The sequence below is a fragment of the Aeromonas sp. R2-1 genome (assembly GCF_040908425.1).
Lineage (GTDB): Bacteria > Pseudomonadota > Gammaproteobacteria > Enterobacterales > Aeromonadaceae > Aeromonas > Aeromonas caviae.
Genome location: NZ_JBFODR010000031.1, coordinates 115,344 through 171,802 on the forward strand (window position 1 = coordinate 115,344; position 56,459 = coordinate 171,802).

Sequence of the window (56,459 nt, forward strand, 5' to 3'; positions counted from 1 at the left end):
GATATCGACAATCCAGTGTAGGGCCGATTAGCCGCGCAGCGGCGTCATCGGACGTGATGACAGCCATTGCGCTGGTCGATGGAAATAACAAGGGAGGCCTGAGCCTCCCTTGTTGTGTCTTACGGCTGCTAGCGGTTACTCGCTGGCATAGCCTGCCAGGCCAAGCTGCTTGCCATCGAGGAAGGCAGACCCTTCTCGCATCTGCAAGCGCCCTTCACAGAACCACTGCACCACCAGGGGGTAGATGCTGTGCTCCTGCACCTGGACCCGGGCCGCCACCTCGTCTGCACTGTCTCCTTCGAAGATGGGGACCCGTGCCTGGAGGATCACCGGGCCGCCGTCGAGCTCTTCGGTGACGAAGTGGACGCTGGCGCCGTGCTCGTCATCCCCGGCCTCGATGGCGCGCTGGTGGGTGTGCAGACCCTGGTATTTCGGCAGCAACGAGGGGTGGATGTTGATCATCCTCCCCGCGAAGTGACGCACGAGGTCGGCGCTCAGGATCCGCATAAAGCCGGCCAGCACCACCAGATCCGGCTGATAATCCGCCATCAGGGCCAGCAGGGCGGCATCATACTCCTCCCGGCTGGCGAACTGCTGCTGAGCCAGGATGGCGGTTGCCACCCCGGCTTCCCTGGCACGCACCAGGCCATAGGCATCAGCCTTGTTGCTGATGACGCCGACCACCTGACCGGCAATCTTGCCGCCGGCACAGCCGTCGAGGATGGCCTGCAGGTTGCTGCCGCTGCCTGAGATGAGGACGAGGATGCGTTTCATAGGGGAGGTCATCTGGCCGTTGATCCGATCATTCATTGAATGATGACCTGCTCCTCACCATCGGCCGCCTTGGCGATGTGGCCGATGTGCCAGGCGTTCTCGCCTTCGGCCTTGAGCAGGGCCAGTGCCTTGTCCAGCTGATCCGCCGGCAGGGCGATGATCATGCCGACGCCGCAGTTGAAGGTGCGATACATCTCGTGGCGGGTGACGTTGCCTGCCTGTTGCAGCCAGCTGAACACCGCCGGCCACTGCCAGCTCTGCTCGTCGATGACCGCCTGGGTGTTGGCGGGCAGCACGCGCGGGATGTTCTCCCAGAAGCCGCCGCCGGTGATGTGGGACAGGGCGTGGATCTCGCACTCCTTGATGAGCTTGAGCACGGGCTTCACGTAGATGCGGGTCGGCTCCAGCAGGGCGTTGGCCAGGGTGGTATCACCCAACGGCTGCTGCACGTCGGCCTTGGAGACTTCCAGGATCTTGCGAATGAGGGAGAAGCCGTTGGAGTGGGGACCGCTGGCGGCCAGGGCGATCAGGGCATCCCCTTCGCCAACTTTGCTGCCGTCGATGATCTCGCTCTTTTCCACCACGCCGACGCAGAAACCGGCGATGTCGTAATCTTCCCCTTCATACATGCCAGGCATTTCGGCAGTTTCACCGCCGACCAGAGCACAGCCGGACTGTTCGCAGCCGGCGCCGATGCCGGTGACCACGGCAGCGGCAGTGTCCACGTCCAGTTTGCCGGTGGCATAGTAGTCGAGGAAGAAGAGGGGCTCGGCGCCCTGCACGATGAGGTCATTGACGCACATGGCGACCAAGTCGATCCCCACGGTGTCGTGCTTCTTCAGGTCGATGGCCAGACGCAGCTTGGTGCCCACCCCGTCGGTACCGGAGACCAGTACCGGTTCCTTGTAGCCAGCAGGGATTTGACACAGGGCCCCAAAGCCGCCAAGACCACCAAGGACTTCAGGACGACGAGTGCGTTTTGACACGCCCTTGATACGTTCAACCAGTGCATTGCCGGCATCGATATCTACGCCAGCATCCTTGTAGCTCAGTGAGGTTTTGTCAGTCACGCGTATTCCCCGTCATATAAAGAAGTGGAGGGTAAAATTCGGGGCGTATTCTACCAGCGGGCACGAAAAACCAGAAAGAAAATCGTTTGCGCGTTTTTGAATCGAAAAGCTCTACAAGCCGTGGCTTTTGTTGTATGATTCCGCGATTTTTTTGGCGCCGGTTAGAGGAGATAATAATGAAAGTCGTTGAAGTCAAACACCCCCTGGTCAAGCACAAGATCGGCCTGATGCGCGAAGGCGACATCAGCACCAAGCGTTTCCGTGAACTGGCCAAGGAAGTGGGCAGTTTGTTGACCTACGAAGCGACCTCTGACTTCGAAACCGAAAAAGTGACCATCGATGGCTGGAACGGCCCTGTGGAAGTCGACCAGATCAAGGGCAAGAAGGTCACCGTGGTGCCCATCCTGCGCGCCGGTCTTGGCATGATGGACGGCGTGCTGGAGCACATGCCGAGCGCCCGCGTCAGCGTGGTCGGTATCTATCGCGATGAAGAGACCCTGCAGCCTGTCCCCTACTTCGAGAAGATCGTCAGCAACATCGAAGAGCGTCTGGCCCTGGTCATCGACCCCATGCTGGCCACCGGCGGCTCCATGATCGCCACCATCGACCTGCTCAAGAAGAAAGGTTGCCAGTCCATCAAGGTGCTGGTGCTGGTTGCCGCGCCGGAAGGCATCAAGGCCCTGGAAGCCGCTCACCCGGACGTGGAGCTGTTCTGTGCCTCCATCGACCAGGGGCTGAACGAGAAGGGCTATATCGTCCCGGGTCTGGGGGATGCTGGCGACAAGATCTTCGGCACCAAGTAAGCATCACCCCATCGCCGCGCCCAAGGCGCGCAAACGGAGCCGGCACCCTGCCGGCTCCGCTGTTTCTCCCCCCTTTGCTTGCTGCCATGCGCGCCTTGCCGCTACCATAAGCACCATCCCCCATTTCGAGAATCTTCTTTATGCTGAAACGCTTAGCGACTCTCCTCTGCTGCTGTCTGCCTCTCGTGGTGTCGGCCGCCCAGGTAACCGACCTCTATCAGGGCAAGGCTCCCACCAGTGGCGACATGACGGCCGCCCAGTCCCAGGCGCTGGGGGATGTGCTCGTCAAGGTGACGGGCAAGCGCGATATCCTCACCCAGCCGGATGTGGTGAAGGCCCTGGCGGCGCCGGCGGATTACGTGCAGCAATACAGCTATCAGGACATCGGCTCGGTCAAGTTTCTCAAGGCGGATTTCAATGTGGTCAAGGTGAACGCCCTGGTCGGCCAGAGCAAGTTTGCCCTGCTTGGCCCGGTGCGGCCGCAGGTCGCCATCTGGCTGGTGGTCGACGAAGGGGAGCGGCGCATTCTGCCGGATCAGTCCGGCGATGGCTGGTCCGAGGCGCTGCGTGCCCAGACCCAGGCCATGGGGCTGCCGGTCAGTCTCCCGCTGATGGACTTGGATGACAACATGGCGGTCAATGCCACCGATGTCTGGGGCCGCTTTGCCGATCCCGTGCTCAAGGCGAGCCAGCGTTACGGCGCCGAAATGGTGGTGCTCGGCAAACTCACCCCGGAGGGGGAGGCCTGGAGCATCGATTGGGGTCTTTATGGGGCCAAGCCGGGGGCGCAGGCAGGAGAGCTGACCGAGCTGACCAAGGGCTCGGGTTCAGGTACCCAGGCCGAGGTGGCAAAGGGCTTTGCCGATGCCCTTGCCGGTTGGCTGGTGCAGCAGTACGGTACCCGTCTCTCCGGTGTCGCCTCCAGCCAGACCCTGGTGGTGGAGGGGCTGTCCGACATCGATGGCATGATCCAGATCCAGAAGCTGCTGCAGGGGATGGCCAGTGTCACCAAGGTGGCTATCGGCAAGCTGGAAGGGGACAAGGTGACCTTCAACCTCTCGCTGCAGGGGGACAAGGCCGAGCTGGTGAGGGGGTTGCAACTTGAGAGCCGCCTGCATCAGGTGGAAGACAACGAGAGCGGCCTGCGCTATCAATGGTCGCAGCCCTGATCCCGGGGAAGGATCCTGACCGCCCGGCATGGTCCGGGCGGTTCTCTATCTGCCCCGCTGGTGATACACTTGCCCGCAAATATCACAGTCAAAGCCCAACGAGTGAAGCAACCGGCCCAACTGTCTTTAGCCGTACAACTACCGGATGATGAAACCTTCGTCAGTTTTTATCCCGGCAACAACGCCCATCTGATCACCGCCCTCAAGAATGCGGCCATCGGTCAGGGCTCGCCCTTCCTCTATTTCTGGGGAGCCAAGGGGTCGGGCCGCTCCCATCTGCTCCATGCTACCTGTGCCGAGGTCAACGCCCGCGACGCGGCGGCGGCCTATCTCTCCCTCGATCAGTTCGAACAGCTTGACCCCAGCATGCTCGATGCCCTGGAGAGCCTGCCCCTGGTCTGTCTCGACAGCCTGGAGGCTATCGCCGGCAACGCCCTGTGGGAGCGGGCCCTGTTCGACTTCTACAATCGCTGGAAGGAGAAGGGGGAGGGGACGCTCATCGTTACCGGCTGCAGCGCGCCACGCAAGCTGGGGCTGCAACTGCCGGATCTCGCGTCCCGTCTCGACTGGGGAGTGAGCTTCCACCTCGACGAGCTGGACGACGAGGGCAAACTCAGCGCCCTGCAACTGCGCGCCGAGCTGCGGGGTTTCAAGCTGCCCATCGACGTGGGTCGTTTCCTGCTCAACCGCCTCTCCCGCGACATGCGCACCCTGCTTGCCACCCTCAATCGTCTCGACAACGCCTCCTTCCGTGCCAAGCGCAAGCTGACCATCCCTTTCGTCAAAGAGATACTCGAGCTCTGAAAACCTATCCCATTAGGCTATCTTATTCGCCATTTTGAACCTGGGCAGTGCTCGAAATCCTCACGTACTACAGTACGCTCCGGTTTCTGCGCGCTGTCCGTGTTCAAACTGCCTTCAACGATTACGCCTACTGGGAGAGGTTCTAAGCCCCATAACGACAAACCCCGGGACTTGGCCGGGGTTTGTTTGCGAGCATTACACAGCTATCAGTGGAACTGATCTTCTTCGGTCGAGCCGGTCAGCGCGGTCACCGACGACTGGCCGCCCTGAATGACGGTGGTCACCTTGTCGAAGTAACCGGTACCCACTTCCTGCTGGTGTGCCACGAAGGTGTAGCCCCGCTCGGCAGCGGCAAATTCCGGCTGCTGCACCATCTCGACATAGTGCTTCATTCCCTCGCCACGGGCGTACTGGTAGGCCAGCTCGTACATGTGGAACCACATGTTGTGGATACCCGCCAGGGTGATGAACTGGTACTTGTAGCCCATGTCGGAGAGCTCCTGCTGGAAGCGGGCGATGGTGGCATCGTCCAGGTTCTTCTTCCAGTTGAAGCTCGGGGAGCAGTTGTAGGCCAGGATCTTGTCCGGGTACTGGGCCTTGATGGCCTCGGCAAATTTGCGCGCCTCGTCCAGATCGGGCTTGGCAGTCTCGCACCACACCATGTCGGCGTAAGGGGCGTAGGCCAGGCCGCGGGAGATGGCCTGCTCGATGCCGGCCTGCACCTTGTAGAAGCCCTCGCTGGTACGCTCACCGGTCAGGAAGCCGGCATCGTAGGGGTCGGCATCCGTGGTCAGCAGATCCGCTGCGTTGGCGTCGGTGCGGGCGATGACCAAGGTGGTGGTACCGCAGACATCTGCCGCGAGGCGAGCCGCGACAAGCTTTTGCACCGCTTCCTGGGTCGGGACCAGTACCTTGCCGCCCATGTGGCCGCACTTTTTCACGGACGCGAGCTGATCTTCGAAGTGCACGCCGGCGGCGCCCGCTTCGATCATCCCCTTCATCAGCTCGAAGGCGTTCAGCACGCCGCCGAAACCGGCTTCCGCATCCGCTACTATGGGCAGGAAGTAGTCGATGAAGCCCTTGTCCTCTGGTCCAACCTTGTTGGCCCACTGGATCTGGTCGGCCCGGGCGAAGGAGTTGTTGATGCGCTCCACCACGGAGGGGACGGAGTTGGCCGGGTAGAGGGACTGATCCGGGTACATGGTGGAGGAGAGGTTGTTGTCCGCCGCCACCTGCCAGCCGGAGAGATAGATGGCTTCGATGCCGGCCTTGGCCTGTTGCACCGCCTGGCCGCCGGTCAGGGCGCCGAGGCAGTTTACATAGCCTTTCTTGGCGCCGCCGTGGATCAGCTCCCACAGTTTGTCGGCGCCGCGTTGGGCCAGAGTGTGTGCCGGCTGCAGGCTGCCACGCAGGTTCACCACGTCCTCGGCGCTGTAGCCGCGCTTGATCCCTTTCCAGCGGGGGTTTTCTGCCCAGTCTTTCTCGATAGCCTGGATCTGTTGCTCACGGGTCAGTGCCATATCAGTTCCCTCTTTCATTGATTTCACGTTTCCATTGACTTGTTATGGGGGCCGTTACCGGCCCGGGTCTCACAGCCGCTCGTAGCCGGGCAGCGTCAGAAAATCGATGAGTGTGTCGGCGCAGGTGATCTCGTCCATCAGGGCGCTCGCCTCGGCGAAACGGCCCGATTGCCAGCGGGCCTCGCCCACTTCGCCTCTGACCACCTCCTGCTCCTCGGCCAGCATCTGGCGGAACAGCGCCTTGGTCACCGCCTGACCATTGGAGAGGGTCTTGCCGTGGCGGATCCACTGCCAGATGGAGGTGCGGGAGATCTCGGCGGTGGCGGCATCTTCCATCAGTCCGTAGATGGGCACGCAGCCATTGCCGTTGATCCAGGCTTCCAGGTATTGCAGGGCGACGCGGATATTGGTGCGCATACCCGCCTCGGTGCGATCACCCTCACAGGGGGCCAGCAGGTCGGCGGCCGTGATGGGGGCATCCTGCTCGCGCAGCACGCCGATCTGGTTCTGGGCACCCGCCGGAATGGTGGCGTTGAACACCGCCATGGCGGTATCGGCCAGACCGGGGTGGGCGACCCAGGTGCCATCGTGGCCGTTGTCGGCCTCGCGCTGCTTGTCCGCGTGCACCTTGGCAAACACCTGTTCGTTGACGGCCGCGTCCTTGGCCGGAATAAAGGCAGCCATGCCCCCCATCGCCAGCGCGCCGCGCTTGTGGCAGGTCTTGATGAGGAGTCGCGAGTAGGCAGAGAGGAACGGCTTGTCCATGGTCACCACCTGACGATCCGGCAGGACGCGATCCGGGTGGTTCTTCAAGGTCTTGATATAGCTGAAGATGTAGTCCCAGCGACCGCAGTTGAGGGCGACGATGTGATCCTTCATCTGATAGAGCAGCTCGTCCATCTCGAATACCGCCGGCAGGGTTTCGATGAGCACGGTGGCCTTGATGGTACCGCGGGGCAGACCGAATTTGTCCTCGGTCCAGGCGAACACCTCGCTCCACCAGCGCCCTTCCAGATGGCTCTGCAGCTTGGGTACGTAGAAGTAGGGACCGGAGCCCTTGGCCAGCAACGCCTTGTGGTTGTGCAGGAAATAGAGGGCGAAGTCGAAGAGGCCGCCGGGAATGGGGGCACCATCAAAGGTGACGTGTTTCTCCGGCAGATGCAGACCGCGCACCCGGCAGATGAGCACGGCCGGATTGGGATTCAGGGTATAGGCCTTCCCCTCCGGGCTCTGGTAGGCAATGGTGCCGTTGACCGCATCGCGCAGGTTGATCTGGCCCTCGATCACCTTGTTCCAGGCCGGGGCCAGGGAGTCCTCGAAGTCGGCCATGAAGACCTTGACGTTGGCGTTGAGGGCATTGATCACCATTTTGCGCTCGACCGGGCCGGTGATCTCCACACGGCGGTCCTGCAGATCGGCGGGAATGCCGCGCACCGTCCAGTCACCATCGCGAATGTGGGCGGTCTCTGGCAGGAAGTCCGGTAACTCGCCGCCATCGATACGGGCCTGGCGTGCGACTCGCTGCTTCAGCAGCTCATTGCGTTGGGGAGCGAAACGTTCCACCAGTTCGGACACCAGGGCCACCGCATCCGGCGTCAGGATCTGCGCGTAATCGGGAAGCATCTCGCCTTGAATGCGCAGGCGGGTGCTGCTGATGGTCTGGGCCGGTGCCGACATAGTGGGTACTCCTCCAAAAGTTACATTTTGAATTTATTAACTACGACTAACGTCTATATCCCTTTCTTTCAAACTCCCCGTAACAGCGGGGTAACACGATTCATAAGGTGCAAAAGAATGGCGGATTCGTCAACTTGATTTTTAAAACAGGTGTTTTTTGATGATAGTTAAGATGCTGTTTTAAATGGATTTATGTGATTAGTGTAAAAGCTCTTTGTAGATGGTTATGCTCTTGGGTTGCCGGGGCGGTAGGGGGGAGGATTTCGGTAGAGGGGATGGGTTAAAAATGTAACTAATTACGTAATAAAATTACAAATGCAAAAACAAATCCCGACATTACTCCAAGCTTTGCAAAAACAGCTGTATGAAATGCCTTCGTTCAATCCAGTCTGCATGAGGGCTATGAAGTGACCGGGTAGTGAACTGGTGTTTAAAACTAAAATGTCAAATTGGGTCAAAATGGCGAAGGCGAACAGGAGAGAGGGAAATGACGAGCAATAACGTAGGTTTGTATCACGGCGTGTCCATGAAGGAGAGGGAGGTTGGGGCGCAGGAGATGGTCAATTAAACTGATTTTTGAAGAAAAACCAGCATTTTGTCGTTATTTGCGGTGGCGGTCTGTTGGCCGGGGTCAAGGGCGATGCCGGACAGCAAAACCGGCGTCTTGAACCGCACTATGGTACGGGCTCGTCTCAGTAATCTTCATCCGGGGCGGCGAGATCGATCACATCGAGGTGCACTGAACTGCCAAACCCGTGCTCTGCGGAATCGAGCTCGGAGGGCGTGGGGGAGATCAGGGGCTGGACGGGCTGGGAGTCAACAGCTTGGGTCATGGATGCTTGCCTCATTGATTGCAAGCCGGTCGGTGATTCCATCACCCTAGTGTCCACCTCCCTGTTTTTATGGCCGGCGGAAAAGTTGCGTATCCTAGCGGCACTTTATGAAAGCTTCAAGTGGTTCTGTATAAAATTCATGCCAATAAAAAGCGGCGACCCGATGCACGGGGGAGGCGAGAGGAAAAGAGGCAAGCGTCGGGCGTGCAGGCAAAAAAATAGCCCAGTCGTTTGACTGGGCTATTCTCGGGGAATTTGGTCGGTGTGAGAGGATTCGAACCTCCGACCCTCTACACCCCATGCAGATGCGCTACCTGGCTGCGCTACACACCGACGGAGTCAGCTCGGCTGACGGGGAGGAAGTCTAATCGGATGATTTGGCGGGCGCAACTCCTTTTTTATCAGGGAGATGCCGACTGCTTCTTTATTGTTCAGCCAAGATGCAACTTGGGCCCTGGCCGGAGTTTTGGCATAATCGCCGCCCCCTTAGGCGGGCACAGGGTGGCGAACACCCAACTCGGGACGTTCCGATGTCGCTGGGGCCTTTGGCCTCTCTTTCATTGACAGCATCTTCTGCCGTGGGCTACCGGCTAGCGCGAGGGGGAAGGGGCCCGGTGTGCCCAGGGCCGGGACGCAGCAATCCAGGAGTGCGCGGCCGATGCCGTGCAGGGGCCAGGCAAGCCGACATCATATCGACGAGAGGATCAGGGCGTGAAACCATCTGAAGTTGCAGCACAGATCAGCCAGCGCGAGGAGGACGAACGCTGGATGCGCCATGCCATGGCCCTGGCAGCCAGGGCAGAGGGGATAGGCGAGATCCCGGTGGGCGCCGTGCTGGTGCTGGGGGACAAGATAGTGGCAGAGGGGTGGAATCGCTCCATCAGCGAGCACGACGCCTGCGCCCATGCCGAGGTGATGGCGCTTCGGGAAGCGGGCAAGCAGCTTGAAAACTATCGCCTGCTCGACACCACCCTTTATGTGACGCTGGAGCCCTGCTGCATGTGTGCCGGCGCCCTCATCCACAGCCGGGTCAAGCGGGTGGTCTATGGTGCCCGGGATTTGAAGACGGGGGCGGCAGGCTCTGTGTTCGACATCCTGCTGGATCCCCGCCACAACCACCAGGTGGTACTGACGGGGGAGGTGCTCGCCGACGCCTGCTCGGCCCAGCTGTCGGATTTCTTCAAGCGGCGCCGCGCCGAGAAGAAGGCGGCCAGACTCGCCGCGAAAGAGGCGCTTCCTCAAGATGACAGCGGGGCCTGATGGCCCCGTTTGCTTTTATTTCACTGCCAGACCGGCTGCCTGCTTCCCCCCGAATACCAACTGCCACCCCCCGATGGAGCCTGCGCTCTTTGCCGCTGTTGATGTAACAAAACTGTCATGCATCCGCCATATAATGCCGCCAAGCCTAGCTCACATTGAGGTCTTGCATGTCATCGGAATCGTTAAATCTGGTCATGGCGGGCAGTCGAAAACGCCGGATCAAGGATAAATTGGCCAAATATGGCGTCACCACAGGGGGAGCCCTGGTGCTGGTGGCGCTGTTGCTTATCTTCTTCTACCTGCTTTATGTGGTGAAGCCCATCTTCAATGGCGCCAGCATGGAGAGCACCGCTTCCTTCACCCTGCCCATCAAGGGCAAGACCGCCTGGCTCGGGGTCGAGGAGCAAAACGAGATAGGTTACCGCTTCAGCGACCAGGGGAAGGTCAAATTCTTTGCCGTGCAACCGGATGGCAAGATCAAGACCGGACAGGTGATTGGCGAGGCACAGGTGAACGGCGAGATCACGGCGGTCGCGCCGCCTGCGCCGGGCCAGAAACTCATCGCCTATGGGTTTGCCGACGGCAAGGCTCAGGTGGTGCAACCCTATTTCAAGATCTCCTATCCCAATGACGTGCGCGTCATTGAGCCCAGCCTGCAATATCCCTTCGGCGAGACCCCCGTGGTGATCGATCCCCAAGGCAAGGCGCTGACGCGCATGGTCTTCGAGGCGACCAAGGACAAGATGGCGACCGCGGCCGTGACCGAAGATGGTCGTGGTGTGCTGATGGTGATGAGCGGCGAGGAGAATTTCCTCTCCGGCGAAATCGAGTGGAGCAACCAGACCTACACCATTCCGTCCCTGCCACGCCATGTTGACCAGATGCTGCTGACCCCGAACCTGCGCCTGTTGTTCGTGCGCGAGGGCAACCGCCTGTCGGTCTATGACATCCACAACCTGAGCGACATTTCCCTGCGCAATGTCATGGAGATCAACGCCCCCAATGCCAGCGTGACCCAGGTGGCCCTGCTCTCCGGTGCGTCCTCCCTGCTGGTGGGCAACGATAACGGCGTCATCTCCCAGTGGTTCGAGGTGGCAAAGGATGGCAAGCGCCAGTTCACCCAGATCCGTGACTTCAAGGGTGACGCGCCGGTCGCCCTGCTGACCCCCGAGCACTTTCGCAAGGGCTTCATCAGCGCAGGCAGCGACGGCACCATCAACTTCTTCCATGCCACCGGCGAAGCCAAGCTGCTTGGCGAGAAGATTGACGGGGGCAACCTGGCTGCCGTTGCCATCTCTCCTCGCCACAACCTGCTGTTGACCCAGCAGGGGGATGACTTCAAGGTCTTTGACGTCGAGAACGATCACCCCGAGGTAACCTGGTCTGCCCTCTGGCAACAGGTGTGGTATGAAGGCTATCCCGAGCCCCAGTACGTGTGGCAGTCCACCTCCGCCAGCAACGACTTCGAAGCCAAGCTGAGCCTGGTGCCCCTGGTGTTCGGTACCCTGAAAGCCTCCTTCTATGCCATGGTGTTCGCGGTGCCGCTCGGCGTCGCCGGCGCCATCTATACCGCCTACTTCATGTCGGCGGGGCTGCGCAAATACGTCAAGCCGACGGTGGAGATCATGGCGGCGCTGCCGACCGTCATCCTCGGCTTCCTGGCAGGTCTGTGGCTCGCGCCCATCATCGAAGGGGCCCTGCCCGGGGTGATCCTGCTGCTGATCCTGCTGCCCATGGGCATGCTGCTCACCGCCCTGGTGTGGAACTATCTGCCGGAGCGCGGCCGCACCTGGCTGCCGGAAGGCTGGCACGCCATCCTGCTTATCCCTGTGCTGCTGTTCATCGGTTGGGGCGCCTTTGCCTTGAGCCCCATCATCGAGAACGCCTTCATGCACGGTGATTCGCGCATCTGGCTGACCCACGACATGGGCATCAAGTTTGACCAGCGCAACTCCCTGGTGGTCGGTATCGCCATGGGCTTTGCGGTCATCCCCACCATCTTCTCCATCGCCGAAGACGCGGTCTTCTCGGTGCCCAAGCACCTGACCCAGGGCTCGCTTGCGCTGGGGGCGACCCCGTGGCAGACCCTGAGCCGGGTGGTGATCCTCACCGCGAGCCCGGGCATCTTCTCGGCGGTGATGATGGGCCTTGGCCGCGCCGTGGGCGAGACCATGATCGTGCTGATGGCCACCGGCAACACCCCCATCATGGACTTCTCCATGTTCCAGGGGCTGCGGACCCTGGCGGCGAACATCGCGGTGGAGATGCCGGAATCGGAAGTGGGCAGCTCCCACTACCGGGTGCTCTTCCTCGCCGCCTTCGTGCTGTTTGTGTTCACCTTCTTGTTCAATACCCTGGCCGAATTCGTCCGCCAGCGGTTGCGTGAAAAGTACAGCTCTCTGTAAGGACTAAGGAATCGACAATGGGTAAGTGGTTTAAATCGGGGGCCCCCTGGATCTGGATGACGGGGGGCGCCGTCAGCCTGAGTCTGGTGGCCGTACTGGGTCTGTTGTTGCTGATTGGCTGGCGTGGTCTGGTCTATTTCTGGCCCCATCCCATCTATGAGTGGCAGCTTGAAGATGCAAGCGGCAACAAGAGCGTCCTGATTGGCGAGATCAACGACCGGGAGCTGGTGCCGGTGGAGCGCCTGCGCGCCGCAGGCCAGGCGCTGGAAGGGGAGGATCGCGAAGAGATCACCCGTTATCTGGTCAAGACCGGCAACCGGGAGTTCGTGGACCTCGATTTTCGCTGGGTGCTGGAGACCGATATCAAATCGCGCACCCAGCCGGCGGAGCTCGCCATGGTGGAACGCGCCACCAACGGCAACTTCTATGGTTACATCACCTCGGTGAAGGAAGATGGCCAGGAGCTGACCACGGATCTGCATCCCGCCTTGCAGCGGGTGCTGGCCCGTGCCAACGGCCTCTCAAGCCAAGCCAACGACCTGCAAAAAGGGGCCATCGGCAGCATCAACTACCAGCTGGAGCGCCTGCGCCTGAAAGAGCGCAAGGCCGAGCTGGATGACAAGCTGACCGATCAGCTTAAAGCCGAGCTGGCGAGCGAGCGTCAGGCCCTGAACGATCGTTATCAGGTGCTGGAAAAAGAGCTCTTCTCCCTGCGTACCCAGGCGGACAGAGACAGCATCACCGTCAAGGACATGCGCGGCGAGCTGGTGACCATGCCCATGTCCCGGGTGCTGGATGTGGTCTGGCCCAACGACATGAGCCTGATGGCCAAGGTGGGTCACTGGTTCCACCAGATTGGCAAGTTCGTCTCCGATGACCCCCGGGAGGCGAACACCGAGGGCGGCGTCTTCCCTGCCATCTTCGGCACCGTCTTCATGGTGATCCTGATGGCCATCATCGTGACCCCGCTCGGGGTGGTGGCGGCGGTCTACCTGCACGAGTACGCAGGCAAGAACAGCCTGACCAAGATCATCCGCATCGCGGTGATCAACCTGGCGGGGGTGCCCTCCATCGTCTACGGCGTGTTTGGCCTGGGCTTCTTCGTCTACACCCTGGGGGGCAGCATCGACCGCCTCTTCTACCCGGAAGCGCTGCCGAGCCCGACCTTTGGCTCCCCCGGTGTCATCTGGTCAGCCCTGACCCTGGCCATCCTGACCCTGCCGGTGGTGATCGTCTCAACCGAAGAGGGGCTGGCCCGGATCCCGAGCACCATTCGCCAGGGTTCGCTGGCGCTGGGTGCCACCCAGGCCGAGACCCTGTGGCGCATCGTGCTGCCCATGGCCAGCCCGGCCATCATGACCGGCCTTATCCTGGCCATCGCCCGTGCGGCGGGCGAGGTGGCGCCGCTGATGCTGGTGGGGGTGGTGAAGCTTGCTCCCACGTTGCCGATGGACGGCAACTTCCCGTACCTGCACGTGGAGCGCAAGTTCATGCACCTGGGCTTCCACATCTATGACGTGGGCTTCCAGAGCCCGAACGTCGAGGCGGCGCGTCCTCTGGTCTACGCCACCTCCTTCCTGCTGGTGACGGTGATCGTCGGCCTCAACCTGACGGCGATCGGTATTCGTAACCACCTGCGCGAGAAATTCCGGTCGCTGGAACATTAATCCAGCCATTACAGAGACGGGCAGGGACCTTCCCTGCCAACCAGATATTCCGGCAGCGGGCAAGACGTTTGCCCGCTGCCACCAAGAGAATTTGAGGTAAACAGATGATCAACGTAACACCGAGTTCGGCCCCGCACACCGCCACCGACCTGCTCAACCTGACCCCGGAGCAGACTGCGCTGGAGGTGAAGGATCTCAACCTGTACTACGGCAACAAGCAGGCGCTGTTCAACGTCAACATGAAGATCCCCAAGGGTCAGGTCACCGCCTTCATCGGCCCGTCCGGTTGCGGCAAGTCCACTTTGCTGCGCTGCATCAACCGGATGAACGATCTGGTGGAGATCTGCCGCATCGAGGGGGAGATCCAGCTGCACGGCCACAACATCTACGACAAGAGCGTCGATGTCTCCGCCCTTCGCCGTCAGGTGGGCATGGTGTTCCAGCGCCCCAACCCCTTCCCCAAGTCCATCTACGAGAACGTGGTCTACGGCCTGCGCCTGCAGGGCATCAATGACCGCCGTACCCTGGACGAGGCCGCCGAGCGTTCCCTGCGCGGTGCTGCCCTGTGGGAGGAGGTGAAGGATCGTCTGCATGACAACGCCTTCGGCCTCTCCGGTGGTCAGCAGCAGCGTCTGGTGATTGCCCGTGCCATCGCCATCGAGCCGGAAGTGCTGCTGCTCGATGAACCGACCTCGGCGCTGGACCCCATCTCCACCCTCACCATCGAGGAGCTGATCAACGAGCTCAAGAGCCAGTTCACCGTGGTGATCGTGACCCACAACATGCAGCAGGCGGCTCGGGTCTCGGATCAGACCGCGTTCATGTACATGGGGGAACTCATCGAGTACTCGAATACCAACACCATCTTCACCACCCCGGCCAAGAAGAAGACCGAAGACTACATTACCGGTCGTTACGGCTAAGGGATGCCGCTGATTGAGATGAGCAAGATGAGCATCAACAAACAGATTGGCAGTCAGTTCAACGGCTAAGGCATAATCGGAGCAACAAGGATTACTGGTATGGACAATATGAACCTCAACAAACACATCTCCGGTCAGTTCAATGCCGAGCTTGAGAGCGTGCGCAATCAGGTACTGGTGATGGGGGGGCTGGTGGAGAAGCAACTCACCGACGCCATCGCTGCCATCCATGGCCAGGATCTGGATGCGGCGCGCAAGATCGTGGCCAACGACCACAAGGTCAACGCCATGGAAGTGGCGATCGACGAGGAGTGCACCCGCATCATCGCCAAGCGTCAGCCCACCGCGTCCGACCTGCGGCTGGTGATGGCCATCATCAAGACCATCACGGATCTGGAGCGGATTGGCGACGTGGCGGACAAGATTGCCCGCATGCTGACCGACAACGCCAACAAGCCCCAGCCACCGCTGGTGTCGCTGGAAAACATGGGGCGTCGCACCATCAAGATGCTCCACGACGTGCTCGACGCCTTCGCCCGCATGGATCTGGATGCCGCCCTGGCGGTCTACAAGGAAGATGACAAGGTGGATCGGGAGTACGAGTCCATCATCCGCGAGCTGATGACCTACATGATGGAAGATCCCCGCACCATCCCCCAGGTGCTCAACGTGCTCTGGGCGGCACGGGCCATCGAGCGGGTCGGCGATCGCTGCCAGCACATCTGCGAGTACATCGTCTACTACGTCAAGGGCAAGGATGTGCGTCACACCAAGGCCGATGACCTGAGCGATCTGCTGGGCAAGGGCTGATCGGGCGCTTTTGGTGGAGACTCCGTCGCGGCTGCACGATGGGAATCCAACTCTGATTGAATAAAAAGGCGCTTTGAGCGCCTTTTTCATTGCATGGCATGGCAGTTCAAGATAACGCCACCCAGCGGGCGCTTTTCTGCTAGAATATGGCCCCTGTGTGAGTCCCGGATGGAGTCACGGTCCGGTTTCCCGGGCCCAGTTTGCCGTCTTGTGCTAAGGCGGCTGTAGCAATAGGTTAATCATGAGTTTTGCCGATAGTTTGTTCTTTCTGATGCTGCTGGTCGCCGGCAGCGTGTTCTTCTCACTCTCCGAGATCTCCCTTGCCGCCTCCCGCAAGATCAAGTTGCAGGTGATGGCCGACGAGGGCAACCGCCACGCCGAGAAAGTGCTGGCATTGCAGGCCCAGCCGGGCAACTTCTTTACCGTGGTGCAGATAGGCCTCAATACCGTCGCCATCCTCGGCGGTATTCTGGGGGAATCCGCCCTCAATCCCGCCATCAGGGAGCTGATAGCCGGCTTCTACCAGGGGCCCTGGCTCGGCCAGATTAGCTCTGCGGCCTCGTTCGTCTTCGTCACCGGCATGTTCATCCTGATAGCGGACCTGATGCCCAAACGCCTTGCCATGACCATGCCCGAGCGGATCGCCGTGGTGGTGGTGCGTCCCATGATGCTGTGCGTCACCTTGCTGATGCCGCTGGTGTGGCTGTTCAACGGCATGGCCAACGGCCTGTTCCGGCTGATGCGCATCTCCATGGTGCGCAACGACGAGATCACCTCCGACGATATTTATGCGGTGATGGATGCAGGTGCCGAAGCCGGTGTCATCCAGCGCGAAGAGCACCAGCTCATCGAGAACGTGTTCGAGCTCCAGTCCTTGGGTGTCACTTCCGCCATGACGGCGCGCGAGAGCCTCATCTACTTCACCCTGCAAGAGGGGGAGGAGAGCATCAAGGCGAAGATCGCCGAGCACCCCCACAACAAGTTCCTGGTGTGCGACCACAACCTCGACAGCATCAAGGGGTTCGTGGATGCCAAGGAGCTGCTGATCCGCGTCATCAGCGGCCAGAGCATCGATCTCAACAGCGGCTCCCTGGTTCAGAACGTCATCATCATTCCCGACACCCTCAACCTCTACGAGGCGATGGAGTACTTCAAGAACCATCGTGGCGATTTTGCGGTGGTGATGAACGAATACGCCCTGGTGGTGGGCATTGTCACCATGAATGACCTGATGAGTACCGTCATGGGGGAGTGGGCCACCCACGTGGTGGAAGAGCAGATCGTCCAGCGGGACGAGAACTCCTGGCTGGTGGACGGGGTGACCCCCATCTCCGACGTGATGCGCGCCTTCGACATCGAGGAGTTCCCGGAAAACCAGAACTACGAGACCATCGCCGGTTTCATCATGTACATGCTGCGCAAGATCCCCAAGCGCACCGACTCGGTCAAATATGCCGGTTACAAGTTCGAAGTGGTGGACATCGACAGTTACAAGATTGACCAGTTGCTGGTCACCCGGGTAGAACCTGCGAGCAATGAGAAGCCCGCTCAGGAATCCTAAAGGAGTTCGTTAGCAATCATGAAGATGAAGACTCATTCCCGTGCGCTGGCCTGTGTGGCGCTCGCCCTGGCACTGGGTGCCTGCAGCCAGAGCGCACCGCGCAAGCCGGTGACGCCTGCCAAACCCGTTACCCCCGAGCCTGCCGTGGTGGTCCCGCAGCAGGATCCCGATGCGGTGGTGCAAAGCGCCGTGGCAGAGCCCAGCCCGGTGTTCGACGAGGAGTATCACGGCCCGGATCAAGGGTCGCTTGAATCGGTCACCGCCCTGTTTGCCCGGGGTTACATCGAATCGGCCATGCGCGAGACCATGCTGGCGGCGGTGCACAGCGACTATCCGCTGCTCGGCATGCGGGATGTGCGTCTCACCGACCCTGTTGCCAAGTTCCTCACCTCGGCCCAGGCACGCACCACGGCCCACGACTACCTCTATGCCGGGGTGCAGCGTCGGCTGGGCCGCCCGCTCAGCCCCGCCCAGTGGGAGCAGATCTGGCAGGGCTATCCCCAGCAGGGTCGGGTCTCCGACTGGGTCAAGCAGACCAAGCGGGTGCTGGCCGGGCGCTGAGCCCCTCTGGTTATCGGCGGCTGTGTCCGCCTTGATCCCCTGTTTCACAAGAGGTCACCCCCCGGGGTGGCCTCTTGTCGTTTCAGTGCCTGGCCAGGTGATGCCTGTGCCGGGGAGATCTCCCTTTGCCGCCATCATCCTGAGCTTGCCCGGATTTGTTCGTAGCCCCCGATTGCCTCTTGTTCTACTTTGGGTCATGATATTTGGGATTTCTGGCCGTCTAGATGTTTTGATGGCTTAATGTGGTTTCACACAATAAACACCCGTCATGGCGGGGAGACGCAGAGAGACAGAGATGGACAAGCAGGATTTGTGGGTACTCGATGGCGGTATGGGCCGTGAACTGGCGCGGCGTGGTGCGCCGTTCCGTCAACCGGAGTGGTCGGCGCTGGCGTTGATGGAAGCGCCCGAGACGGTGCGCGAGGTACACCAGGCCTATGCGACGAGCGGTGCCCGGGTGATCACCACCAACAGCTATGCCCTGGTGCCCTTCCATATCGGCGAGGCGCGCTTTGCCGCCCAAGGGGAGGCACTTGCAGCTCTGGCCGGGCAACTGGCCCGAGACGTGGCCGACGAGCAGGGGGGAGCCGTCAAGGTGGCCGGTTCCTTGCCGCCGCTCTTTGGCTCCTATCGTGCGGACCTCTATCAAGCCGAGCGGGTGAGCGAGCTGGCGACACCGCTTATCCGGGCCCTGTCACCCCATGTGGATCTCTGGCTGGCGGAGACCATGAGCCTCATCGCCGAACCCCTGGCCCTCAAGGCCCTGCTGCCCGAGGACGGCAAGCCGTTCTGGGTCTCCTTTACTCTGGAAGATGAGGCGCCGGGCAGCGAGCCCACCCTGCGCTCCGGCGAGCGGGTGGCGGATGCCGTGGCCGCGTTGGCGTCGGCCGGGGTGGATGCCATCCTGTTCAACTGCTGCCAGCCCGAGGTGATTGAAGGGGCGCTCAAGGTGGCCGTCGCCGCGTTGCAGGTTCAGGGGCGCACCGACGTTCGCCTCGGCGCCTATGCCAACGCCTTCCCGCCCCAGCCCAAGGAGGCGACTGCCAATGACGGTCTGGACGAGATCCGCGGCGATCTGGGGCCGCTGGATTACCTCGGCTGGGCCGAGCGCTGGCGCAGAGCCGGGGCAAACCTCATCGGCGGCTGCTGCGGCATCGGCCCGGAGCACATCGAGGCGCTGGCCAGCCGGCTGCGTTAAGGAGCGCCCATGAAAGAGAGCAAGATCGGGCTCTGGTCCCTCACTGCGCTGGTGTTCAGCTCCATGGTGGGGGCCGGCATCTTCAGCCTGCCCCAGAACATGGCCGATGTGGCGGGCGCTCGCGCCGTGCTGATCGGCTGGGCCGTCACCGGGGTCGGCATACTGGCGCTGGCCATGAGCTTCCTTTACCTGTCGCGGCTCAAACCCGAGCTCGACGGCGGCATCTACAGCTATGCCCGGGCCGGCTTCGGCGAGCTGGTGGGGTTCTTCTCCGCCTGGGGATACTGGCTCTGTGCCACCATCGGCGTGGTGGGTTATCTGGTGATCGCCTTCGCTGCGCTGGGCAGCTTCGTCGACACGCCGGAGCGGGTCTGGTTTGGCGAGGGCAACACATTGGCAGCTTTTGTCGGCGAGTCCTGCATCCTCTGGGCGGTGCACCTGCTGGTGGCCCGCGGCGTGCAGCAGGCGGCGCTGTTCAACCTAGTGGCGACCCTGGCCAAGAGCCTGCCGCTGCTGCTGTTCATCCTGTTCGCCTGCTACTGGTTCGATCCGGTCACCTTTGCGGCGGATCAGGAGGGCAGCACCCTGGCGGTACCGGTCTCCGAGCAGGTGCGCAACACCATGCTCATCACCCTCTGGGTCTTCACCGGCATCGAAGGGGCAGCGGTGCTCTCGGCCCGGGCGAGAAACAAGCGGGACGTGGGCACCGCCACCGTGCTCGGTGTGGTGCTGGCGCTGCTGCTCTATGTGCTCATCTCGGTGCTGGCGCTCGGAATATTGAGCCGCCCGGAGCTTGCGGCCCTGCCTAACCCCTCCATGGCGGGATTGATGGCCCAGATGACCGGTTCCTGGGGCAAGTTGCTCATCAGCGCCGGCCTCATCGTGTCGGTGCTCGCCTCCTACGTGAGTTGGACCCTCTTCTCGGCCGAGGTGCCGTTCAGCGCGGCGCGTCACGGGGCCTTCCCGGCCATCTTCCGGCGCGAGAACCGCAACGGCACCCCCATCGCCTCGCTCTGGCTCACCAGCCTGACCGTGCAGGGCTGCTTGCTGCTGGTGTGGTTGCTTGGCAAGGGGTACACCAACCTGCTGCTCATCTCCACCTCCATGATCCTGGTGCCCTACCTGCTGATCGGCCTCTTCCTGCTCAAGCTGGTCTTCAGTGGCAAGGGGGGGCAGGGCCGCGGCCTGATGCAGGTGGTGGCGCTGGTGTCGAGCGGTTATGGTTTCTGGCTGCTCTACGCCGCCGGGGTGGAGTACCTGCTGCTGTCGCTTCTGCTCTACGGGCCGGGTCTGCTGCTGTTTCTCTACAGCCGTCGCCAGCTCGGCGCCGAACAGCGGCTCAGCGGTCGCGAACGGCTGCTGGCCGGGGTGACGCTGCTGAGCCTGATCCCCGCCGTCTGGTCCTTCGTTCACGTCTGACCTGGGGGTTGTCCCTGTCATAAAAAAGAGCGCCCCTGGGCGCTCTTTTTTATCTTGGTCGGTGGGTCAACCGCTGGTGGGGCCCGCCGGTTTGCCAAACAGCACGGCGAGCTTTTGCCGCCAGGGGAGGCCCCGGGCCTCTTGCAGCATGTCGCGCCACTCGTGGAAGGTGAGGATGAGGGGGTTGAAGCTGTGGATTGGCTTGGTGATGCCGAAACGGCACGGCTCGCCCAAGTCTTCTTCCACGAAGGTGCCAAACAGCCGGTCCCAGATGATGAGCACGCCGGCGAAGTTGCGATCGATGTATCTGGCGTTGCTGGCGTGGTGCACCCTGTGGTGGGAGGGGGTGTTGAAGATCCATTCAAGTTTGCCCAGCTTGCCCACCACCTGGGTGTGGACGAAGAACTGAAAACCCAGGCTCAAGAGCACGGTGGCCACCACCGCCTCGGGGGGAAAGCCGATGAGGATCATGGGGATCCAGAACAGCCACATGCCGGAGACCGGGTACATCAGGCTCTGGCGAAAGGCGGTGGAAAGGTTGAGCCGCTCCGAGCTGTGGTGCACCACGTGGGAGGCCCAGAGCCAGCGCACATGGTGGCTCGCGAAGTGGAACAGCCAGTAGCAGAGATCCTGCAACAGAAAGAGCAGCAAGAGGCTCCACAGGTTCAGCTCGATATCGAATAGTCGCCAGCCCCAGAGTGTGTCATAGAGATAGGCGATGGCAATGGCTGCCAGGGCATCGCCCCCCTGATGCATCAGTGCCAGGGTGGCATTGGCGAAGAGATCCTTCCACTGGTAGCCCGCCGTGGGATAGGCGGCGCCGTGTTTTCGCAGGTAGAGCATCTCCCAGCCGATGAAAACCAGAAAGAGGGGCGAGAGGTAGAGCAGGAGCAGTTGCACATCCATGTGAGCCATCCGGTTGGACCAGTTGGATGTCAGCATACCGGATGATGTTAAAAACTCATTAACATTTGATGGTGATCCTCCTGTCTGACGCGGCCCGGCCTTGCCCTCCCTGTTTACACTGAAGAAGGAGCGCGCGCGGCATCTACCGCAAGCGGCAGTACCTTGGGAGGGAGAGAAAATGAACGGGACGCCTGTTTGTCTCATGCTCGGCCTGCTCAGTGCGAGTGCGATGGCCAATGACAGTTTCAACAGCGAGTTGAGCCATGTTGTCGGTGGTGCGGCCATGGGGGCGGGCTTTACGGCCATCGCGGATCACTATGGCTATCGGGAGCACAGGGGCTGGATTGGTTTTGGCATCTCGACCGGCATCGGCATCGCCGCAGAGCTGATCGAGCGGGCCAGTGGTCAGGGGTCCTTCTCCGCCCTGGATGCGGGGGCCAATGCGCTGGGGGCCGCCGCCGGTGCCTACGGGACGGATCGCTGGCTGCTGGCACCCGTGGTGCTGCCCGAGCAGCACTTCGCCGGCCTGACGGGCATGTATCGATTCTAGGTGCGAGCCACCTGGAACAAAAAAGGGAGCCTGGGCTCCCTCTTCTTGATTTGCATGACACCGCTGCGCGGTTGATCGAGCCCGGGTTTGCCCCTTTACCGGATTGCCAATATCGGTGCGCTCGTCAGAGTACCTGGCTCAGGAACTGGCGCAGGCGCGGGGAGGGGGGATTGTCGAAGAAGTCGGCGGGTTTCTCGTCCACCAGCAACTCGCCGCTCTCCATGAAGAGCACCCTGTCCGCCACTTCCCGGGCAAAGCCCATTTCGTGGGTCACCACCACCATGGTCATCCCTTCGCGGGCCAACCCCTTCATGACGTCCAGCACCTCTCCCACCATTTCGGGGTCGAGGGCGCTGGTGGGTTCGTCAAACAGCATGATGCGCGGCTGCATGGCGAGCGCCCGGGCGATGGCCACCCGCTGCTGCTGGCCGCCGGAGAGCTGGGAGGGGTAGCTCTGGGCCTTGTTGGAGAGACCGACCTTGAGCAGCAGGGCCTTGGCCCGCTCCTCAGCCTCCTGGCGAGAGAGTCCTCTCACCTTCTGGGGGGCCAGGGTGATGTTGTCCAGCACCGTCAGGTGAGGGAAGAGATTGAAGGACTGGAACACCATGCCCACCTCTTCCCGCAGCTTGTTGACATCCCCGGGTTCGGTGAGGCTGATGCCGTCGACCACGATATTGCCATCGTTGATGGTCTCCAGCTGGTTGAGGGTGCGCAGGAAGGTGGACTTGCCCGAGCCGCTCGGCCCCACGATCACCACCACTTCCCCTTCGGCCACCTGGGTGCTGACGTTTTTCAGGGCGTGCACCTCGGTGCCGTAGAACTTCTCTACACCGGTCGCCATGATGATGGGATCAGTTGCAGCGCGCATAGTTCACCTCCAGACGACGCACCGGTAAGGGGCAGGGAGTGCCGGTGATGGCAGAACGTTTCGACACCGATGGCGCCTTGATAACGGGATCAGTTGCTGCGCGCATATTTCACCTCCAGACGACGCACCAGGAAGGAGAGAGTGCCGGTCAGCACCAGATAGAGCAGGGCCACGGTGAACCACACCTCGAACGGGCTGAAGGTGGAGCTGACCACTTCGCGCCCCGCCTTGGTGAGATCCGTGATGGAGATGACGGAGACCAGAGAGGAGTCCTTGATGAGGTTGATGAACTGACCCGCGAGCGGTGGCAGCACCCGTTTGAAGGCCTGGGGCAGGATGACGTAGCGCATGGTCTGGGCCGAGGTCATGCCAAGGCTTCTGCCCGCTTCCATCTGCCCCTTGTGAATGGAGCTGATGCCGGCGCGCACGATTTCCGCCACGTAGGCGCCGGTGAAGACCGCGAGCGCCGCCACACCAGCGGTGAATCGGTCGAGGTTCAGCACGGTGCCGATAAAGAAATAGACGATGAAGATCTGCACCAGCAACGGGGTGCCACGGATGAGCTCCACATAGGTCACGGCCAGGTTGCGCAGGGCCGGATTGGGGGAGAGGCGGGCGAGCCCGGCCAGGGTGCCAAGCAGGATGGCGAAGATGCCCGCCACCAGGGAGAGCTTGACCGTGACCCAGACGCCCCAGGCAATGGGGCCGGCGGTCCAGCTCAGTTGCACATCCAGGGTATCGCCGAGGAAGACGGTATCCCCTTCAGCCAGCTGGGAGCCCCTGGGAGCGATGGCCTGACGGCGGCTGGGGTCGAGATCGTCTTGCAGGAAGAGCTGTCCCTTGTCCGCCACCACAGTGCCGTCAAACTCGGCATAGTGTTTCTGTTCTGCCTGATAGGCGATGTACTGGGGAATGCGTTCCCAGCGCCAGGTGTAATCCACTGCCTGCACGGCCTTGTAGATGCCGAAAATGGCGGCCAGCACCAGCAGCAGGAAGATCCCGTGCCAGAGCAGCTGATTGGGCTGTTTTTCCATCTGTCTTGTGAGTTTGGGGTTGATCACTGTCACAACCTCTTTTGTCGTTATCGTGTGGGGAGTCTGCGTGAAGGGGCGGCATGCCGCCCCTTTGAGAGGTTATTTGAGCTGGTTCAGCCAGGCGGTGGATTCAAACCACTTCTTGTAGAGACGGTCGTAGCTGCCGTCGCCCTTGATCTGGCGCAGGTAGTTGTTGAACCAGTTGAGGGTGTCCTGATCCCCCTTGCGGATGGCCCAGGCCAGCGGCTCGAAGGTGAACGGCTTGTCGAGGTGCACCACGGCGCCCTGGTTCTGGGACGCGAAGATGGCGTTGTAGGGCAGGTCGTAGACGAAGGCATCCACCTTGCCGTTGATCACTTCCAGCTTGGCGTCATCCTGGGTTTCAAACTGCAGCAGGGTGGCCTTGGGGATCATGCGCTTGACCGCTTGCTCGCCCGTGGTGCCGAGTTTGACCGCGATCTTGTATTTGGGATCGTTGAGGTCCTGGAAGGATTTGATTTCGCCCGCCTTGTCCTTGCGAAGCACGATGGTCTGGCCGACGACGATGTAGGGATCGGCAAAGTTCACGCGCAGGTTGCGCTGGGGAGTGACGGTCATGCCGCCCATGATGACGTCGAACTTGTCGGTCAAGAGCGCGGGGATGATGCCGTCCCAGGCGGTGTTGACGAACTCCACCTTCACGCCCATCTCCTTGGCGACCATCTTGGCGAGATCCACGTCAAAGCCGATGTACTGGCCCTGCTTGTTGGTCATCTCGAAGGGTTGATAGCCGGCATCGAAGCCGACCCGCAGCACACCGCGTTCCAATACGGCATCCAGGGTGGAAGTGGGCGCGGCGTTGGCCAGCCCGCACAGCAGCAGGGTAGAAAGAATGAGTTTTTTGATCATAAATGACGTCTCTGTCGTAAATGTGGTCGGCCTTGAACCTGCTCCCGTGCGACTCCATGGCACAAGAGACTGCTGCATCCGGCAGCAGGCAAGACAGGATTATTGTCTTGGTCGGGGCAAAAGCCCCATATGAGATTCTATGAATGGTTCGTTGGATGAAAAATGTACCAAAACCTGTTTGTGCCAGAAGACTCAATAAGTTATGGAGACTTTTATCCCTCGTGGTGACTCATAAAACCACATGAAAACAACATATCTATCTAATGGCGCCGGTTCAAGTGCAAAATATCCGGCGGCCGTCTCGGTGGAAAATCCGGGCACAGACAGGGCGTTGTCCGGCCCGCTTCAAGGGGAGTAGGGCGTGCGAGCCGGGCAAATATTTTTGCCCGGCCCATAGGCTCCCTCTGTGTCTTGTCATGGGCTTCCCATATACTCAGCCATCCCCATTGGAAGGTTCGGGAATGGACGCCTCAATTCTGCTCAATCTGGACGTATTTACCCTGATGTTGATGGCCCTCGGGGGCTACAGCCTGGGATTCATCACCCTCTCCATCATCTGGTCGACCCACAGGGAAATACCCGGTCTCGGGCTCTGGTGGTGGTCCAGCCTCTGTGCCCTGGCGGCGCAATCGCTCTTCTTCATGCAGGCGTTTGCCCCCCATATCGCGGGGATCTGGCTGGCCAACCTGCTCATCACCTTCTGCCTCGCCCTGATGCCACTCGCCATCCAGCGCTTCTTCGGGGAGCCGCCAAACTGGCGGGCCTTCACCCTCTTCATGCTGGTCTACCTGCTGATCCTCTGCTGGAGCGTCATCTTCAACGACAAGATGGCCCCCCGGGTGCTGCTGGCCTGCCTGAGCTACATGATGGTGGGGGCGGTGATTGTATGGCTCATATGGCGCCATGGTTACCCTGACTATCTGCCCGCAGTGCTGGTGTTCACCGTGGTCAACATCCTGCTCTACGGTTTCAATCTGGTGCGCATGGGGGCCCTGCTCGGCGGCGAGGTGCGGGTCCTGATGGATCAGCATGCGGTCAATGTGCTCCCCTTCCTCTCCATGCTGATGGGCAACTATCTGTCGACCTTCGGGGTGCTGCTGCTCTGTACCCAGTACCGGGCCCTGGCCCTGCGTCGACAGGCCAGCCAGGACCCCCTGACCGGCCTCCTGAACCGGCGCGGCTTCATGGATCACTGCGTGACGATGGCAAGGCAGGGGGCGCTGGTGGTGCTGGATCTCGACGACTTCAAGCAGATCAACGATCGCCACGGTCACGAGACCGGGGACAGGGTGCTGGAGGCGGTGGGTCGCTATCTTGCCGGCCAGCGGGATCTGGTGGCCAGCCGCTTCGGCGGGGAAGAGTTTGTGCTGCTGTTGCCCGAGAGGGACCCCCTGGCCCAGCAGGCGCGCTGCGAGCAGATCCGCCAGGGAATAGAAACGCTGGGGCTGAAGGGGGTCCGGGTGACTGCCAGCCTGGGGTGGGTGCCCAGCGCCCGTGAATGGCACTTTGACACCCTGTTCAGCCAGGCAGATCGCGCTCTCTATCAGGCCAAGCGGGAGGGCAAGAACCGGATCTGTCAGGGGGCCTGATCCCCCGTCAGGTCATGCCCGGCCGGTGGCCGTCGGCTCCGACCGGACAAAGACATACCGAGTCAACCACCTGGTCGCATCAGACCAGTGTGGTCGCCTAGACGCCTGTCAGCGGTGCAGCTCCCCCGCGCGTTCCGGCTGATAGACCACTTCCAGGATCTCCACCTGGATGGTGCGACCGGCCGGCCCCGGCCAGGCGATGCTGTCACCCACCTTGAGCCCCAGCAGGGCGCTGCCCACTGGCGCCAGCACGGAGATCTTCGATTCGTCCCCCTGCACATCCTTCGGATAGACCAGCGTCAGGCAGAAGTCGTTGCCACTGTTTTGCATCTTGAAGCGCACCGTGCTGTTCATGGTCACCACGTTCGGCGGCATGTCGGCGGGTTCGCGGATCTCGGCGCGATCCAGCTCCTCTTGCAGGGCAAGGTGCTGGGGGTGGTTGCCAAGCAGCTGTTCGATGCGATCCAGATCCAGGCTGGAGATGACGAGATGAGGCTGTTTCATAGGGTATTTCCTTATCAATGACTGAAGGGACCAGGATGACGGGCAGACTGGTCGACAAAAAACGGTGCAAGGGTAAAAAGCAGACAGCAAAAGCGATGCCCCCGAGCGACTCGCGCAGCGGGGCGAGGGCGGGGGCTCAGCGGGGTGTGAGCGTACTGGAAAAAATCATGATTGCTTTCATGGAGATACCATAACCATTCTGGGGTGGTTTGGCAATTGGACTGACTTTCTCATCAGGGAGCCTGGTAATCGTACTGGTGCAGGATGCGCGCGAGACTGCCATCCTCCCTCATTTCCTGAATGACCCGGTGCCAGCGCAGCGCCTCGCTGCGGGAGAAGCGGGGACTGGCGGCCAGGTAGAGGGTGCTCTGCTGCAAGGTCTCGCCCCGCACCAGATCCGGGAGCGGCAGACCCGCCCGCTGCTGGTTGTAACGGGCGGTGTTCCAGGCCACCGCCCAGGCCTGGATGCGGCCGCGCGCCAGCTTGCTGGCGTTGCTGACCTCCTCGGTGACCAGCTCCCGGGTCACCCCTGTCAGCGGTTGGATCAGGCTCTGGCTATGGGAGCCACGCATCACGCCAACGGTGAGACCTGGCAGTGTCTTCATGGAGAGCGGCGCTGGATGGTGACGGCGATGGCTGACCAGCACGAAGGCCTCCTCCAGCAGGGGGGCAATCCAGAGAAACAGTGGTTCGCGCTGGGGATTTCGGGCCGGGGGCAACAACAGGACATCCGGGCGGTGGCTGGCCTGGCTGAGGGCGCGAGCCAGCGGCATCAACTCGATCTCGAGCGGTTCCCCGAGGCGGCGGGCAGCCTCCTCCAGCACCTCGATGGCCATGCCGCTCGGCGCACCCTGCTGGGCGCGGATCACATAGGGGGGAATGTCTGCGGCCACGACGACCACGGCACGGGCCGAAAAGGCGCAGACGATCAGAGGGGAGAGCAGCAGAAGCAGAGTAACAAGGCGCATGGATGTTCGGGTCCGGGATGAGTACAGAGAGTGTAACATCCCGTTACGTCATGTCAGCCAGGCGATTGCCGCCTGGGGGGATCAGTCGAAGAAATCCCGCAGATCCAGGGTCTGGTACCCTGCCAGTTGCTGCCAGGGGAGGGTCTTTGGCAGCGTCTTGAGCGTCACCTCCATCCGGTAGCTGCGATAACCGTCGAGGCTTGCCGACTCCACCACCAGGGGCAACTGCCAGCGGCTCGACCAGAGGATGCGGGTACGCTGGCGACCTTCGCGGGTCTCATACCAGTTCGCCTGGTCGGGGGCGGCCTCATCCAGCGGTGTCATTCCCTCCAACAGGGAAGGGTTGATGAGGTGGCGGATCCGCGCCCACTCCGGCTTGAAGGCCACCTGGCCGTACTCCTCCTGCGGCACCTCCACCAGCTGGTTGTGCCAGGCATCGGCGTAGCGCAACTGGAGTGCGTCTCCCTCGCTGCGGGTGACCCAGCGTGCCGCCATCTGGTGAGTGAAGTGTTTGTGGCCGGGGCGGGCATCATGGGTGGCGTGATAGGCACGGGCCAGGGGAACGGGAATGAGCCGCTGGCTCCACACCTGGTCACCGACCCGCAGCCACTTCTCCTGCCACTGGCTCTCCCGGGTGATGCCGTCGCTGCCGGTCACCCTGTCCACGTAGCGGATGCGGGCGGCCAGATCGGGCACCTCGTCGGCCAGGAGGGGGAAGGAGAGGGCGCTGCCCAGCAGCCATAAAGAAAGCAGATATTTCATCATCGTCTCTCGCTCGATGGAAAACGGGCCCGGCGCGGTGCCGGGCCCCTTTATCACAGGCCGAGGGCCTCCCTGAGCTTGCCGAACACCCGGGTGTTGTCGAGGGTGCCCTTGAACTGGCTGCTGCCGGCGCCGCCCGCGAACAGCATCACATCGCCGCCGCCGTGAGTCTCGGAGCCGAGCTTGACGCCGGTTTCCTGCAGGTAGTCATCCGCCATCACCTCATCGCTGGTGAGGGTGGGGCGCTGGTCCTGGCGGTTGGGGCCGTTGCCGAATACCAGAGTAGTGAACGGCTTGCCGTCCGCGTCGTTCTGGGTCGAACCATCGGCGTTCTTGACCAGATCCAGCACCTTGTTGCCCTTGGCGGAATAGCCGTTGATGGTCATGGTGTGGTCGTGGTCGGCGGTGACCACGATCAGGGTATCGCTCAAATCCACTTTGCCGAGGGCCGTCTTGACCGCCTCGTCCAGCGCCACCGCATCGGTCAGGGAGCGCTTGGCGTTGGTGGCGTGCAGGGCGTGGTCGATACGTCCCCCCTCCACCATCAGGAAGTAGCCCTGGCTGTTCTGGCTGAGCAGATCGATCGCCTTGGCGGTCATCTCGGAGAGGGACGGCTGGGTACTGGCCGCCCCCTTGGCGACGCGGTCCAGTTCGTAGTCGAGGTGGGATTTGGTGCTGAACAGCCCCAGCACCTTGCCCGAGTTGACGGCAGAGAGCTCATCCTTGGTGGTGACATAGCGGTAGCCCCGGGCGGTCAGCTCGGCGGTGAGATCCCGGCCGTCGGCCCGGCCGCCCTTATTGCTGGCGCTGTAGGGCGTCCAGTGGTTGGCGCCGCCCCCCATCAGCACATCGACCCCATCCCCCAGCGCCTGGTTGAAGCCGGCTCCGCCTGGTACCGCCTGCTCGGCGATGGCGTAGGCCGCATCCCGGTGGCAGATATGGGAATAGGTCGCCGCCGGGGTGGCATGGGTCAGCTCCGTGGTCGTGACGGCCCCCACCGACTTGCCCGCCGCCTTGGCCAGCTCGAGAATGGTGGGCACCGGGCTCCCGTTGTCGCTGGTGCAGTTGTTGATGCCCTTGTTGCCGTTGGCATCCTTGGACGGTGCCACGGCCCTGGTGTCGCTGCTCATGGCGATCACCTCGTTGTTCATCTTGACGCCGGTGGTGTAGGCCGCCATGGAGGGGGCTGAGTCCGTGGTCTGGGCATCGTGGGAGAAGGTCTTGATGCGCGCGCTCTGGGGCAGTTTCATCATCTCGAGATCCCCCTCTTCCCCCACCTTGAACAGGCGGGTGGCGGTGAGCACGGTGGGGCCCATGCCGTCACCGATAAAGAGGATGACGTTCTTGGCATCGGCGGCGTGCGCCTGGGAGAGGCCGCCAAGCGTGCCGAGCAGGGCGGTGCAGACCAGCGTCTTTTTCATGGTGATGTTCATCCTGATAATCCCTTACAGCTTGGCCGCAGCCTTGATCTTGCCGAACACGGCGGTGTTGTCGAGAGAGCCGTGGAAGCGCTCCGCTCCCTGGCCGATGGCGCCGAGGAAGACATCGGTACCGCCGTGGGTCTCGTTGCCTATCTCGCCCACCTTGACCACCACCTCCTGGTGATAGTCGTCGGCGGAGGTGGTGGCGTCGTCGAGGGCCGCCACGCTGCTGCGCGGGCCGTCCACCCGGTTGTAGCCGTTGCCAAAGCCGATGATGGTGTAGGGCATGCCATCGCTATCCTTGCTCGGCTCGCCGGTCTCGTAGTTCTTCACCAGCCCGAGCACGCCCGCATTGCCTGCCGTGGTCTTGCCGGTGCGCTTGGCGTAGCCGTTGAGCACAAGCGTGTGGTCATGGTCGGCGGTGACCACGATCAGGGTGTTTTTCAGCTCGGGATCGGTTTTCTTCACTTCATTGATGGCGGCCTGGATGGCGTTGTCGAAGGCGAGGGTATCCTGCAGGGCACGCTTGGCGTTGGTGACGTGCAGGGCGTGATCGATGCGCCCCCCTTCCACCATCAGGAAGTAGCCCTTCTCTTTGTCCTTGAGCTGTTTGATGGCGGCCAGGGTCATCTGGGCCAGTGATGGCTCGCTGGCGGGCCGGTCCAGGTCATATTTCATGTGGCTTGAGCCAAACAGGCCCAGCAGCGGCTTGCTCGCATCGGCCTGGTTCAGCTCGTCCAGGGTGGCGGCAAACTGATAGCCCTTCGCCTTCATCTCGTCGATGAGGTTTCGACCATCGGTCCGCTTGCCCTTGTCGGCACTGGGCAGGAAGAAGCCGCTGCCGCCTCCGAGCACCACATCCAGCCCCTCCTTCAGGGCGCTGTTGTAACCGCTGCCCCCCGGCACCATCTGGACGGCGATATCAGCCTCCAGATCCCGGTTGCAGATATGGGCATAGGTGGCGGCCGGGGTGGCGTGGGTGACCCGGGTGGTGGTGACCACGCCGGTGCCGCGGCCATCGGCCTTGGCCAGCTCCAGCAGGGTGGTCACCGCTTTGCCGCCGCTCTGGCTGCAATCGCTCTCCTGGGTGGCGTCGCTGTCCATGCTGATGACGCCGTTGTTGCTCTTGACCCCGGTCATGTAGGCCGCCATGGAGGGGGCCGAGTCGGTCACCTGGGCATCGTGGGAGAAGGTCTTGATGAAGGCCGTTTCCGGCAGGGTGTCGATGGTGAGGCTGCCCTCTTCGCCGACGCCATAGATCCGGGAGGCGGTCAGGGTGTTGAGACCCATGCCGTCGCCGAGGAAGAAGATCACGTTCTTGGCGCTGGGTTCCGGGGTGTTGCTGTCGTTGTTGGAGTTGCAGCCGGCGGCCAGGGCGGCGCCTATCATCACTGCAAGTCCTGCCATCTTTCTCATTGGGGTTCGCTCCTTGTGAAACCTGAGCGCAGCCTAGAGGGGGCAGATGACACTTTTAGTGAAGAGAGATGACAATACGGTGAAAGCGTCTTGTAAATGTTATCTTATATCAATGGGTTATGTTGATTGTGTTCTGCCACTCACCTCCCGGTGGCGTGGCGGGCATCCGGCCACCCGGGTGACAACACCCGGCCAGAATAGCCTGTCAAATCGGGGCCGCAGCAGGTAAAATGCGCCCCCTTGCGATGAGTGCCAGCGGTCTGGCGCATCACCACGCACCCGCAACCCCGAGCGCCCGCAGCCCCGAGAGGGGACCGCATGCCAATGAGAGAGTAACGGATATGTCCATCAACTGGTTCCCCGGCCACATGCACAAGGCCCGCAAAGAGATTGCAGAGGTCATGCCCCAGGTCGATGTCATCATCGAGATGCTCGACGCCCGCATCCCCTTCTCCAGCGAGAACCCCCTGGTGCCGGAGCTGCGCGGGGAGACGCCGGTGATCAAGGTGCTCAACAAGGCAGACCTTGCCGACCCCGAGATCACCGAGCTGTGGGTGGCCCACATGGAGCAGGAGAAGGGGATCAAGGCACTGCCCCTGACCCAGCAGGAGCCTACGATGATCAAGCAACTGCTGACCCTGTGCCACGAGATGCTGCCGGAGCGCAACTTCGAGCTGCGCGGGGTGCGCGCCATGATCATGGGCATCCCCAACGTGGGCAAGTCCACCCTGATCAACACCCTGGCGGGGCGCATCATCGCCAAGACCGGCAACGAGGCGGGGGTGACCAAGTCCCAGCAGCGGATCAAGCTCGACAACCACGTCATCCTGACGGACACCCCTGGCTTCCTGTGGCCCAAGCTCAACCCGCCCTCCTGCGGTTATCGACTGGCGATCACGGCGGCCATCAAGGATACCGTCTTCGATTACGCCGACATCGCCATGTTTGCCGCCGACTACTTCATCAAGGCCTATCCGGAGCGCATCAAGGCACGCTACCAGCTGAGCGAGCTGCCGGAGACCGAGATCGAGCTGCTGGATCTCATTGCCCGTCAGCGCGGCTTCATGCGCAAGGGGGGGCTTGCGGATCTGCACAAGGCCTCGGAAATCCTGGTCAATGAATTCCGGTCCGGCATGCTGGGGCGGATCTCCCTGGAGACGCCAGAGATGGTGAGCGTCGAGATAGTGGAAGCCCAGGCCGAGGCTGAGCAGAAAGCCAGGGAGAAGGCGGAGCGGGAAGAGGAGCGCCAGGCCCGGGCTCGTCGCAAGTACGCCAAAAAGCGTCAGCGCTGACCGGCGTTGTGCACAATAGGTTGTGCTTGATAGCAAGAAGAGGCGGCCCTGGGCCGCCTCTTCTTGTCATGGCCTCGGTCTCTGGCGTGAGGGTCGATGTTCAACGGCCCGCTTCCCCTCATCATGACCAACGTGCCGGCCAATCAAGGGGATGAGGCTCCCGTCAGGGGAGGGCCTTGCCGCGTTGCCATCACGGTGGGCAGAAAAACCTTGCGACCCGGCCTCAGTGCCGATTGACAAAGGCACAGGCGGTGGCATGATGCGCTCGCATTTTGCCTCTCCCCACGGTTCTATCCATGACCACATACTCCCGCCCGGTGCTGCTCCTGCTCTGTGGCCTGCTGTTGCTGACCCTGGCCATCGCGGTATTGAATACCCTGGTGCCGCTCTGGCTCGCCCATGAGCATCTGCCCACCTGGCAGGTCGGCATGGTCGGTTCCTCCTATTTCACCGGTAACCTGCTGGGAACCCTGCTGGCGGGCAGACTCATCGCCCGCTGCGGCTTCAATCGCAGTTACTACCTGGCCAGTGCGCTCTTTGCCGCAGGCTGCGTCGGGCTCGGCATGACCCTGGCGTTCTGGAGCTGGCTCGCCTGGCGATTCATCGCCGGGGTCGGCTGCGCCATGATCTGGGTGGTGGTGGAGAGCGCGCTGATGTGCAGCGGCAACGCCCGCAATCGGGGTCGCCTGCTGGCCGCCTACATGATGGTCTATTACGTGGGCACCGTGCTTGGGCAACTGCTGGTGAGCAAGGTACCGACGTCGCTGATGGCGGTGCTGCCCTGGGTGACCGCCCTGGTGTTGACGGCCATGCTGCCGCTCTTGTTCACCCGCATCGCCAGTCCGTCAGGCAACCACCAGGCCAGGACTCCGGTCTGGCCGATGCTGCGCCTGCGTCAGGCGCGTCTGGGGGTGAACGGCTGCATCCTCTCCGGCATCGTGCTGGGGGTGCTTTATGGTCTGATGCCGCTCTATCTGAACCACCAGGGGGTGAGCGACGGGGCCATCGGCTACTGGATGGCGGTGATGGTGAGCGCCGGCATCCTGGGGCAATGGCCGGTGGGGCGTCTGGCGGATCGTTTCGGGCGCCTGCCGGTGCTGCGGGTACAGGTGCTGGTGGTGATCCTGGGGGCCATGGCGATGCTCGGCAACGCGGCCATGGGACCGACGCTGTTCATTCTGGGGGCCGCGGGCTTCACGCTCTATCCGGTGGCCATGGCCTGGGCCTGCGAGAAGGTCGAGCAGCATCAACTGGTGGCCATGAACCAGGCGCTGCTGCTGAGTTACACCATCGGCAGCCTGCTCGGGCCGACCCTGACGGCGCTCCTGATGCAGCACTACTCGGATCATCTGCTGTTCATGGTGATTGCCGGGGTCTCCCTTGTCTATCTGCTGATGCTGCTGCGCAAGATGGGCGAGCACCCGACGCCGATGGCCCATGCCTGAGGGCAGACGGCGTCATCATCCCTGCGCACTGGATATAGAAGAGGCGACCCAAGGGTCGCCTTTTTTCATCATGGGCCGGGTGGTGCCGCTCAACCAAACCGGTGCCTTGCTACTTCAAAGAGCGAGAGGTGCAGCGGGATCAACTTCTGCCAGTCTCGCCGGTAACCCCCTCCCGGTACGGCGGTGATGGGCAGCCCGTGGCGAAGCGCAGAGTCAAAGACCATGGCATCGCGCTGGCGCACGCCGGAGTCGCTCAGGGAGAGGTAGCCTAGCTCGTCGTCCCGGTGCACATCCACCCCGGCCTGATAGAGGATGAAGTCGGGGGCGTAGAGGCGATGAGCCAGGGCGAGGGCCTGGTCCAGGGTCTCGAGATAGGCGTCGTCCTCCATGCCGCTTGGCAGGGGAAAGTCCAGATGGGAGGCCGGCTTGTGGCGGGGGAAGTTGTGTTTCCCGTGCAGGGAGAGGGTGATGATGTCACGGCTGCCCGTGCACAGGGCGGCGCTGCCATCTCCCTGATGGACATCGAGATCCACAATCAATACTCGCTCGCAGAGTCCCTCGTCCAGGCAGGTTCGTGCCGCGATCACCAGATCGTTGAAGAGGCAGAAGCCGCTGCCAAACCCCCGGTGGGCGTGGTGGTAGCCGCCGGAGATCTGCAGTCCGCAGCCCTGTGCAAGGGCGTGGTGGCTGGCGGCCAGGGTGGCGCCGACCGAGTGCAGGGTACGTTCAATCAGCAGGGGAGACCAGGGAAAGCCGAGCCGGCGAATGGCCCCTTCATCGAGGGTGCCGGCGAGGGCGGCCTGTACATAGGCCGCATCGTGCACCTTCTCTATCTGCTCACGGCTGGCAGGGGCGGCCTGTGCCAGCGGATAGTCGAGGGCGACGAGGCGTTCATACAGCGCCTGGTACTTGGCCAGGGGGAAGCGGTGACGCTCGGGCAGCCTCAGGGCGGAGTAGTGGGGGTGATAGAAGATGCGCAGTGACATGAAGCATCGGCCATGAACGGGTATGAAAAAGGGGAGCCAGGCTCCCCTTGATGCAGGCGTGCGATGCGCCTTACTGCTGCTGGATCACCCAGATCTGGAAGGCTTTGCGGGTCTCCGCATCGGCCTTGTTGTACCAGCTCTGCAGCTGGGTCAGGGCTTCCGGGTTGCTCATGGCCTTGCTCGGGGCCACTTCCACCGGTGCGCTGGCGGCAGCCATCACGGCGGCGGTGGAGACGGAAACGGTCTTGGGCTGGTTGAAGGCCTTGCCCATCTTCAGCAGCTCCTGCTGATAGTCACGGGTCAGCTGGAAGCCACCCACGGTCGGCATGACGAACTGCTCGGATTTCAGGACCTGGCCGGTGGATTTGTCTTTCAGAACGACATTCTGTTCCTTGACGAAACGCTTGGCTTCTTCTTCCTTGCGGGGCTTCTTGAAGTCGAGGAAGAGTTGCTGGTTGTCGGCGGCGGTGAAGTTGATCACCAGGGGCTCGGCGGTGACCAGCTTGGTTTCACTGCGGCTGGAGTAGTTGCCCTCGAAGGCGACCACGACCTGGTGCCTGCCGGGCTCCAGGGAGAAGACGGTGGCTTTGTCGAGCAGCTGAGGGTTGACGGGCTCGCCATCGAGCAGCTGGATGACATAGGGATTCGTAATTTCCAGTTGGCTAGCGGCCAGGGCGCTACCTGCCCACAACAGACCAGCCAGGGCCGGTACCAGAACAGTCAGTTTCATTTCATCTCCTTGAACAGTCAGGCAATTGCCCACTGAAAAATAGGGGGTCATTTTTACAGGTTTGCCCCACAGCGGCAATAGCCGTTTATGGCGCCATCCGGTGTGCGGGGTGTGGATCCCGTTGCCCCGAGCCCTGCGGGCAGCGTGCTCTTCTATCTTCCTGCCCCCTCCTGACATGAGAGACAGGGGAGCGCATGGCGGGCGTCAGCCGTGTCACTCGATGCGTCGGGTGAAGGGGGGGAGGGCGTCCAACAGCCCCTTGCCGTAGCGCTTGGTCAGCAGGCGCCGGTCCAGGATGGTGACCCGCCCCCGATCCGCCTCTTTTCGGATGAGGCGGCCACAGGCCTGGATGAGCTTGCGCGACGCCTCCGGCACCGTTAGTTGCAGGAAGGGGTTGCCGCCGCGCTGCTCTATCCACTCGGCGGTCGCCTCTTCCACGGGGGAGTTGGGCACCGCGAAGGGGAGCTTGGTGATCACCAGGTTGGTGAGGTAGTGGCCGGGCAGATCCAGCCCTTCCGAGAAGCTGCCGGTGCCAAAGAGGATGCTGGGCTGGCCGCCGTCGCACTTCTGTTTGTGCAAGAGGAGCAGAGCACTGCGGGACGCTTCCCCCTGTACCAGGAGCGACATCCCCTTGGCCCGCAGCCCCACCGCCACCTCGTTCATCTGGCGATAGGAGGAGAAGAGCACCAGGCTGGCCTCCTTGCCTGCCAGCAGGCGGGGCAGGGTATCGATCAACTCCTGGGTGAAGGCGGGGGCACTGGGTTCATGGGCCATCTTGGGCAGATAGAGTTCGGCCTTGTGGTAGTCGAAGGGGGAGCGCAGCCGCAGATAGCGGGTGCCGTCATGCTCCTTGAGCCCCACCTGGTGGCGAAAATAACTGAAGGAGGAGAGGGCGGTGAGGGTCGCCGACACCAGCACGGCCCCGAGACAGCGGGACCAGAGCCACTCCTCCAGCAGATACCCCACCTCGATGGGGGAGGCGTGCAGCCAGATGTCCCCGTCCTCGCTTCTGGCCATCCAGCGGGCGAGGGGGGTCTTGCCGGTGGGAACATGGCGGCTCAGCATCTCCCAGAGGGCGTAGAAGCTCTCGAGCCGTTGCAAGTGAAAACCGCTCTCCGCCAGCAGAGGCTCGGCCTCCTTGCGACGAATCTCGCCATCCTTGAGCGCCTCGCCGATGGCCCCCTGCATTCTGTCCAGCGCCCGCAACGCCTTCTTGCTCGCCTCCTTGAGGTTTTCCGCCAGCATGGGCAGGGGATCCGGCAGCACCCCATCGGCGAATCTGTGGTGGGGCTCGCCGCCAAAGAGGTGATCATTGCTGGTGAGCCACTGCTCGAGGGCCTTGAGATCCGGCTGGAGAGAGGCCAGGGCATCCTGCAGTTTGAGCTGGGGGTCGAGGAGGCTCTCCTTGTTCAGCGTCCTTGCCAGTTTGCCAGCGCTTTGCACCAGCTTTTCCAGCCAGCGGCGGGATCCCTTGATACTGGCGCTGGCGGCGCCGTGATCCCGGGCGATGGTGGGCAGGTGATGGGCTTCGTCCAGCACATAGATGCACTCGTCCGGCGGCGGCAGTATGATGCCGCCCCCCATGGTGAGGTCGGAGAGCAGCAGGGCGTGGTTGACCACCAGCACGTCTGCCGCGTCCATGTCGTTGCGGGCGCGATGGAAGGGGCAGTGCTGATGGTGGCTCAGGGCCTTGTTGCAGGTGTGGCGGTCGGCGGCGATGCGATCCCAGCAAGGGTCCGGAATGGGTTTGGGCCAGTTGTCCCGATCCCCGTCCCACTTGCCTTCTGTGTAGGCCTGCCACAGCCCCTGGTAGCACGCTTTGTCAGCATCCGATGGCTTGTGTTTGCTCAATGCGCCGAAGTCGAGTTCGAAATTGGCCATCTCGCTGCCGTTTGCCGCCTGCTCCAGCAGGTGCTCGCAGCAGTAGCGCTGGCGCCCCTTGACCAGCATGAAACGAAACGGCAGCTCGCTGTGACGGTGATAAAAGGGGAGATCCTTGTGGATGAGCTGCTCCTGCAGGGCCACGGTGGCGGTGGAGATCACCAGCTTCTTCTGGGTCAGCCGTGCCACTGGTATGGCCCCCTGGGCATAGGAGAGGGACTTGCCGATGCCGGTGCCTGCCTCGGCCACCAAGATGCGGCGACTCCTGTCATATTCTCCCGTCAGGGTCTTGGCGATTTCGGCAACCAGGAAATTCTGCTCCTTGCGCGGCACAAAACCGGGTAAACCATCGGCAATCTGGCGATAGGTATTGCGGATGGTGGCTTTGAGGCGAGTCGATAGCATAAAGAAGGTGTGACCGTGTCGGTGTGGATGGCAACAGGATACCCGCAACAGGCGGCCCTGGTCGAGGCAGGGGAGAAGCAGTCGGGTCAGCCCCGGCTTTGCACATATGTTATGAGGGAACAGGGGGTTGCAATAAACCACCAAAAAAGAGGGATTCAGGCAGAGAGTATCGCTGTAAACGTTTTCCCTGATGGGGCAAACATTGTGAGATTCAGCTCACAAATTTTTCCCTGTGACTATGGTTTTCATAAAAAGTTCCAAGTTTTTTCATTGCGGATTCGAAAACCCGGTGATAGTCTCGGCGCCATAGTGATGCAAAGAACATCGCTAACACAGGGAATAACAAGGACTTAGTGTTTAATTACAGTAGGCATTGGAAACTATGAAAAAGACAATTCTGGCTATTGCTATCCCGGCTCTGTTCGCATCCGCAGCCAACGCTGCTGTCGTTTACGACAAAGACGGCACCTCCTTTGACATCTACGGCCGTGTACAAGCCAACATGTACGCAGACCACGACGACACCGACGCTGAACTGGTTGGTTCCTCCCGTCTGGGCTGGTCCGGCAAAGTTGGCCTGAACAACACCTGGTCCGGTATCGCCAAGACCGAGTGGCAAGTATCCGCCGAAAACTCTGACAACAAGTTCAACTCCCGTCACATCTATGTCGGCCTGGACGGTACCCAGTACGGCAAGATCATCTTCGGCCAGACCGACACCGCGTTCTACGACGTGCTGGAGCCGACCGATATCTTCAACGAGTGGGGTGACGTAGGTAACTTCTACGACGGTCGTCAAGAAGGCCAGATCATCTACTCCAACACCTTCGGTGGCTTCAAGGGCAAAGTGTCCTACCAGACCAACGATGACGTAGCTGTCAAGGTTACTGACATCGGTCAAGGCATCAAGGAAACCGACGTCTACGGTCCGAACGTCAAGCGCAACTACGGCTACGCCGCTGCTGCTGGCTACGACTTCGACTTCGGTCTGGGCCTGAACGCCGGTTACGCTTACTCCGACCTGGAAAGCACCGTCAGCACCGCTTCTGGCGACAAGAAAGAGTGGGCCCTGGGCGCACACTACGCCATCAACGGTTTCTACTTCGCCGGTATGTACACCCAGGGTGACCTGAGCTACGACAACACCACCCAAGGCAACAACAAGGACAAGGGCCGTGGCTACGAGCTGGCTGCTTCCTACAACGTTGACGCTTGGACCTTCCTGGCCGGTTACAACTTCGCCGAAGGCAAGGTACTGTCCAACTCCGCCGGTTCTTCTTACGAAGACATCGTCGACGAAACCCTGCTGGGCGTGCAGTACAACTTCACTTCCAAGTTCAAGGCGTACACCGAGTACAAAATCCAGGGTATCAACGACAAAGACGACGAGTTCACTGTTGCCCTGCAATACAACTTCTAATCTAGCCTCTGCGCTGATTTAGTTGATGAACGGCCAAGCTTGCTTGGCCGTTCTGTTTTTTGGCCCCTTCACTACTTTTCGTCCTCTGGCCCTGCGCCATATCACGTTGTCTTCCTTGCCCCCTTGGTTCTCCTCTGGTAAATCGCTAGATTATTCAATTTGTTGAAGCAGATTGGCCGACAGGGAAGGATGCCTTTGATCGATTTCACCCACCCCGAGTGGCGCACGCTGGCACAGCAGTTGCTGAGCGGCGGCTCCCAGGCTGTTCGCGGTCGTCAATGGCAGCCGCTCATCGGCATGCTTCGGGACAACCAGTTGCTGCTGGCCCTTGGCAATCACCACTATGAGCTCACCCCTGCCGGGCACCGCTATCTGACCCGGGAGCTGATGCTGGCGAAGATGGCCAGTGCCCCGCCGGAACCCGAGGAGTGGCTGCAATCCCACGGCTGGCAACTGGGGGAGAGGGTCAACGAGCGGGTGCTGGCGGCCCTGTATCGCAAGGGGGAGGGTCATTTCAGCCCCATCGAGCAGATTGACTTCGAAGACAAGGGGATCCGGCTTTGCACTGATCTGCCCCTTCGTCTGCGGGCCGCACGGCCGTTTAGCCTGTTTCTCAGCGGCGGCACCCTGCTGGATGCCGCCCCCTGGCTCCAGACCCTGGGGGAGGTGGCGCTGCCAGCCCGCACCCTGGCGCAGCTTGGCAAGATCCTCTGGGGAGAGGGGGAGATACAGCGGGTGATCACGACCGATGCCGTCGGCGCCTTCGCCGAGTTGCCACTGCCCGCCGACGCCCTGCTGGTCTGGTATCCTGCCGAGGATCCCGGCACGCTGGAGCCCCTGATCGCCGCCTTGCCGCCCCAGACCCTCTGGAGCCACCTCACTGCCCTGGATCCGGCCGGGGTCGACAGAGTGCTGGCATTGGCCCAGCGGTTGGGGAGACCGGCGAGCTGGTGGCTGCCTCGGGATCTGGTGCCCATCAAGGCGGCCTACGGGGCTCCCCTGGGGGATGGCCGGCCCTGGGAGCCAAGCCGTATCCCCCGTGCGCTGCTGGCGCAGTGCAATGATCTGGTGGAGTCGAATCGGGGTCTGTCGGTCGAGGTGTGTGCCCTGGCACCGGATTGGCACGGGATTGGTTGAGGCGGCGCCGAGAAAGCGGTTTTCCCCTATGGAAGGCAGTGGTATAAAGAGCTGACGAAGCGCTCCCTGGACGGGCGCTTTTGTTTGCCAACCTACTTTGCCAGCCAACGAACTCAACGGACTACAGGGAATACCATGTTTGAAAAGGTTGTTGCCGCCCCAGCGGATCCGATCCTGGGCCTGACCGAAGCCTTCCGTGCCGACACTCGCAGCCACAAGATCAATCTGGGGGTCGGTATTTACAAGGATGAGACCGGTGCTACTCCTATCCTTCACTGCGTCAAGCAAGCCGAGCAGAAGCTCTTGACCGACGAGAAGACCAAGAACTACCTCGGTATCGAAGGCAATATCGAATACGGCCGCATCGTGCAGCAACTGCTGTTCGGCCGTGATGCCGCCCTGGTGACCAGCGGCCGCGCCAAGACGGCGCAGGCGCCGGGCGGTACCGGTGCCCTGCGTATCGCCGCCGAGTTCGTGGTACGCAACAATCTCGCCAAGACCATCTGGATCTCCGATCCCACCTGGGCGAACCACGTCAGCGTGTTCCAGGCGGCTGGCTTGACCGTCAAGTGGTACAAGTACTACGACGCCGCCACCAAGGGGCTCGACTTCGCCGCCATGCAGGCCTCCCTGTCTGATGCGCAGGCGGGGGATCTGGTGCTGCTGCACGGCTGCTGCCACAACCCGACCGGTATCGACCCCACCACCGAGCAGTGGCGCGCCCTGGCCAGGCAGAGTGCTGCCGCCGGCTGGCTGCCGCTCTTTGACTTCGCCTATCAGGGCTTTGCCCGCGGTATCGAAGAGGATGCCGAAGGCCTTCGCATCTTCGCCGAGTGCCACGACGAGCTGCTGGTGGCGAGCTCCTTCTCCAAGAACTTCGGCCTCTACAACGAGCGGGTCGGGGCCTTCACCCTGGTCTGCGCGACCAAGGCGGTGGCCGACGTCGCCTTCACCCAGGTGAAGACCGTCATTCGTGCCAACTACTCCAACCCGCCGTCACACGGCGCCGCCGTTGTCACCACCGTGGTGAGCGACCCGGCCCTCTATGCGGAGTGGGTGGAAGAAGTGGCCGCCATGCGGGTGCGCATTCGCGAGATGCGCGAGCTGCTGGTGGAGAAGCTGGCCGAGCGGGGGGTGAACCAGGATTTCAGTTTCATCCGCGAACAGAACGGCATGTTCTCCTTCTCCGGTCTCTCCAAGGATCAGGTGGAGCGCCTCAAGAGCGAATTCGCCATCTACATCGTCGGCTCCGGCCGGATCAGCGTGGCAGGCATCACCCGCGCCAACATTGATCCCCTCTGCGACGCCATCGCCAAGGTGTTGTAAGAGAGAAGCATCTGCGCCCAGCGCCTTGCTTCAGCCATAAAAAGCCCGCCGACACGGCGGGCTTTTTCATTTTCCGGCATCAGCGGCGCCGCTTGCTGCTCCCCAGCAGGGAGCCGAGCACCCCGCGCATCAGCTGGCGTCCCACCTCGTTGCCAAGGGTGCGGGCCACGCTCTTGGCGGCGGTCTGCACCACCCCGTCATGCTGGCCACCACGGGGGCCGGTGCGACCGAACAGGATGCCATTCAAGGCATCCAGCAGACCGCCGCCCTGGTCGGTCTGTGGGGAAGCGGTCTCGTCACCGGCGGCGGGCGATGCCTCCTGAAGCCGCTCGAACGCGGACTCCCTGTCCTCCTGGGTGTCGTATCTGCCGTAGAGCAATGAGCCCTGAATAAGCGCCTGGCGCTCGGCCGCGCTCAGGGGGCCGATGCGGCTGGCCGGGGGCGCGATGAAGGCGCGCTCCACCACGCTGGGCCGCCCCTTCTCGTCGAGCAGGGAGATGAGCGCCTCCCCGACCCCCAGTTCAGTGATGGCTCCGGCGGCGTCGAAGGCCGGGTTGGCCCGCAGGGTGTTGGCGGCGATGCGTACCGCCTTCTGATCGCTCGGGGTGAAGGCGCGCAGGGCGTGCTGCACCCGGTTGCCAAGCTGCCCCAGCACGCTGTCGGGGATGTCGGCCGGGCTCTGGGTCACGAAATAGACGCCCACCCCCTTGGAGCGGATGAGGCGCACCACCAGCTCAATTTTCTCCAGCAGTGCCCTGGGCGCATCCTTGAACAGCAGGTGGGCCTCGTCGAAGAAGAACACCAGCACGGGCTTTTCCGGATCCCCCACCTCGGGCAACTGTTCAAACAGCTCGGAGAGCAGCCAGAGCAGGAAGCAGGCATAGAGGCGGCTGGACTGGGTGAGCTTGCCGGCGGCCAGCACATTGACATGGCCGTGGCCCGCCTCGTCGGTCTGCATCAGATCCTGGATGTCCAGCATGGGCTCGCCGAAGAAGTGATCGCCGCCCGCGCTCTCCAGGGTGAGGAGGTTGCGCAGGATGGCGCCGATGGAGGCGGTCGACACATTGCCGTAGCGGGTGGTGAGGGTCTTGGCGTGCTCCCCCGCAAACTGCACCATGGCCCGCAGGTCTTTCAGATCGAGCAACAGCAACCCCTCGTCGTCCGCCACCTTGAACACCAGCTCCAGCACCCCGCTCTGGGTGTCGTTGAGGCCGAGCAGGCGTGCAAGCAACAGAGGCCCCATATCGGAGACGGTGGCCCGCACCGGGTGGCCCTCTTCGGCGAAGAGATCCCAGAACAGGGTGGGGCTGGCGGCAAAGTCGGGTGCCTGAAGGCCGAGCTGGGCCAGACGGGCATTGAGCTTGGCAGAGGGGGTACCGGCGGCGCCCAGGCCGCTCAGATCCCCCTTCACGTCGGCCAGAAAGACCGGCACGCCGAGGCGGGAAAACCCCTCCGCCAGCACCTGCAGGGTGACTGTCTTGCCGGTGCCGGTGGCCCCGGTGATGAGGCCGTGGCGATTGGCCATGGCGGGTAGCAGGGAGAGGGGGTGGCCATTGGCATGGGCCAGCGTGAGCGGTTCGGCCATGGTGGGCTCCTTGTTTCGAATGGGGGTCGAAAAACAACGGGTTACAAGGAGTGTGGTGGCAGAGGCAGACGATGGCAAGGCACGCCACCCGAGACAAGGACGGCGTGCTGGCAACCTAGCGGGGGCGGGTCAGCTTGCCCAGTTGTAACAGCAGCAGGGTGAGCAAGGCGCCGGCGGCGGCGCTCAGCACCGCCAGCAGCAGGCTGCCGAGCAGGAAGGGGGGCACCAGGGTGGCTGCCTCCTGCTCCAGCCAGTGCAGGGACCAGGTGAGATGGAAGGGGGCTGGCGTCTCGTTCAGCACCAGGCAACCGGTACGATAGGCGTAGAGGTACATGAAGGGGAGCGTCAGCGGGTTGTTGAACCAGACCGCCAAGAGGGCCAGCGGCAGGTTGAAGCTGAACGCCAGCACCAGGGCGACGGCCACCAAGGAGTGCATGGGCATGGGGATCCAGCTGGCGAACAGCCCGGCCGCCACGGCGCCACAGAGGGCCCGCGTTCCCCCTTGCCAGAGGGCGGGGGTCAGCAGTCGCTCGCCAAAGAGGGCGAACCACTTCTGTTGGCGCAGGGTATCGGGGTCAATCTTGAAGCGGGCCAACCAGCGATTCAGCATGGGCGCGCCACCTTGCGTTTTTGCCACTGGCGCACCGTGCTCAGGCGCCAGCCCGCGCGAACCAGGAGATAGCCGACGAGGGCGCTCAGCAGGGCAAGCACCAGGGAGCCCAGCAAGAGCGGCGGGGCAACCGTCTCGAACACCGACACCAGCCAGGCCCAGGTGAAGGTGATCTCGATGTGCTGGGAGGGTTGCCCCAGCAACTGGCAGCCCACCAGATAGGCGCCATAAAACAGCGGTGGCATGGTCAGGGGGTTGGAGAGCCAGACCAGGGCCACCGAGAGGGGCAGGTTGACCCGGCAGGCGATGGCGCCGCCAGCGGCCAGCAGCATCTGGCAGGGGAGGGGCACCCAGGCCATGAAGAGGCCGACCGCACAGGCACCGGCGGCGGAGCGCCGGTTGAGATGCCAGAGATTGGCGTCCAGCAGCAGCTTGCCAAAGAGTCGCAAGTGCTTGTGTTCCTTGAGGGTCGCCGGGTCGGGTAGCCAGCGCTGTATGATTCGTTTGGGCATGTTCTGAACCTTGCTAAATACTTGCTCCATGGATCTGCGTCTGTTGTCGTTTGCCCTGGGGGCAAGCTCCTCACTGCTTTGGCCATGGCTGCCTTCATGGGAATGGGGTGGCCTGATGCTGCTGCTCGCGCTCCCCCTCGCCGGTGGTCGTTGCTGGCGGCTGCTGTTTCTGCTGCTCGGCATCCTCTGGATGCAGGTGAATTTGCACTACCGGCTTGCCTGGCTGGATCAGCTTGGCAAAAAAACGAGCCACATCATAACCGCACACGTGCAAAGTGCGGAGTCTTCGGGAGAGAAAGAGGGGGATAAATTTGCGCGCCTGCTGCTGCGCCTCGACACCCTGGACGATCGCCCCCTCATCGTGCCACCCCTGGTGCGGGTCAATGCCTATCAGGTGTTGCCGCCGTTGCCTGCCGGCAGCCGCGTCACCCTGGTGACCTCTCTCAAGCCGGCCCATGGCCTGGCCAACGAAGCGGGGATGGATGGGCGGCGCCTGCTCCTTGGCAAGGGGATCACCGCCACCGGCAACCTGCGCCGGGTCATCGCCCTGGATGCCGTACCCCCGGGTGTGCGCGATCGCTGGCTGGCGGCGGCGAGTCGCGCCTGGGAGGGGATGGCGCAGGCCCCCCTGCTGGCGGCCCTCACCTTCGGGGAGCAGGGGGGGATCACGGATACCCAGTGGGAACTCTTTCGCGGCAGCGGCCTGACCCATATCATCGCCATCTCGGGCCAGCATATCGCTCTGGTGGCGGTGCTCGGCTGGTGGCTCGGGCGGCTGTTCGGGCTGCGCGGGGCTATCTGCGTGTCACTCCTGTTCGCGGCCACCTACAGCTGGCTGGCGGGGTTTGCGGTGGCCACCGAGCGTGCCCTCATCATGGTGCTGGTGTGGAGCCTGCTGCGCTGGCTAAAGCGGGACTGGCCGAGCCACCGGATCTGGCTGTGGGCCTTTGTGGTGCTGACATTGTTGGACCCTTTCGCCCTCTATTCGGCGGGGTTCTGGCTCTCTTTTCTGGCGGTGGCACTGCTGTTGCTGGCGAGCCTGTTGCACGATCGCCCCGGCCTGGTGCGGCTGCAACTTCTGCTGCTGCTCGGCTTGCTGCCCCTGCAACTGCTGCTGTTCGAGGGGATGGCGCCCCTGGCGTTTCTGCTCAATCTGCTGGCACTGCCGCTGTTCTGCCTTGTCATCATTCCCCTGGCGCTCATCGGCGTGCTGGTGGCGCCCCTCTCCACGTTGCTGGCCCACGGCCTGCTCTGGGTCTCCGCCTTCGGCCTGGAGTGGGTGCTGTGGGGGCTCACGCAGCTGGCGGATCGCCTGCAGCTCTGGTGGCCGGTGCCCGGCTGGCTGATGCCCGCCAGCGCCCTGCTGATCCTGCTGTGGACGGGATGGCACCTGCCGGGAGGGCGCGCCCTGGGGGGGCCGGTGGCGGCGGCCCTGCTGCTCGCCCTCTGGCCTGCTCCCGCTTCCTGGCAGGTGCGGGTGCTGGACGTGGGGCAGGGGCTATCGGTGCTCGTCACCCGGGGCGAGCGGGCCATCCTGTTTGATACCGGGGATCGCTACCCAGGGGGCTACAACATGGCGGATGCGGCCATCCTGCCCCTGCTCAACCGGCTCGGCGTCCGGGTGATCGACACCCTGATCATCAGCCACAGAGACAGGGATCACGCGGGCAACCGGCAGGCTCTGCTGCAGAGCATGGCGGTGCGCCGGGAGCTCTCATCCTTCCCCTTTGCACCGGCTACCCAGGCCTGCCGCCGAGGTCAGCAGTGGCATTGGCAGGGACTGGATGTGCGGGTGCTCTGGCCCCTGGCAGCCGGGGCGGGGCGCAACAATGACAGTTGCGTGGTGCAGCTGGACGACGGGCGTCATCGGTTGCTGCTGAGCGGCGACATCGAGCAACAGGCGGAGCGCCGCCTGCTGGCACTGGCGCTGGAGGAGGGTGAGGGCGCGGGGCTGGCCAGCACCCTGCTGGTGAGCCCGCATCATGGCAGTCGCACCTCCTCCACGGCCCCCTTCGTGGCTGCGGTGAAACCTGCCTCCGTGGTGCACAGCGCAGGCTTCATGAACCAGTGGGGCTTTCCCCGCCCCGAGGTGGTGGCGCGATACCAGGGGGCGCGGCAGTGGGTCACGGGGGAGGCGGGCGCCATCCTGATCGAGCCGGGGGACGCGGGGCTCAGGATCCGGGCCGAGCGGGAGCAGGGGCCCTGGTACCGGCGTGGCGGCCCCTGGTGGCAGCCGCAGGTATGGGGAAGGGAGTGAGGATCCAATGAGCCAGCCCGGCAAGGGGCGGCCTTCATTTGTGACCCGGGTTGTAGCCATCGCGCCAGCGGCGCTTGGTGTAGCTCCAAGGTTTGGCTAGAATAGCCCGTCATTTCCCTTATTAACGGCTATTCATGCAACAAGAAACCTCACAAGAGAGCTGGACCGTCTTCAAGCGCCTGCTCGGTTATGTCCGGGATCGCAAGCTGGGTCTGGTGGGCGGCATCATTGGCATGCTGGGTTACGCGGCCGTGGATACCACCTTCGTCTACTCCATCAAACCGCTCATCGATCAGGGGCTCAACGGCAACGACAGCAGCGTGCTCAAGTGGATGCCCTTCTTCGTCCTCGGCATCGTGGCTCTGCGCGGCTGCGCCGCCTTCCTCTCCAACTACTGCATGGCCTGGGTCGGCAACCACGTGGTGATGCGCCTGCAGCAGCAGGTGTTCAGCCACCTGATGGCCATGCCCATGAGCTTCTTCGACCGCCAGAACACCGGCAACCTGCTCTCCAAGGTGACCTATGACGCCGGTCAGGTGTCGTCCGCCGCGAGCTCGACCCTGGTCTCCCTGGTGCGGGAAGGGGCCACCGTCATCGGCCTGCTGGGCCTAATGTTCTGGCACTCCTGGCAGTTGTCGGTGATCTTCCTGGTGGTGGGGCCCCTGGTCGGGATCCTCATCAGCATCATCAGCCGACGTTTTCGCAAGATAAGCCGCCACATCCAGCAGGCGGTGGGTGACATCACCACCTCCACCGAGCAGATGCTCAAGGGGCACAAAGAGGTGCTGATGTTCGGGGGCCAGGAGGTGGAGGACAAGCGCTTCTACCAGGTGAGCAACCGGATGCGCCAGCAGACCATGAAGATGGTCGCCGCCGACGCCATCGGCAGCCCCATCGTCCAGATGGTGGCCTCCGTGGCCCTTGCGGTCTTCCTCTATGTCGCCACCATCGACAGCGTCAAGGCGACCCTGACCGCGGGCACCTTCACCGTCATGGTCACCTCCATGATGATGCTGCTCAAGCCGCTGAAAAGCCTGACCGACGTGAACAACCAGTTCCAGCGCGGCATCACCGCCTGCCAGAGCCTGTTTGGTCTGCTGGACTCCACCCCGGAGCAGGACACCGGCACTCGCACCCTGGAACGTGCCCGAGGTGAAATCGAGTTTCGCAACGTCACCTTCACCTACCCGACCAAGGAGACACCGGCGCTGCGCAACATCAGCTTCAAGGTGGAGGCAGGCAAATCGGTGGCCCTGGTGGGTCGTTCCGGCTCCGGCAAGAGCACCATCGCGAGCCTCCTGACCCGCTTCTATGACATCGAAGAGGGGGAAATTCTGCTGGATGGCGTCAACATCCGCGAATACCGCCTGAGCGAGCTGCGCAAGCAGTACGCCCTGGTCTCCCAGCACGTGCACCTCTTCAACGACTCCGTGGCCAACAACATCGCCTACGCGGCAGAAGAGAAGTACAGCCGCGACGAGATCAAGCAGGCGGCCCGCATCGCCCATGCTGACGACTTCGTCAGCAAGATGCCGGAAGGTTATGACACCGTCATCGGCGAGAACGGCGCCTCCCTCTCCGGCGGCCAGCGCCAGCGCATCGCCATCGCCCGCGCCCTGCTGCGGGACTCCCCGGTGCTGCTGCTGGACGAGGCCACCTCGGCCCTGGACACCGAGTCCGAGCGCCACATCCAGGCGGCCATCGACGAGCTGTGCAAGGCGCGCACTTCCCTCGTGATCGCCCACCGTCTCTCCACCATCGAGAAGGCGGACGAGATCCTGGTGATCGACGAGGGACACATCGTCGAGCGCGGCAACCACCAAACCCTGATGGACATGCATGGTACTTATGCCCAGCTGCGGGCCATTCAGTTTGGTAATACAGCCACGGGTAACAAGGGCTGATGCTGGCCAGACTCTGGTACGGGAACAGCCTCTGGCGCTGGGGGCTGGCCCCCTTCGCCCTGCTGTTTGCCCTCATCAGCGGCGTCCGCCGTCTGGGGTATCGCCGGGGTTGGTTCCGCGCCTATCGGGCCACCCTGCCGGTGGTGGTGGTGGGCAATCTCTCGGTGGGGGGCAACGGCAAGACCCCGGTGGTGGTCTGGCTGGTGGAACAACTCCAGGCCCGGGGCTGGCGCCCAGGCGTGGTCAGCCGCGGCTATGGCGGCAAGGCGCCCCATTACCCCTATCGACTGGATGAGAGCAGCACCCCGGCCGAGGCCGGGGATGAGCCCGTGCTCATCGCAAGGCGCTGCGGCTGCCCCGTGGCGGTGGCCCCCAGACGGGCCGATGCTGTGCGGTTGCTGGAGCAAAGCGGTGAGGTGGACATCATCGTCACCGACGACGGCCTGCAGCACTATGCCCTGGCCCGTGACATCGAACTGGTGGTGGTGGACGGTGCGCGCCGCTTTGGCAATGGCTGTCTGCTGCCCATGGGGCCGCTGCGCGAGCCCACGACCCGCCTCAAGCGGGTGGACGCCATCATCTGCAACGGCGGCGAACCCGCCCGTGGCGAATATGCCATGCGCCTGGTGCCGGATACCCTGCGTCGGGTGTGCGATGATGCGCCTCTCACGGCCCCCCTCTCGGGGCCGGTGGATGCCCTGGCAGGCATCGGCCATCCCCCCCGTTTCTTCGCCACCCTGACCGCCCTTGGTTACGAGCTGGTGCAGAGCGTCGGCTACGGGGATCACCAGGCGTTCGACGCCGCCGAGCTGCTGGCCCGCTTCGGCCAGCGCCCCTTGCTGATGACCGAGAAGGATGCGGTCAAGTGCCGCCCCTTTGCCCCGGACAACTGGTGGTATCTGCCGGTCAGCGCCGAGCTGCCCGATGCCCTGGGGGAGGCGCTGCTGCGCACCCTGGGTCCGCAGCCCGGAAGAGGGGACAGGCACCAGGCGCCCTGACCGGGCGCCACCGGATTGGAACAGACGGCCAGCGCCCGGACTCGGGGGCTGGCCCTGCACATTGACATGCCAGGCAAGATCGCCTGTGGGAAATCGTTAAAGGAGTTTCGTTGTGGCACTGGATATTAAACTGCTCGACATCATCGCCTGCCCGGTCTGCAAGGGGAAACTGCACTATCAAGCGCACGCCGAGGGCCCTCAGGAGCTCATCTGCCGCTTCGACAGACTGGCCTATCCCCTGGAGGAGGGGATCCCGGTGCTGCTGGAGAACCGGGCCCGTCACCTGGCGCTGGAAGAGCTGAAGCCATGAGTTTCGTCGTCGTCATTCCTGCCCGTTACGCCTCCACCCGGCTGCCGGGCAAGCCGCTGGCCGACATTCACGGCAAGCCCATGGTGCAGCACGTGGTGGAGAAGGCCCTGCAATCGGGCGCCGATCGGGTGATCGTCGCCACCGATGACGAGCGGGTGCAGCAGGCTCTGGCTCCCTTTGCCGCCGCTGCCGGGTTCGAGGTGTGCATGACCTCACCGGATCACCAGTCCGGCACCGAGCGTCTGGCCGAGGTGTGCCGTCACTACGGCTTTGCCGCCGATACCATCATCGTCAACGTGCAGGGGGACGAGCCCCTCATTCCCCCCGTCATCATCCGCCAGGTGGCGGACAACCTGGCCGCGGCCAGCGCGCCCATGGCGACGCTGTCGGTGCCGATCAGGGATGCCGAAGAGGCGTTCAATCCCAATGCCGTCAAGGTGGTGACCGACCGGGAGGGGTATGCCCTCTATTTCAGTCGCGCCAGCATCCCCTGGGATCGGGACCGCTTTGCCCAGAGCCGCGAGCAGATTGGCGATCACTACCAGCGCCACATCGGCATCTACGCCTATCGCGCCGGCTTCATCCAGCGTTACGTGGACTGGGCACCGAGCGTGCTCGAGCAGGTCGAAGCCCTGGAGCAGCTGCGGGTGCTCTGGTACGGGGAGAAGATCCACGTGGCCCAGGCGCTGCAAGCCCCGCCGGTGGGGGTGGACACCCAGGCCGATCTCGACAAGGTGCGAGCGCTGCTGGCCGGTTGAGGCTGGCGGAACGGCTTTGATGCAATACGGCGCCCCAGGGCGCCGTTTTTTAATTGATTCTTTGTATAATAATTTGATTTAAAACGGATTTTACGAGCAATTTCAAACTTTTCCCGCCCATGGTTTGCCAAATCATCGAGTTTGGTTATGATGCAAGACGCCGTGTTAACCCTAACTGGCATATAACGAGATAAAAAACGGGGTGTTTGGGTGATTAATGTATTCCTGGTCGATGATCATGAGTTGGTGCGTACAGGGATAAGACGCATTTTGGAAGACGTCCGCGGGATCAAGGTGGTGGGCGAGGCGCAGAGCGGGGAAACCGCGGTGGCCTTCTGTCGGCAACATCACCCCGATGTGATCCTGATGGACATGAACATGCCGGGCATCGGCGGTCTGGAAGCGACCCGCAAGATCCTGCGGATCCGCCCCGATGTACGCATCATAGTGCTGACCATTCATTCAGAAAATCCGTTCCCTACCAAGGTGATGCAGGCGGGCGCCGCCGGGTACCTCACCAAGGGGGCCGCGCCGGACGAGATGATCCACGCCATTCGCCTGGTTCACTCCGGTCAGCGCTACATCTCCCCGGAGATCGCCCAGCAGATGGCCCTGAGCCAGTTCGCCTCCGCCGACGAGAACCCCTTCAAGTCCCTCTCCGAGCGGGAGCTGCAGATCATGATGATGATCACCAAGGGGCAGAAGGTGACCGACATCTCCGAGCAGCTCAACCTGAGCCCGAAGACGGTCAACAGCTACCGCTACCGCCTGTTCAGCAAGCTGGGGATCAACGGCGACGTGGAGCTGACCCATCTGGCCATTCGTTATGGCATGCTGGATGCCGATACCCTGTAACGGGGGCGTGTGGACACCAAAGGCGGCATCGGCCGCCTTTTGCTTTTTGCAGGCTGTGGGCAGTATGCTCTCCCCGTCTTTTTGCATTCATCCGTTGAGTCGAGTTGCCGATGACCCTCTCTCCCGAGCCCCATTTTGACAGCAAGGCGTTTCTGAGCGCCGTCACCCACCAGAGTGGTGTCTACCGCATGTACGACAGCGGCGGCACCGTCATCTACGTGGGCAAGGCCAAGGATCTCAAGAAACGGCTCGCCTCCTACTTTCGAGCCAATGTCGACAGCATCAAGACCCGCACCCTGGTGCGCCAGATTGCCGATGTGCAGGTAACGGTCACTCACACCGAGACCGAGGCGCTGATCCTCGAGCACAACCTCATCAAGCAGTACCAGCCCCGCTACAACGTGCTGCTGCGGGATGACAAGTCCTACCCCTGGATCATCATCACCGACCATCGGCACCCGCGCATCGGCGTCCATCGCGGCGCCCGCAAGGTGAAGGGGGAGTATTTCGGCCCTTACCCCTCCGGTGGCGCGGTACGCGAGAGCCTGCACCTGATGCAGAAGATCTTCCCGGTGCGCCAGTGCGAGGATGCGGTCTATGCCAACCGTACCCGCCCCTGCCTGCTCTACCAGCTCAAGCGCTGCGCCGGCCCCTGCGTGGCGGGGCTGGTGAGCGAGGCCGAGTATGCCCAGCAGGTGGCGCTGGCCAAGCTGTTCCTCGCGGGCAAGAACCAGCAGGTGATCGGCGAACTGGTGGGCAAGATGGAGTCCGCCAGCGGCGATCTGCGCTTCGAGGAGGCGGCCCGCTACCGGGATCAGATCCAGGCCCTGCGCCGGGTCACCGAGCAGCAGTCGGTGAGCGGCAACGTGCTGGACGAGCTCGACGTGGTGGGGGTGGCCTTCGAGCAGGGGACCGCCTGCATCCACGTGCTCTTCATCCGCCAGGGCAAGGTGCTGGGATCGCGCAGCTACTTCCCGAAAGTGCCGGCCGATACCCCGCTTGACGAGGTGGTGCAATCCTTCCTGCTGCAGTTCTATCTGTCGGGGCAGGGGGGACGGCAGATCCCGAGCGAGGTGCTGCTGGACGTGGCGCTGGAGGATGAGAGCGTCATCGCCGACACCCTGAGCCAGACCGCCGGCTACAAGGTGCGGGTGGTGAGCCGGACGCGCAGCGAACGGGCCCGCTTCATCAAGCTCGCCTCCATCAACGCCCAGACCGCGCTGCGCTCGCGCCTCGCCCACAAGAGCACCATCACCGCCCGTTACGATCAGCTGGAGGAGCTGCTGGAGCTCGAGACCCCCATCGCCCGCATGGAGTGCTTCGATATCTCCCACACCATGGGGGAGCGCACCGTGGCCTCCTGCGTGGTGTTCAACCGGGAGGGGCCGCTCTCCTCGGAATACCGCCGCTTCAACATCGACGGTATCACCGGCGGGGATGACTATGCCGCCATGGAGCAGGCGCTGGAGCGCCGCTTTGGCAAGCAGCAGGAGCCGGACAAGGTGCCGGATGTGCTGTTCATCGACGGCGGTCTCGGCCAGTTGCGCCGCGCGGAGGAGATCCTGGCGCGCCAGTTGGAGTTTCTCGGCGGCAAATACCCGCTGCTGGTGGGTATCGCCAAGGGGGTGACCCGCAAGGCGGGGTTGGAGACCCTGATCCTGGGGGACAGCCACGAAGAGCTGCATTTGCCGGCGGACATGCCCGCCTTGCACCTCATCCAGCACATTCGCGACGAATCCCACCGCTTTGCCATCACGGGCCACCGGGCCAGGCGGGCAAAGGCCCGCACCACCAGTACCCTGGAAGAGATTCCCGGGGTGGGGCCGAAACGGCGGCAGGCGCTGCTCAAATACCTGGGGGGTTTGCAGGAGGTGAAAAAAGCCGGGGTGGACGAGCTCGCCAAGGTGCCCGGCATCAGCCAGGAGCTGGCCCAGTCCATCCACGACGCATTGCATTCGCTCTAGTGCTGCCTTTGGTGTGAAGGTGGTCACGCCAGGGGGCATCAGGGCGTGCCGCCTGCGCACAAGAGCCGTGACGCAGGGGGCTCCCAAATGCCATAATGACCGGCATCCTGAGGTTATTGATGGATTAATGGACCAAGGCGGGCGCCAGTTCGGTTGCATCCGCGATCGGCTTGGGGCTACCATGTAGCGGCATACAAGAAGTGGCTGAAAATAATGACAAATATTCCTAACCTGCTGACGTTCTTTCGGATTTTGCTCATCCCCGTCTTCGTCATCCTGTTCTACCTTCCCTATCAGTGGTCCTACATGGCGGCGGCCATCGTCTTTATCCTGGCGGCCGCAACCGACTGGTTTGACGGCTATCTTGCCCGCAAGCTGAACCAGTCCACCGCCTTTGGCGCCTTCCTCGATCCGGTGGCCGACAAGATCATGGTGGCGGCGGCCCTGGTGGTCATCGTCGAGCACTACAACACCGTCTGGGTCACCATCCCCGCCATGACCATGATTGGCCGGGAGATCATCATCTCCGCCCTGCGTGAATGGATGGCCGAGCTTGGCAAGCGCTCCTCGGTGGCCGTCAGCTGGATTGGCAAATGGAAGACCATGATCCAGATGGTGTCGCTCACCGGCCTCATCTGGCAATACGACATCTGGATGGTGTGGCTCGCCTATGTGCTGCTCTACGTGGCCACCGTGCTCACCTTCTGGTCCATGTTCCAGTACATGAAGGCCGCCTGGGGCGATCTCAGCTACCACTCCCGGTTCTAGTCCCGACGGGAAGATGGCCGTTTCTCTGCCACTGGCGCCGAGAAACGGCCATGAGCGCCAAAAGTGTGGGACAAGGGTAAAAAACACCCGAACGATCAGCGTATTAAATGTTTTTGGTTGACTGGGCGGGGAACATCGCTAGAATGCGTTCTCACAGTCAGGCAGTCAGCCAGACCGATGCGGGAATAGCTCAGTTGGTAGAGCACGACCTTGCCAAGGTCGGGGTCGCGAGTTCGAGTCTCGTTTCCCGCTCCAAATTCAGACAATAGAGAGTTCCTCTCTTTTGCATGGCGCGTTAGCAAAGCGGTTATGCAGCGGATTGCAAATCCGTTTAGTCCGGTTCGACTCCGGAACGTGCCTCCATATTGACAAGCCCGCCCGCGGACTTGATACCGATTGCGGTGCCTGAGTGGTGAAATCGGTAGACACAAGGGATTTAAAATCCCTCGACGTTCGCGTCGTGCCGGTTCGATTCCGGCCTCAGGCACCATTAAAATCAAAGAGTTACTAAGGCCACTAGCAATAGTGGCCTTTTTGTTACTAGCTAATTGACAGCCAGAATGGCAGCGACCTGAAGAGTCGGTTCATCTCTTGAATCTGCACGTGCCAAGCTACGACACCCTGGTGTGAACATCAAAGAGCCTGCTCGATGGCAGGCTCCTGAGTGCTTCCCAGAATTCTCTAGAGTTCCGAGATGATGGTCGACACCTCTTCTGCTCCGTGAATCGCCCCTACTTTCCTAGACACCTCAAGAGCCTCAAACTGAGGTCAATCAGGAGGTGTTATGAGCAAGCAGCAACGTTACACGGAAGAATTCAAACTGGCCGCCGTCAAGCAGGTGACTGAGCGCCATTACCCAGTGGCAGAGGTCGCTGAGCGACTTGGTGTTTCCAGCCACAGTCTTTACGCCTGGATCAGGCGCTACAGCCAGCCCGCCGTGCAGCAACAGCATGACTCCAGCCAGCAAGCCGAAATTCGGCGCCTCAAGGCTGAACTGCGCCGCGTCACCGATGAGCGAGATATCTTAAAAAAGGCCGCCGCGTACTTTGCCAAGCTGTCAGGGTAAGGTACGCCTTCATCCGGGTGCACGCGTCCACACATCCCATCCGCCGACTGTGTCGGATGATGAATGTCCACCCGAGCGGTTATTACGCCTGGCAGCACCAGCCTTTATCTGCCCGCGCACTTGAAGACCAACGCCTCCTGGGCCAGATCAAGCAATGTTGGCTAGAAAGCGGGGGCGTCTATGGCTATCGCAAGATCCGGGATGACCTGCGAGAGATGGGCGAGACCTGTGGGAAACACCGGGTGGCGCGATTAATGCGTCATGAAGGTTTGCGTTCACAAACCGGTTATCGTCGCCGTCCCGGTCATTATGGTGGCCGGCCAACGGTGGTTGCACCGAATCATCTTGAACGCCAGTTCGATGTGACTGAGCCAAATAAGGTCTGGGTAACGGACATCACTTATATTCGAACCCATGAAGGCTGGCTCTATCTGGCCGCGGTATTGGATTTGTTTTCACGACAAGTCATTGGTTGGTCAATGGGGCCACGGATCGACCGAGAGTTGGCCATCAGCGCGTTACTGATGGCAGTGTGGCGACGGCGACCCGAGCAGGAAGTGCTGGTTCATTCTGACCAAGGGAGCCAGTTTAGCAGCTATGACTGGCAGGATTTTTTGCGGGAGCACCGGCTCAAGGCCAGCATGAGCAGACGTGGCAATTGCCATGATAACGCGGTGGCGGAGAGTTTCTTCCAACTCCTCAAACGCGAGCGGATCCGACGTAAAACCTATGCAGATCGGGAGGAGGCCCGGCAGGATGTGTTCGATTACATTGAAATGTTTTACAACCCCAAGCGTCGGCACAGTTTCAACAATGGGCTATCGCCAGTAGAGTGTGAAAAGCAATATTTCGAACGGCTCAAAAGTGTCTAGAGAAGCCGGGGCGATTCA

Annotated in this window: 49 protein-coding genes and 4 tRNA genes (1 of these 53 only partly in view); 32 read left to right on the forward strand and 21 right to left on the reverse strand. The window is 62.3% G+C overall.

Going from position 1 to position 56,459, the window contains the following annotated elements; genetic code table 11:
• A protein-coding gene (locus AB5Y80_RS11335) for a Nif3-like dinuclear metal center hexameric protein (protein WP_010675276.1) crosses the window boundary here: on the forward strand, positions 1-21 show its final stretch. It extends 741 nt beyond the left edge of the window; 21 of the gene's 762 nt are visible here — the last part of the coding sequence; its start codon lies off the left edge, out of view; it ends in the stop codon at positions 19-21.
• Positions 22-135: 114 nt separating this feature from the next.
• Here the strand turns inward: AB5Y80_RS11335 and purN are convergent, their stop codons facing one another.
• Both purN and purM read right to left on the reverse strand, forming a co-directional pair.
• Positions 136-774: a phosphoribosylglycinamide formyltransferase gene (purN, locus tag AB5Y80_RS11340; RefSeq protein ID WP_042017578.1), complete on the reverse strand. Its 639-nt coding sequence runs from the start codon at positions 772-774 to the stop codon at positions 136-138.
• A 32-nt stretch (positions 775-806) separates the two neighbouring features.
• Entirely contained in the window at positions 807-1,844 is a 1,038-nt protein-coding gene (gene purM, locus AB5Y80_RS11345; protein WP_010675274.1) for a phosphoribosylformylglycinamidine cyclo-ligase, read from the reverse strand.
• A 176-nt stretch (positions 1,845-2,020) separates the two neighbouring features.
• On the opposite strand from purM, the gene upp reads away from it, so the two are divergent.
• The 3 genes from upp (at position 2,021) to hda (ending at position 4,620) form a co-directional block, all read left to right on the forward strand.
• A complete protein-coding gene (gene upp / locus AB5Y80_RS11350) occupies positions 2,021-2,647 on the forward strand; it encodes a uracil phosphoribosyltransferase (protein ID WP_005302745.1) in 627 nt (208 codons plus the stop codon).
• A 140-nt stretch (positions 2,648-2,787) separates the two neighbouring features.
• The gene (locus tag AB5Y80_RS11355) at positions 2,788-3,816 is read left to right on the forward strand and encodes a DUF2066 domain-containing protein (protein WP_161646558.1); all 1,029 of its coding nucleotides are present in this window, start codon (positions 2,788-2,790) and stop codon (positions 3,814-3,816) included.
• 102 nt (positions 3,817-3,918) lie between these two features.
• Entirely contained in the window at positions 3,919-4,620 is a 702-nt protein-coding gene (hda, locus tag AB5Y80_RS11360; RefSeq protein ID WP_010675272.1) for a DnaA inactivator Hda, read from the forward strand.
• A 206-nt stretch (positions 4,621-4,826) separates the two neighbouring features.
• Here hda and aceA read toward each other — a convergent pair whose 3' ends face one another.
• The 4 genes from aceA to AB5Y80_RS11380 form a co-directional block, all read right to left on the reverse strand.
• On the reverse strand, positions 4,827-6,140 hold the full coding sequence (aceA, locus tag AB5Y80_RS11365; protein WP_041213155.1) for an isocitrate lyase: 1,314 nt from the start codon (positions 6,138-6,140) through the stop codon (positions 4,827-4,829).
• 69 nt (positions 6,141-6,209) lie between these two features.
• Positions 6,210-7,817, reverse strand: a complete 1,608-nt coding sequence (gene aceB, locus AB5Y80_RS11370; protein WP_102948621.1) for a malate synthase A — start codon at positions 7,815-7,817, stop codon at positions 6,210-6,212.
• 692 nt (positions 7,818-8,509) lie between these two features.
• Positions 8,510-8,650 carry a hypothetical protein gene (locus AB5Y80_RS11375; RefSeq protein ID WP_010675269.1) on the reverse strand — a complete coding sequence of 47 codons (141 nt, stop codon included), beginning with the start codon at positions 8,648-8,650 and terminating at the stop codon, positions 8,510-8,512.
• Positions 8,651-8,906: 256 nt separating this feature from the next.
• A tRNA-Pro gene (locus tag AB5Y80_RS11380) sits at positions 8,907-8,983 on the reverse strand.
• A 378-nt stretch (positions 8,984-9,361) separates the two neighbouring features.
• On the opposite strand from AB5Y80_RS11380, the gene tadA reads away from it, so the two are divergent.
• From tadA to AB5Y80_RS11425, 9 genes are all read left to right on the forward strand, one after another.
• Complete coding sequence (gene tadA / locus AB5Y80_RS11385; RefSeq protein WP_323952050.1) at positions 9,362-9,910, forward strand: tRNA adenosine(34) deaminase TadA; 549 nt, start codon at positions 9,362-9,364, stop codon at positions 9,908-9,910.
• A gap of 167 nt (positions 9,911-10,077) precedes the next feature.
• Positions 10,078-12,315: an ABC transporter permease subunit gene (locus AB5Y80_RS11390; protein WP_124244576.1), complete on the forward strand. Its 2,238-nt coding sequence runs from the start codon at positions 10,078-10,080 to the stop codon at positions 12,313-12,315.
• Positions 12,316-12,332: 17 nt separating this feature from the next.
• On the forward strand, positions 12,333-13,982 hold the full coding sequence (gene pstA, locus AB5Y80_RS11395; protein ID WP_042017560.1) for a phosphate ABC transporter permease PstA: 1,650 nt from the start codon (positions 12,333-12,335) through the stop codon (positions 13,980-13,982).
• Positions 13,983-14,086: 104 nt separating this feature from the next.
• Complete coding sequence (gene pstB / locus AB5Y80_RS11400) at positions 14,087-14,905, forward strand: phosphate ABC transporter ATP-binding protein PstB (RefSeq protein WP_010675264.1); 819 nt, start codon at positions 14,087-14,089, stop codon at positions 14,903-14,905.
• 99 nt (positions 14,906-15,004) lie between these two features.
• The gene (phoU, locus tag AB5Y80_RS11405; protein ID WP_029314752.1) at positions 15,005-15,715 is read left to right on the forward strand and encodes a phosphate signaling complex protein PhoU; all 711 of its coding nucleotides are present in this window, start codon (positions 15,005-15,007) and stop codon (positions 15,713-15,715) included.
• A 241-nt stretch (positions 15,716-15,956) separates the two neighbouring features.
• Positions 15,957-17,276: a hemolysin family protein gene (locus tag AB5Y80_RS11410; RefSeq protein WP_041213150.1), complete on the forward strand. Its 1,320-nt coding sequence runs from the start codon at positions 15,957-15,959 to the stop codon at positions 17,274-17,276.
• Between the two features lie 18 nt (positions 17,277-17,294).
• On the forward strand, positions 17,295-17,837 hold the full coding sequence (locus AB5Y80_RS11415) for a hypothetical protein (RefSeq protein ID WP_042017561.1): 543 nt from the start codon (positions 17,295-17,297) through the stop codon (positions 17,835-17,837).
• A 295-nt stretch (positions 17,838-18,132) separates the two neighbouring features.
• Entirely contained in the window at positions 18,133-19,035 is a 903-nt protein-coding gene (locus AB5Y80_RS11420; RefSeq protein WP_069652537.1) for a homocysteine S-methyltransferase family protein, read from the forward strand.
• A gap of 9 nt (positions 19,036-19,044) precedes the next feature.
• Complete coding sequence (locus tag AB5Y80_RS11425) at positions 19,045-20,454, forward strand: basic amino acid/polyamine antiporter (RefSeq protein WP_102948618.1); 1,410 nt, start codon at positions 19,045-19,047, stop codon at positions 20,452-20,454.
• A 66-nt stretch (positions 20,455-20,520) separates the two neighbouring features.
• Here AB5Y80_RS11425 and AB5Y80_RS11430 read toward each other — a convergent pair whose 3' ends face one another.
• Entirely contained in the window at positions 20,521-21,360 is an 840-nt protein-coding gene (locus AB5Y80_RS11430; RefSeq protein WP_368172944.1) for a sterol desaturase family protein, read from the reverse strand.
• A gap of 178 nt (positions 21,361-21,538) precedes the next feature.
• Here AB5Y80_RS11430 and AB5Y80_RS11435 point away from each other — a divergent pair, with 178 nt between their 5' ends.
• Positions 21,539-21,910 carry a hypothetical protein gene (locus AB5Y80_RS11435; protein ID WP_368172939.1) on the forward strand — a complete coding sequence of 124 codons (372 nt, stop codon included), beginning with the start codon at positions 21,539-21,541 and terminating at the stop codon, positions 21,908-21,910.
• A 124-nt stretch (positions 21,911-22,034) separates the two neighbouring features.
• Here AB5Y80_RS11435 and AB5Y80_RS11440 read toward each other — a convergent pair whose 3' ends face one another.
• The 3 genes from AB5Y80_RS11440 to AB5Y80_RS11450 form a co-directional block, all read right to left on the reverse strand.
• Positions 22,035-22,778 carry an amino acid ABC transporter ATP-binding protein gene (locus AB5Y80_RS11440; RefSeq protein WP_273542210.1) on the reverse strand — a complete coding sequence of 248 codons (744 nt, stop codon included), beginning with the start codon at positions 22,776-22,778 and terminating at the stop codon, positions 22,035-22,037.
• 89 nt (positions 22,779-22,867) lie between these two features.
• Positions 22,868-23,812: an amino acid ABC transporter permease gene (locus tag AB5Y80_RS11445; protein ID WP_368172945.1), complete on the reverse strand. Its 945-nt coding sequence runs from the start codon at positions 23,810-23,812 to the stop codon at positions 22,868-22,870.
• A 99-nt stretch (positions 23,813-23,911) separates the two neighbouring features.
• Positions 23,912-24,700: a transporter substrate-binding domain-containing protein gene (locus AB5Y80_RS11450; protein WP_010675255.1), complete on the reverse strand. Its 789-nt coding sequence runs from the start codon at positions 24,698-24,700 to the stop codon at positions 23,912-23,914.
• Positions 24,701-25,161: 461 nt separating this feature from the next.
• Between AB5Y80_RS11450 and AB5Y80_RS11455 the strand changes: the two genes are divergently transcribed.
• The gene (locus AB5Y80_RS11455) at positions 25,162-26,289 is read left to right on the forward strand and encodes a GGDEF domain-containing protein (protein ID WP_048207967.1); all 1,128 of its coding nucleotides are present in this window, start codon (positions 25,162-25,164) and stop codon (positions 26,287-26,289) included.
• Between the two features lie 108 nt (positions 26,290-26,397).
• On the opposite strand, the gene rnk is transcribed toward AB5Y80_RS11455, so the two are convergent.
• The 5 genes from rnk to AB5Y80_RS11480 form a co-directional block, all read right to left on the reverse strand.
• Complete coding sequence (gene rnk, locus AB5Y80_RS11460; RefSeq protein WP_048207966.1) at positions 26,398-26,793, reverse strand: nucleoside diphosphate kinase regulator; 396 nt, start codon at positions 26,791-26,793, stop codon at positions 26,398-26,400.
• Between the two features lie 233 nt (positions 26,794-27,026).
• Entirely contained in the window at positions 27,027-27,761 is a 735-nt protein-coding gene (locus AB5Y80_RS11465; RefSeq protein ID WP_223956500.1) for an ABC transporter substrate-binding protein, read from the reverse strand.
• An 81-nt stretch (positions 27,762-27,842) separates the two neighbouring features.
• Entirely contained in the window at positions 27,843-28,526 is a 684-nt protein-coding gene (locus tag AB5Y80_RS11470) for a hypothetical protein (RefSeq protein WP_041215862.1), read from the reverse strand.
• Between the two features lie 50 nt (positions 28,527-28,576).
• Positions 28,577-29,944 (reverse strand): alkaline phosphatase, encoded by a 1,368-nt coding sequence (locus AB5Y80_RS11475; RefSeq protein ID WP_174218574.1) that lies wholly within the window; start codon positions 29,942-29,944, stop codon positions 28,577-28,579.
• 24 nt (positions 29,945-29,968) lie between these two features.
• Positions 29,969-31,360 (reverse strand): alkaline phosphatase, encoded by a 1,392-nt coding sequence (locus tag AB5Y80_RS11480; protein WP_368172940.1) that lies wholly within the window; start codon positions 31,358-31,360, stop codon positions 29,969-29,971.
• A gap of 341 nt (positions 31,361-31,701) precedes the next feature.
• On the opposite strand from AB5Y80_RS11480, the gene ylqF reads away from it, so the two are divergent.
• Positions 31,702-32,652 (forward strand): ribosome biogenesis GTPase YlqF, encoded by a 951-nt coding sequence (ylqF, locus tag AB5Y80_RS11485; protein WP_041214888.1) that lies wholly within the window; start codon positions 31,702-31,704, stop codon positions 32,650-32,652.
• Positions 32,653-32,948: 296 nt separating this feature from the next.
• Positions 32,949-34,097 carry an MFS transporter gene (locus AB5Y80_RS11490; protein ID WP_167825870.1) on the forward strand — a complete coding sequence of 383 codons (1,149 nt, stop codon included), beginning with the start codon at positions 32,949-32,951 and terminating at the stop codon, positions 34,095-34,097.
• A gap of 89 nt (positions 34,098-34,186) precedes the next feature.
• On the opposite strand, the gene AB5Y80_RS11495 is transcribed toward AB5Y80_RS11490, so the two are convergent.
• From AB5Y80_RS11495 to dinG, 3 genes are all read right to left on the reverse strand, one after another.
• Positions 34,187-35,083 (reverse strand): histone deacetylase, encoded by an 897-nt coding sequence (locus AB5Y80_RS11495; RefSeq protein WP_368172941.1) that lies wholly within the window; start codon positions 35,081-35,083, stop codon positions 34,187-34,189.
• Positions 35,084-35,153: 70 nt separating this feature from the next.
• Positions 35,154-35,813 (reverse strand): DUF2057 domain-containing protein, encoded by a 660-nt coding sequence (locus AB5Y80_RS11500; RefSeq protein WP_039040268.1) that lies wholly within the window; start codon positions 35,811-35,813, stop codon positions 35,154-35,156.
• Between the two features lie 213 nt (positions 35,814-36,026).
• Positions 36,027-38,099 carry an ATP-dependent DNA helicase DinG gene (dinG, locus tag AB5Y80_RS11505; protein ID WP_201925875.1) on the reverse strand — a complete coding sequence of 691 codons (2,073 nt, stop codon included), beginning with the start codon at positions 38,097-38,099 and terminating at the stop codon, positions 36,027-36,029.
• Positions 38,100-38,481: 382 nt separating this feature from the next.
• Between dinG and AB5Y80_RS11510 the strand changes: the two genes are divergently transcribed.
• The 3 genes from AB5Y80_RS11510 to AB5Y80_RS11520 all read left to right on the forward strand — a co-directional run bounded on the left by AB5Y80_RS11510 (position 38,482) and on the right by AB5Y80_RS11520 (position 41,982).
• Positions 38,482-39,519, forward strand: coding sequence for a porin (locus AB5Y80_RS11510; protein ID WP_041214891.1), 1,038 nt, complete (start codon positions 38,482-38,484; stop codon positions 39,517-39,519).
• A 195-nt stretch (positions 39,520-39,714) separates the two neighbouring features.
• A complete protein-coding gene (locus AB5Y80_RS11515; RefSeq protein WP_368172942.1) occupies positions 39,715-40,656 on the forward strand; it encodes a hypothetical protein in 942 nt (313 codons plus the stop codon).
• Positions 40,657-40,791: 135 nt separating this feature from the next.
• Entirely contained in the window at positions 40,792-41,982 is a 1,191-nt protein-coding gene (locus AB5Y80_RS11520; protein WP_010675240.1) for an amino acid aminotransferase, read from the forward strand.
• 79 nt (positions 41,983-42,061) lie between these two features.
• On the opposite strand, the gene AB5Y80_RS11525 is transcribed toward AB5Y80_RS11520, so the two are convergent.
• The 3 genes from AB5Y80_RS11525 to AB5Y80_RS11535 form a co-directional block, all read right to left on the reverse strand.
• Complete coding sequence (locus AB5Y80_RS11525; RefSeq protein WP_167825867.1) at positions 42,062-43,567, reverse strand: helicase HerA-like domain-containing protein; 1,506 nt, start codon at positions 43,565-43,567, stop codon at positions 42,062-42,064.
• A 115-nt stretch (positions 43,568-43,682) separates the two neighbouring features.
• Positions 43,683-44,177, reverse strand: a complete 495-nt coding sequence (locus AB5Y80_RS11530) for a DUF2062 domain-containing protein (protein ID WP_041214895.1) — start codon at positions 44,175-44,177, stop codon at positions 43,683-43,685.
• On the reverse strand, positions 44,171-44,689 hold the full coding sequence (locus AB5Y80_RS11535) for a DUF2062 domain-containing protein (protein ID WP_039040274.1): 519 nt from the start codon (positions 44,687-44,689) through the stop codon (positions 44,171-44,173). Before AB5Y80_RS11535 ends, AB5Y80_RS11530 begins: the two co-directional genes overlap by 7 nt.
• A gap of 115 nt (positions 44,690-44,804) precedes the next feature.
• Between AB5Y80_RS11535 and AB5Y80_RS11540 the strand changes: the two genes are divergently transcribed.
• The 12 genes from AB5Y80_RS11540 to AB5Y80_RS11595 all read left to right on the forward strand — a co-directional run bounded on the left by AB5Y80_RS11540 (position 44,805) and on the right by AB5Y80_RS11595 (position 56,441).
• Positions 44,805-46,946, forward strand: a complete 2,142-nt coding sequence (locus tag AB5Y80_RS11540; RefSeq protein ID WP_368172943.1) for a DNA internalization-related competence protein ComEC/Rec2 — start codon at positions 44,805-44,807, stop codon at positions 46,944-46,946.
• 134 nt (positions 46,947-47,080) lie between these two features.
• Entirely contained in the window at positions 47,081-48,850 is a 1,770-nt protein-coding gene (msbA, locus tag AB5Y80_RS11545) for a lipid A ABC transporter ATP-binding protein/permease MsbA (RefSeq protein WP_010675235.1), read from the forward strand.
• A complete protein-coding gene (gene lpxK, locus AB5Y80_RS11550) occupies positions 48,850-49,848 on the forward strand; it encodes a tetraacyldisaccharide 4'-kinase (RefSeq protein ID WP_319892719.1) in 999 nt (332 codons plus the stop codon). The genes msbA and lpxK overlap by 1 nt, the downstream gene beginning before the upstream one ends.
• A gap of 112 nt (positions 49,849-49,960) precedes the next feature.
• Positions 49,961-50,158, forward strand: a complete 198-nt coding sequence (locus AB5Y80_RS11555) for a Trm112 family protein (RefSeq protein ID WP_010675233.1) — start codon at positions 49,961-49,963, stop codon at positions 50,156-50,158.
• Positions 50,155-50,916 carry a 3-deoxy-manno-octulosonate cytidylyltransferase gene (gene kdsB, locus AB5Y80_RS11560; RefSeq protein ID WP_039040278.1) on the forward strand — a complete coding sequence of 254 codons (762 nt, stop codon included), beginning with the start codon at positions 50,155-50,157 and terminating at the stop codon, positions 50,914-50,916. The genes AB5Y80_RS11555 and kdsB overlap by 4 nt, the downstream gene beginning before the upstream one ends.
• A gap of 210 nt (positions 50,917-51,126) precedes the next feature.
• The gene (uvrY, locus tag AB5Y80_RS11565) at positions 51,127-51,771 is read left to right on the forward strand and encodes a UvrY/SirA/GacA family response regulator transcription factor (RefSeq protein WP_010675231.1); all 645 of its coding nucleotides are present in this window, start codon (positions 51,127-51,129) and stop codon (positions 51,769-51,771) included.
• A gap of 110 nt (positions 51,772-51,881) precedes the next feature.
• Positions 51,882-53,735 carry an excinuclease ABC subunit UvrC gene (gene uvrC / locus AB5Y80_RS11570; RefSeq protein ID WP_029314745.1) on the forward strand — a complete coding sequence of 618 codons (1,854 nt, stop codon included), beginning with the start codon at positions 51,882-51,884 and terminating at the stop codon, positions 53,733-53,735.
• Between the two features lie 213 nt (positions 53,736-53,948).
• Entirely contained in the window at positions 53,949-54,503 is a 555-nt protein-coding gene (pgsA, locus tag AB5Y80_RS11575; RefSeq protein ID WP_010675229.1) for a CDP-diacylglycerol--glycerol-3-phosphate 3-phosphatidyltransferase, read from the forward strand.
• 179 nt (positions 54,504-54,682) lie between these two features.
• Positions 54,683-54,758: transfer RNA gene (locus tag AB5Y80_RS11580), tRNA-Gly, on the forward strand.
• Between the two features lie 34 nt (positions 54,759-54,792).
• Positions 54,793-54,866, forward strand: a tRNA-Cys gene (locus tag AB5Y80_RS11585).
• A 40-nt stretch (positions 54,867-54,906) separates the two neighbouring features.
• Positions 54,907-54,993 (forward strand) — tRNA-Leu (locus AB5Y80_RS11590).
• 294 nt (positions 54,994-55,287) lie between these two features.
• Positions 55,288-56,441, forward strand: a protein-coding gene (locus AB5Y80_RS11595) for an IS3-like element ISAeca4 family transposase (RefSeq protein WP_139739419.1) whose coding sequence is annotated in 2 segments (ribosomal slippage) — positions 55,288-55,525 and positions 55,525-56,441 — 1,155 coding nt in all. Because the reading frame shifts where the segments join, the coding sequence is not laid out codon by codon here.
• The last annotated feature ends 18 nt before the right edge of the window (positions 56,442-56,459 follow it).

Excerpts from the sequence above, each read along its gene's own strand:
- purN (WP_042017578.1), bottom strand. The coding sequence starts at position 774 with ATGAAACGCATCCTCGTCCTCATCTCAGGCAGCGGCAGCAACCTGCAG.
- upp (WP_005302745.1), top strand. The coding sequence starts at position 2,021 with ATGAAAGTCGTTGAAGTCAAACACCCCCTGGTCAAGCACAAGATCGGC.
- AB5Y80_RS11355 (WP_161646558.1), top strand. The coding sequence starts at position 2,788 with ATGCTGAAACGCTTAGCGACTCTCCTCTGCTGCTGTCTGCCTCTCGTG.
- aceA (WP_041213155.1), bottom strand. The coding sequence starts at position 6,140 with ATGGCACTGACCCGTGAGCAACAGATCCAGGCTATCGAGAAAGACTGG.
- aceB (WP_102948621.1), bottom strand. The coding sequence starts at position 7,817 with ATGTCGGCACCGGCCCAGACCATCAGCAGCACCCGCCTGCGCATTCAA.
- AB5Y80_RS11375 (WP_010675269.1), bottom strand. The coding sequence starts at position 8,650 with ATGACCCAAGCTGTTGACTCCCAGCCCGTCCAGCCCCTGATCTCCCCC.
- AB5Y80_RS11390 (WP_124244576.1), top strand. The coding sequence starts at position 10,078 with ATGTCATCGGAATCGTTAAATCTGGTCATGGCGGGCAGTCGAAAACGC.
- pstA (WP_042017560.1), top strand. The coding sequence starts at position 12,333 with ATGGGTAAGTGGTTTAAATCGGGGGCCCCCTGGATCTGGATGACGGGG.
- pstB (WP_010675264.1), top strand. The coding sequence starts at position 14,087 with ATGATCAACGTAACACCGAGTTCGGCCCCGCACACCGCCACCGACCTG.
- phoU (WP_029314752.1), top strand. The coding sequence starts at position 15,005 with ATGGACAATATGAACCTCAACAAACACATCTCCGGTCAGTTCAATGCC.
- AB5Y80_RS11410 (WP_041213150.1), top strand. The coding sequence starts at position 15,957 with ATGAGTTTTGCCGATAGTTTGTTCTTTCTGATGCTGCTGGTCGCCGGC.
- AB5Y80_RS11415 (WP_042017561.1), top strand. The coding sequence starts at position 17,295 with ATGAAGATGAAGACTCATTCCCGTGCGCTGGCCTGTGTGGCGCTCGCC.
- AB5Y80_RS11420 (WP_069652537.1), top strand. The coding sequence starts at position 18,133 with ATGGACAAGCAGGATTTGTGGGTACTCGATGGCGGTATGGGCCGTGAA.
- AB5Y80_RS11425 (WP_102948618.1), top strand. The coding sequence starts at position 19,045 with ATGAAAGAGAGCAAGATCGGGCTCTGGTCCCTCACTGCGCTGGTGTTC.
- AB5Y80_RS11430 (WP_368172944.1), bottom strand. The coding sequence starts at position 21,360 with ATGGATGTGCAACTGCTCCTGCTCTACCTCTCGCCCCTCTTTCTGGTT.
- AB5Y80_RS11435 (WP_368172939.1), top strand. The coding sequence starts at position 21,539 with ATGAACGGGACGCCTGTTTGTCTCATGCTCGGCCTGCTCAGTGCGAGT.
- AB5Y80_RS11440 (WP_273542210.1), bottom strand. The coding sequence starts at position 22,778 with ATGCGCGCTGCAACTGATCCCATCATCATGGCGACCGGTGTAGAGAAG.
- AB5Y80_RS11445 (WP_368172945.1), bottom strand. The coding sequence starts at position 23,812 with ATGGAAAAACAGCCCAATCAGCTGCTCTGGCACGGGATCTTCCTGCTG.
- AB5Y80_RS11450 (WP_010675255.1), bottom strand. The coding sequence starts at position 24,700 with ATGATCAAAAAACTCATTCTTTCTACCCTGCTGCTGTGCGGGCTGGCC.
- AB5Y80_RS11455 (WP_048207967.1), top strand. The coding sequence starts at position 25,162 with ATGGACGCCTCAATTCTGCTCAATCTGGACGTATTTACCCTGATGTTG.
- rnk (WP_048207966.1), bottom strand. The coding sequence starts at position 26,793 with ATGAAACAGCCTCATCTCGTCATCTCCAGCCTGGATCTGGATCGCATC.
- AB5Y80_RS11465 (WP_223956500.1), bottom strand. The coding sequence starts at position 27,761 with ATGCGCCTTGTTACTCTGCTTCTGCTGCTCTCCCCTCTGATCGTCTGC.
- AB5Y80_RS11470 (WP_041215862.1), bottom strand. The coding sequence starts at position 28,526 with ATGATGAAATATCTGCTTTCTTTATGGCTGCTGGGCAGCGCCCTCTCC.
- AB5Y80_RS11475 (WP_174218574.1), bottom strand. The coding sequence starts at position 29,944 with ATGAAAAAGACGCTGGTCTGCACCGCCCTGCTCGGCACGCTTGGCGGC.
- AB5Y80_RS11480 (WP_368172940.1), bottom strand. The coding sequence starts at position 31,360 with ATGAGAAAGATGGCAGGACTTGCAGTGATGATAGGCGCCGCCCTGGCC.
- ylqF (WP_041214888.1), top strand. The coding sequence starts at position 31,702 with ATGTCCATCAACTGGTTCCCCGGCCACATGCACAAGGCCCGCAAAGAG.
- AB5Y80_RS11490 (WP_167825870.1), top strand. The coding sequence starts at position 32,949 with ATGACCACATACTCCCGCCCGGTGCTGCTCCTGCTCTGTGGCCTGCTG.
- AB5Y80_RS11495 (WP_368172941.1), bottom strand. The coding sequence starts at position 35,083 with ATGTCACTGCGCATCTTCTATCACCCCCACTACTCCGCCCTGAGGCTG.
- AB5Y80_RS11500 (WP_039040268.1), bottom strand. The coding sequence starts at position 35,813 with ATGAAACTGACTGTTCTGGTACCGGCCCTGGCTGGTCTGTTGTGGGCA.
- dinG (WP_201925875.1), bottom strand. The coding sequence starts at position 38,099 with ATGCTATCGACTCGCCTCAAAGCCACCATCCGCAATACCTATCGCCAG.
- AB5Y80_RS11510 (WP_041214891.1), top strand. The coding sequence starts at position 38,482 with ATGAAAAAGACAATTCTGGCTATTGCTATCCCGGCTCTGTTCGCATCC.
- AB5Y80_RS11520 (WP_010675240.1), top strand. The coding sequence starts at position 40,792 with ATGTTTGAAAAGGTTGTTGCCGCCCCAGCGGATCCGATCCTGGGCCTG.
- AB5Y80_RS11525 (WP_167825867.1), bottom strand. The coding sequence starts at position 43,567 with ATGGCCGAACCGCTCACGCTGGCCCATGCCAATGGCCACCCCCTCTCC.
- AB5Y80_RS11530 (WP_041214895.1), bottom strand. The coding sequence starts at position 44,177 with ATGCTGAATCGCTGGTTGGCCCGCTTCAAGATTGACCCCGATACCCTG.
- AB5Y80_RS11535 (WP_039040274.1), bottom strand. The coding sequence starts at position 44,689 with ATGCCCAAACGAATCATACAGCGCTGGCTACCCGACCCGGCGACCCTC.
- AB5Y80_RS11540 (WP_368172943.1), top strand. The coding sequence starts at position 44,805 with ATGCTGCTGCTCGCGCTCCCCCTCGCCGGTGGTCGTTGCTGGCGGCTG.
- msbA (WP_010675235.1), top strand. The coding sequence starts at position 47,081 with ATGCAACAAGAAACCTCACAAGAGAGCTGGACCGTCTTCAAGCGCCTG.
- lpxK (WP_319892719.1), top strand. The coding sequence starts at position 48,850 with ATGCTGGCCAGACTCTGGTACGGGAACAGCCTCTGGCGCTGGGGGCTG.
- kdsB (WP_039040278.1), top strand. The coding sequence starts at position 50,155 with ATGAGTTTCGTCGTCGTCATTCCTGCCCGTTACGCCTCCACCCGGCTG.
- uvrC (WP_029314745.1), top strand. The coding sequence starts at position 51,882 with ATGACCCTCTCTCCCGAGCCCCATTTTGACAGCAAGGCGTTTCTGAGC.
- pgsA (WP_010675229.1), top strand. The coding sequence starts at position 53,949 with ATGACAAATATTCCTAACCTGCTGACGTTCTTTCGGATTTTGCTCATC.